Raw genomic sequence first — 47,565 nt, forward strand, 5'->3', positions numbered from 1 at the left:
CCGCCGCCGGTCGAGCAGATGCCGGCCAGCCAGTCGGGCGTCGCCCACGCCACCATCGAGGCCGCGCTGGCCGACGACCCGCCGCTGCGGCTGCTCGTCAACTCCGACGCCTACGAGCTCGTCACCGGCGCCGTGCGCGACCGGCTGGCCGGGTTCGAGACCCGGCGCGAGGCGGCCTACGCCGCCGACGCCGAGGTCTGACCCACCGGCACCCACCCGCACCCACCCGCACCCACCCGCCAACGAACCCAGGAGGACCCATGACCACCCCGTCCCGCGTCGCGATCGTCACCGGAGGATCGGGCGGCATCGGCCGCCCCGTCGTCGAGCGGCTCGCCGCCGACGGCCTCGCCGTCGTCGTCGCCTACTCCGGCAGCGAGGAGCGCGCCCAGGAGGCCGTCACCGCCGTCACCGAGGCGGGCGGAACCGCCACCGCGGTGCGCGGCGACCTCGGCGACGAGGCTGACGTCGCGCGCCTGTTCGACGAGGCCGAGGCGGCGTACGGCGGCGTCGACGTCGTCGTCAACACCGCCGGCATCATGCTGCTCTCGCCGATCGCCTCGTTCGACGTCGACGACTTCGACCGCATGGTGCGCACCAACCTGCGCGGCACCTTCCTCGTCAGCCGCGAGACCGTGCGCCGTGTGCGCGACGGCGGCGCGCTGCTCAACTTCTCCAGCTCGGTCGTGAAGCTCGCGCTGCCGGAGTACTCCGCCTACGCCGCCACCAAGGGCGGCGTCGACGCGCTGACGCTCGTGCTGGCGCGCGAGCTGCGCGGCCGCGACGTCACCGTCAACACGGTCGCGCCCGGGCCGACGGCCACCCCGCTGTTCCTCGACGGCAAGCCGCAGGACGTCGTCGACCGGCTCGCCGCGGCGCCGCCGCTCGAGCGGCTCGGCACCCCCGACGACGTCACCGAGCTCGTCGCGTTCCTCGCCGGCCCCGGCCGGTGGGTCAACGGCCAGGTGCTCTACGTCAACGGCGGCATCGCATGAGCGGGCAGACCGTCGTCGTCACCGGCGCCTCCAGCGGGTTCGGCGACATGACCGTGCGCGAGCTCGCCCGCGACGGGCACCGTGTGTACGCCGGCATGCGCGACGTCGGCGGCCGCAACGCCGCGGCCGCCGCCGACGCCCTGGCCTTCGCCGAGGAGCACTGCGTCGACCTGCGGCCGGTCGAGATGGACGTCGGCGATCAGGCGTCCGTCGACGCCGCGGTCGCGACGATGCTCGACGAGAGCGGTGCTCTCGACGTCGTGGTCCACAACGCCGGCCACATGGTGCTCGGCCCCACCGAGGCGTTCACGGTCGAGCAGCTCGCGGCGGCCTACGACGTCAACGTGCTCTCGACGCAGCGGGTCAACCGCGCGGTGCTGCCGCACCTGCGCGAGCGTCGCTCCGGCCTGCTCGTGTGGGTCGGGTCGTCGAGCACGCGCGGCGGCACGCCGCCCTACCTGGCGCCGTACTTCGCGGCCAAGGCCGCCGAGGACGCGCTCGCGGTCAGCTACGCCGCCGAGGTGGCGCGCTTCGGCATCGACACGGTGATCGTCGTGCCGGGCTCGTTCACCAGCGGCACGAACCACTTCGCGAACGCCGGTCACGCCGCCGACACCGAGGTCGCGGCCGCCTACGAGGCCGAGTACGCCGGGCTGATGGACGAGGTCGGCGCCCGGCTGGCCGAGCTGTCGCCGCCCGACGCCGACCCGCGAGTCGTCGCCACCGAGATCGCGCGCGTGGTGGGCCTGGCGCCCGGCACCCGCCCGTTCCGGGTGCACGTCGACCCGGCCGACGACGGCGCCGGGACCGTCAACGCCGTCGGCGACCGGGTGCGGCGGGAGTTCTACCGGCGGGTCGGGCTCGAGGACCTGCTGACGGTCCGGACGGCCTGACGCCCCCGAGCGCTCGCGACGGAGGGCCGGGGGTCTCGAGGCTCGTCGCCAGCGCTCCTCGCACCTCGACCATCGTGCCGGCCGGTCTGACGGTGGTCGAGGTGCGAGGCCGGCCACGGCCGAGCCTCGAGACCTCGAGACCTCGAGGCGAACGTTCTCGTGCAGGGCCGGTGGTTTCGACGACGCTCGTTCCTCGCTGCTCAACCACCGGGAACGCCGCTGGTCGAGCAGGCCCGAGCGTCTGCGCGAGGGGACGGCGGCGCGGCCTCAGGCGCTCTCGCGCCGCACCAGGGACGGCGGGAAGACGATCCGCATGGCGCGCGGGCCGCCGTCCAGCTGCTCGATCAGCAGCCGGGCGGCCTGCTCGGCCATGTCGCCGACGGGGGCGTGCACGGTGGTGAGCGGCGGCGAGGTGCGCTCGGCGACGCCGATGTCGTCGTAGCCGACGACGGCCACGTCGTCGGGCACCCGGCGTCCGGCCCGGGCGAGGGCGCGCAGCGCACCGACGGCCATGAGGTCGGAGGCGACGGCGAGGCCGTCGAGGTCGGGGTGCTCGGCGAGCAGCTGCTCGGCGGCCGCCTCGCCGCCGGCCTCGGTGAAGTCGCCGTGGACGACGGCGTCGTCGGCGAGCCCGGCCTCGCGCATCGCGCTGCGCCAGCCGCGCAGCCGGTCGACGCCGGCGGTCATGTCGGCGGGGCCGGCGACGGTGCCGATGCGCCGGCAGCCGCGGGCGATGAGCGCCTCGGTGGCCTGGCTGCCGCCGGCGACGTTGTCGGTGTCGACGTAGGCGACGCGGTCGATGCTGGTCCACGGCCGCCCGACGAACACGCACGGCAGCCCCATGCCGGCGAGCTGGTCGCTCAGCTGGTGCTTGCGGTGGTGCGAGACCACGATGGCGCCGTCGATGTGGCGGTTGCGCAGGTAGCGCAGCATCCGCTGCTCGTCGTCGCCGGGCCCGGCCAGCAGCATCACCAGCTGCAGGTCGCGGGCGCCGAGCACCCGGCTCACGCCGCTCAGCGTGCGGGCGAAGAACGGGTCGCTGAACAGCACGTCGTCCGACTCGGGCACCACCAACGCGACCGAGTCGGTGCGGCGGGTGACCAGGCTGCGTGCGGCCGGGTTGGGCGCGTAGCCGAGGGCGCGGACGGCGGCGTCGACCGCCGAGCGCGCCCGCGGGCTCACCTTCTCGGCGCCGTTGATGGCACGCGAGGCCGTGGCCCGCGAGACGCCCGCCATGCGGGCCACCTCGTCGAGGGTCGGCAGCGGCGCCGCCCGCACGCTCTCGTCGACCACGCGGGTCACGGTAATGGCTCGATCCGCCCCGACGCGGCGACGCGGGCGTACCAGCGGGCGCTCGCCTTCGGCGTCCGCACCTGCGTCTCGTAGTCGACGTGCACCAGGCCGAACCGCTGGCCGTAGCCGTAGGCCCACTCGAAGTTGTCGAGCAGCGACCACGCGAAGTAGCCGCGGACGTCGACCCCCGCCGCCATCGCCTCGTGCAGCGCGCGCAGGTGGGCGGCCACGTAGGCGAGGCGGCCCTGGTCGTCGACGTGGCCGTCGACCACGGCGTCGGGGTAGGCGGCGCCGTTCTCGGTGATCCAGATCGGCGGGACGTCGTACTCCTCGCGCAGCCGCACCAGCAGCCGGGTCAGTCCCTCGGGCTGCACCTCCCAGCCCATGCCGGTGCGCGGCAGCCCGCGGCTGACCTCGGTGACGTGCTCGGCGCCGGGGAACGGCGAGCCGCTCGGCAGGTCGGGGTGGCGCACGCCGCCGTCGTCGGGTGCCGGGTGCGGCCGGCCGGAGTGGGCGGCCCCGTTGTAGTAGTTGACGCCCAGCACGTCGAGCCGGCTGCCGATGACCGCGAGGTCGCCGTCGTGGACGACGTCGTGCCACGGCCGCCCGTCGAAGGTGAGCGCCGCGGTGTCGGCCAGCACGTCGTCGGGGAGGCGCCCGCGCAGCAGCGGGTCGAGGAAGACCCGGTTGAACAGGCCGTCGACCCGGCGGGCGGCGTCGTGGTCGAGCTCGTCTGTGGGGTCGGCCGGGTCGGCGACGGTGAGGTTGAGCGTGATGCCGAGGTCGGCGTCGGTGCCGTCGGCGCGCAGGGCCTGGACGGCGAGCCCGTGGCCGAGCAGCAGGTGGTGCGCGGCGACCAGCCCGGCCGCACCCTCGCGTCGTCCGGGAGCGTGGCGGCCCGAGGTGTGGCCGAGGAAGGCCGAGCACCACGGCTCGTTCATCGTGGTGATCGTCGGCACCCGGTCGCCCAGCGCGTCGTTGACCGTGCGCGCGTAGTCGACGAAGCGGTGCGCGGTGTCGCGGGTGGTCCAGCCGCCGGTGTCCTCGAGCGCCTGCGGCAGGTCCCAGTGGTAGAGCGTGATCCACGGCGTGATGCCCGCGGCGAGCAGCTCGTCGACCAGGCGCCGGTAGAAGTCGAGCCCGGCCTCGTTGACCGCGCCGCCGTCGGGTCGCACCCGGGGCCACGCCACCGAGAACCGGTAGTGGCCGAGGTTCAGCTCGCGCAGCAGGGCGACGTCGTCGCGGTAGCGGTGGTAGTGGTCGCAGGCCACGTCGCCGGTGTCGCCGCCGACGACGGCGCCGGGCACGCGGGCGTAGGTGTCCCAGATCGACGGCGTCCGCCCGTCCTCGGCGGCGGCGCCCTCGATCTGGAAGGCCGCGGTGGCGGCGCCCCAGCCGAAGCCGGCGGGGAACTGCAGCCCGGTCGACGCGGCGCCGGCGGGGGCGGTGGTGGGGGCGGGGGGCGTGTCGAGCTCGGTCATCCCTTGAGGGCTCCTTGCATGATGCCGGCGACCAGCTGGCGGCCGGAGAGGACGAACAGGAGGAGGAGCGGCACCGTGGCCATGGCGGTGCCGGCGAGCACGAGCGCGTAGTCGGTGGTCTGGCCCTGCCCGGTGAGCGCAAGGCGGTCGAGCGCGATCTGCAGCGTCTCGGTCTTCTGCAGCGCCACCAGCGGCCACATGTAGTCGGTCCACACCTGCATGAAGGTGAACAGGAACAGGATCGCCATGGCCGGCCGCGCGGCCGGAACGGCGACGGTCCAGAACGTGCGCAGCATCGAGCAGCCGTCCATGCGGGCGGCCTCGACCAGCTCGAACGGCACCGCCTCGAGGAGGTACTGGCGCATGAAGAAGACGCCGAACGCCGTCACCAGCGTCGGCAGCGCCACCGCGAAGAGGGTGTCGAGCATGCGGTAGTCGCGCATCAGGATGAACAGCGGCACGATCGCGAGCTGCGTCGGCACCGCCATCGTCATGATCACGAAGGCCATCAGCCCGTCGCGGCCACGGAAGCGCAGCTTGGCGAAGCTGTAGCCGGCGAGGGTGGAGAAGACGACCACGGACGTCGCGCACAGCGTCGAGACGACGAGGCTGTTGAGCAGGGCCTGCCAGAACTCGATGGTGTCGAGCACCCGGCTCGCGTTGGCCAGGAAGTGACCGCCCGGCAGGATCGGCGGCGGCGTCTCGAGCGCGCGTTCCTTGGTGTGCGAGCCGATGACGAACGACCAGTAGAGCGGCAGCGCCGAGCCGACGACGAACGCGGCGAGCAGGCCGTAGACCAGGGGACCGGGGCGGCGCGTCACATCGACCTCCGTCGGGTGAACCAGCGGGTGAGGGCGTAGTTGGCGACGGCGAGCGTGATGATGAACAGGAACAGCAGCCACGCGGCGGCCGAGGCGCGTCCGTAGAACTGGTCCTCGATGCCCTTGACGTACACGTAGAGGGTCATCGTCATGTACTGGTGGTTGGCGCCGCCCTCGCGCTGCGGGGTGTCGTCGAACAGCCGCGGCTCGGTGAAGATCTGCAGCCCGCCGATGGTGCTGGTGACGATGACGAAGATGACCGTCGGCCGGATCATCGGCAGCGTGATGTGCACCAGCTGCCGCAGCCGGCTCGCGCCGTCCAGCGCGGCGGACTCGTAGACGTCGCGCGGCACCGCCTGCATCGCGGCCAGCAGGATGAGCGCGTTGTAGCCGGTCCAGCGCCAGTTGACCATACTCGCGATCGCGGCGTGGCTCCACCAGCGCTCGACGTGCCAGCGGATCGGCTCGAGGCCGACCGCGCCGAGCAGCTCGTTGATGACGCCGGAGCGGTCGGCGAACAGGCTGCCGAAGATGAGGACGGCGGCCGTCGGTGCGACCACGAACGGCAGCAGCACGCTGATGCGCCACAGGGTGCGGCCGCGCAGCTGCGAGTCGAGCAGCGCCGCGACGCCGACGGCCACCACGATCTGCGGCACCGACGACATCACGAAGATGCTGAGGGTGTTGACCAGCGACTTCAGGAACACCGGGTCGTCGAGCACCCAGCGGAAGTTCTCGAGCCCGACGAACCCGCCGCGGGAGTACTGCGTGCGGTCCCACTCGTGCAGCGAGAGCCAGCCGGTGTAGAGCAGCGGGAACAGCCCGACGACGGCGAAGACGACGAAGAACGGCGAGACGAACAGGTAGGGCGCCAGCCGCACGTCCCAGCGGGAGCGGCGCTGGCGCCGCAGCACCCGGCGCTCCTCGCCCGCGGGCCCCCGGGAGCCACGCGGGCTCCCGGGGGCCCGGCCGGCCCGGTCGTGCCGGTCGTCACCACCGGGCTCCGGTGACGTCGACAGGGGTGCGGGCTGGACGGCGGAGCCGGCGTCGGCCGGCGGCGTCACTGCAGCGCGGCCACGTCGGAGACGAACGTCGTCCACGACTCCTCGGGCGTCGCCGAGCCCTCGTCGACGCGGTCGACGGCGGCCTGGAACTTGCCGAGGATGTCGGAGTACAGCGGGCCCTGGTAGGGCTGGACGTCGATGGCCTCGGCGCGGTTGGAGTAGATCTCACCGACCGGGGCGTCGTTGAAGTACTCGTCGCTGGCGCTCAGCAGGTCGGGGCTGTCGAGCGCGGCGACCTGCGAGGGGAAGTTGCCCTGCGAGGCGAAGACCTGCAGCTGCTGCTCGGGCGCGGTGATCCACTCGATGAACTCCTGCGCCTCGGCCTGGTGGGTCGAGGTCTTCGGCACCGCGAGGAACGAGCCGCCCCAGTTGCCACCGCCGCCGGGGAAGGCGTCGGCGATGTCCCACACGACCCCGCCGGCCAGCTTGCCCTGGTTGTCGCGGATGTTGCTGCGCATCCAGCCCGGGCACGGGATGGTGGCGAAACCGTCGTTCTTGAACGACGCCGTCCAGTCGTCGTTCCACTGCTTGTTGCGGGTCGAGAGGCCCTCGGCGTTGCCGGTGACGGTCTGCCAGACCTCCTGCAGCTCGGGGTTCTCGACGTCGACCGTGCCGTCCTCCTTCTCGAAGGGGAAGGCGACCTGGTTGAGCATGGCCTGCGCGATCGAGCCGGAGGAGTCGTACCAGGCGGCGTCGGACTTCGCGGTGAACTCCTCGCCCAGGGCGTAGAAGTCCTCCCACGTCGTCATCCGGGCGGCGACCTCCTCGCGGTCGCTCGGCAGGCCCGCCTCCTCGAGCAGGTCGGCGCGGTAGCAGATGGCCTCGGGGCCGGCGTCGGTCGCGTAGCCGAGCAGCTGGCCGTCGGGCGTGGTGGCCGCCTGCTCCTTGAAGTCGAGCCAGCGGCCCTCGACGTCGGGGTCGCTGAGGTCGACCCAGCGGTCGGGCGCCGCGACGAGGGCCGGCATGAAGTCGCCCTCGATGGCCACGACGTCGGGCAGCCCGGCGTTGGCCTGCAGGTTGGTGTTGAGCTCGTTCTTCCAGTCGTCCCAGAGCGAGACCTTGGTCTGCTCGACCTGGATGTCGGGGTGCTCGGCGTTCCACTGCTCGATCAGCGGGTCGTAGCCGAACTCGCCGAAGGTGGTGATGGTGATGGACTCACCCTCGGCGAGGTCCTCCTGCTCGGCGGACTCGGCCGGGTCGCCGCCGGAGCCGCAGGCGGCCAGCGTGCTCGCGAGGACGAGGGCCGCGCAGGCGCTCCCGCCGAGGCGGCCGAGGCCGCGGGGTGTCGACTTCATCATGGGTCTCCTGGTGCGGTGGTCGATCTGGTGAGTCGCGGTGAGCGGTGGGTGGGAGCGCTTCCACCAACGCGGTGGCAGGACCCTGACACGACGGCTGCGGTGTGTCAACGGTCACGCCGAGAATCGCTCGAGTAGGCGGCTCGGCTCGCTCTCGCCCCGCGGGCTAAGAGTGGAAGCGCTCCCACCTGATGCGCCGCCACGGCGCGGTCGAGCGGGTCAGGAGAGGCCGGCGTCCCCGAGGTGGGAGCGCAGGCGGCCGAGTGCGCGGTGCCGGGCCACCCGGACGGCGGTCGGTCGCATCCCGAGCACCTGCGCCGTGGCGGCGACGTCGAGCCCGACCACGTCGATGCAGGCGACCACCTCGGCCTCACGGGGGCTGAGCAGCGCCAGCAGTCGGCGCGTGCGGTCGCCGCCGTCGACGGCGTCCGTGCCGTCGGGGACGGCGCCGAACGCGTCGGCCGACTCCTGCACGTCGAGCGGGTCGGTCGCGCGCCGCAACGCCTTGCGTCGGCTGTTCGAGGCGTGGTTGCGGGCGATGGTGAACAGCCACGGCGCGAAGTCGTCGTCACCGCCGCGCAGCTCGCCGATCTTGCTGGCCGCGGTCAGCCAGGCCTCGGAGGCGACGTCGTCGGCCGAGCTGGCGGCGTCCGTGTGCGGCAGCGAGCGCAGCCACGCCACCAGTCGCGAGGCGTGCAGCTCGTAGAGACGACGCCAGGCCTCGTGGTCACCGGCGCGAGCGGCGGCCACGAGGACGTCCGCCTGCCTGCCGGCCATGAGTCCGTGCCCCTCCGATGCTCCCGACGTCCTCTGCAGCGCGGACGGGTGGCCCGGTCCCCGATCGTCTCGCGGCCAGAGCGTAACGATGCGCTCCGGTCGCGACATGATGGAGGGATGAAGCAGCGTCCGTCCCGCTCCGAGGTCGCCCGCGCGTTGCGGGCCGACCCCGGTGAGGCACGGGTCGACGAGGCGTTCATCGCCCGGCTCGCGGACGCCGCACGCACTTCTCCCGTGGCTCGTGCCGTGCGTCCGCGAGCCCGGCTCCGGCTCGCCACCGCCTCCCTCGGCAGCACCGTGGTGCTCGTGGGCGGCGGGCTGGGCATCGCCTACGGCGCCGGCCTCGCCGAGCCGCCGTGGTCGCCCGAGCCGAAGCCGCAGCTGCCGACGGCGCCGCCGACCTCGGCCCCGGCCAGCTCGGCACCGGACACCACGGCGCCGGGCGGCACGGACGACGCGGGCACCGACGACGCGGGCACGGCCCCGTCCGGCCCGGACGACGGCGGTGCCGCGCCGACGACCACCCCGCCGGTGGCGACGCCGTCGTCCGACCCGTCCGCGACCACGACCGCCGAGCCGCTCACCACGCCCCCGCTCACCACGCCCCCGACGCCCCCGACGCCGTCCGACGAGCCGCCCAGCCCGCCGCAGACGACCCCGCGGGTCCCGACGTCACCGTCGACCGCGCGCGGCCCCGGTGGCCCGCCGGACGACGTGCAGGGCAACGGGCAGGAGAACGGCCAGGGCGACGGCCAGGAGAACGGCCAGGGGCCGGGCACCGGTCGCGGTGAGGGGCAGGAGAACGGTCAGGGTCCCGGCACCGGACGGGGCCAGGGCCACGGGCACGGCAACGGCAACGGCCAGGGCAACGGCAACGGCCAGGGCAACGGCAACGGCAACGGCAACGGCAACGGTCAGGAGAACGGCCAGGGCCCCGGCACCGGCCGCGGTCACGGCCAGGAGAACGGGCAGGGCCCCGGCACCGGCCGCGGTCACGGCCGGAGCGAGACGCATCCCCTCGGGCGTCACGTCCTGGGCGACGGCTCGCCTTCCGGGTCGGGTCCGTGGACCGTCTCGGGCTCGGGGTCGCGCAGCCCGGGCGCGGCGCGCTCGGTGACCACCTCGTCGAGGTAGCGCAGCACGACCGCGACCACCGCCACGAACGGCACGGCGAGGAACGCGCCGGTGATGCCGAACAGCGTCGAGCCGAGGGTCACCGACAGCAGGACGACGGCCGCGTGCAGCTGCATCGACTTCGACTGCAGCCACGGCGAGAGCACGTTGCCCTCCAGCTGCTGCACCAGCACGATCACGACCAGGATGACCAGCGCGCCGGTCAGCCCGTCGGAGACCAGCGCGACCAGCACCGCCAGCGCCCCGACGACGAACGCGCCGACGATCGGCACGAACCCGCCGAGGAAGGTCAGGATCGCGAGGGGGATGGCGAGCGGCACGCCGACGATCAGCAGTGCGGTGCCGATCAGCACCGCGTCGACGGCGCTGACGATCGCCTGGGTGCGGATGTAGCCGCCCAGCGTCTTCCAGCACCGGCGCATCACCTCGGCGAGGTGGGCACCGGTGCGGTCGCCGGCCACGCGCTCGACGAGCGGGATGAAGTGGCGGCCGTCCTTGAGGAACAGGAAGGTGAGGATGAGCGTGATGACCACGGTGACGGTCATCGACGTCGCCGCACCGACGCCGGTCAGGACGCCCGAGGCGATGGCGTCGCCCGAGCTGCTGAGGCGGTCCTGCACGGCCTGGATGGCGGCGTCCACCTGGTCGCGGGTGATGAAGTCCTGCGCCTGCACCCAGTCCTGCACGTCCTGCAGGCCGGCGCGGGCGTCGTCGAAGATGTCGCCCGCCTGACCACCGACGGCGGGCGCGATGGCGAAGCCGATGGCCACGAGCGCGCCGAGACCGCCGAGCAGCACCGAGGCGGCGGCGAGCGCGGGTGGGAACCGCAGCCGCGCCTCGAGCCACCGCGACGCCGGCTGCAGCACCGAGGCGAGCAGCAGCGCCAGCGCGACCGGCAGCACGATGCTCCACAGCCGCCCGACCACGAGGCCCAGGACGACGACCCCGGCCGCGATGAGCAGCCAGCGCAGGCTCCAGCGCGCCGTCCACGCGATGCCGTCGCCGATCACCTGGGCTCGCGCGGGCCGCTTCTGGAGCGCGGGGGACGGCGGCCGGGTGCCCATGTCTCCACTCTCGCGGGGCAGGTGGGGCGACCCCTCACCCGGTGCGGTGACCCGAGCCCGAGGAGTCGGTAGCCGCCTCGGGCCACGACGAGGCGATGGCGAGACGCCGTCGGCGGATCTGCTCGGGCGTGGTGCCGCGGCGCCGGCGGATCAGCGTGGCCAGCGTCGTGGCGTCCTGGTAGCCGACGGCGCGCGCGACGTCGGCGACGCTGAGGTCGGTGCTGCGCAGCAGGTCGACGGCGCGTTCGAGGCGCACCTGTTGCACGTAGCGCACCGGCGGCATCCCGAAGGAGGCCGCGGTGAGCCGCTGCAGGGTGCGCTTGCTGACGCCCAGGTCGGCGGCGAGCCGCCCGATGTCGAGGGGGTCCGCGATCCGGTCGCGCACGGCCTGGTCGAAGGCGACCAGCACGGGGTCGGTGGCCGGCAGCAGGCTGGGGCGCACCAGCTCGGCCTGTCGGGGGCGGTCGCCGACGGCGAGGTAGTCGCCCACCGCCTCGGTGAGGCTCGGGCTGACCCGGCGCACCGCGGCCAGGGCGAGGTCGAGGTGCGCGAGCGCGGCGCCCGCGGTGGTCACGGTCTCGTCGACGACCAGCGCCGCCGACTCGTCGAGGTCGACGTCTGGGTAGCGCTGTCGGAAGACCGGGCCGAGCCACCAGCTGGTGGTGGCGGCCCGGCGGTCGAGGATGCCGGCCTCGGCCAGCACGAACGTGCCGCTGCACGCCGCCGAGGTGGCCACACCGCGCCCGTGCAGGGTGCGCACGTCGGGCAGGTCGCCCATCGTCGTGACCACCTCGACCACGTCGTCGGCGCTGACCACCCCGAAGCCGGGGACGACGAGGTGGTCGGGCGGGTCGTCGAGCACCTCGGCCAGCGGGTCGGCGTCGATGGCGAGGCCGTAGGCGCTGCGCACCTCCGGCCGGCTGGCGCGCACCGAGACCTCGAACGGCGCGATGTGCGGGTCGATGCGGTCGCGCAGCAGGTTGGCCGCCACGAACACGTCACGCACCAGGCCCAGGCCGGAGTCGGCGACGCCGTCGACGACGAGGATGACGACCCTCATGTCGCAAATGCTAGGTGATTCGGCGTGTACGCCACTGGTGTGGGTACCGGACGGACCGCACGCTGGAGGGGACGCCGCTCGACGACGACTCTAGGAGGAGCGACATGACCGAGGTCACCGCCCATTCGGGCCTACTGCGCACGGTGAAGGTGCACGTCGACGACAGTGGCGGCCCCGGACGTCCGGTGCTGCTCATCCACGGCTGGCCACTGTCGGGCGAGTCGTGGTCGGAGCAGGTCGGCGCGCTGCAGGCGGCCGGCTACCGCACGGTCGCCTACGACCGCCGCGGCTTCGGTCGCAGCGACAAGCCCCGTGGTGGCTACGACTACGACACCCTGGCCGACGACCTGGCCGCGGTGACCGACGAGCTCGACCTGCGCGACGTCACCCTCGTCGGCTTCTCGATGGGCGGCGGCGAGGTGGCCCGCTACGTCACCCGCCACGGCCAGGAGCGGCTGCACAGCGTGGTGTTCGCGGCCGCCGTGCCGCCCTACCTGGCGCAGACCGACGACAACCCCGACGGCCCGCTCGACGACGAGACGGCGAACGGGATGGAGTCGGGCCTGAAGAGCGACCGCGACGCCTTCTTCGACCAGTTCACGACGCAGTTCTTCTCCGCCGGCGACGAGCTGAAGGTCACCGAGCAGCAGCGCCAGGAGGCCGTCGCGCTGTGCCACCAGTCCGACCAGCGCGCCGCGCTCGCCTGCATGGAGTCCTTCGGCACCACCGACTTCCGCGGCGACCTGCCCGCCATCACCGTCCCGACGCTGGTGCTGCACGGCGACGCCGACGGCGTCGTCCCGCTCGAGGGTTCCGGCGCCCGCACCCACGCGGCCGTCCCGCACTCCGAGATCGTCGTGCTCGACGGCGCGCCGCACGGCTGCAACGTCAGCCACGCCTCCGAGTTCAACCAGGCCCTGCTGGGCTTCCTGCGGTCGGCATGACGACGCTCGCCATCATCGGCGCCGGCCGCGGCCTGGGCGCGGCGGTCGCGCGTCGCTTCGGCCGCGAGGGCTTCACCGTCGGGCTCATCTCGCGGCACCAGGGGCGGCTCGACGCCCTCGCCGCCGAGCTGGCCGACGACGGCGTCGAGGCGCAGGGTTTCACCGCCGACGTGCGCGACCCCGCCTCGATCGCCTCCGCGCTCGAGCAGGTCACCGAGACGCTCGGACCCATCGAGGTGCTGCAGTACAGCCCGTTGCCGCAGAAGGACTTCATGCGGCCCGTGCTCGAGACGACGCCCGCCGACCTGGTCGGCCCCGTCGAGTTCTCGATCTACGGCCCGGTGGCGGCGGTGCACCAGGTGGTGCCCGGCATGCGCTTCCTGGGCGAGGGCCGTGGCTCGATCCTGTTCGTCAACGGCGGCTCGGCGGTCGAGCCCGGCCGCGACGTCACCGGGACGTCGGTCGCGTTCGCCGGCCAGGCCGCCTACGCCCGGCTGCTGCACGAGGCGCTCGGCGAGGAGGGCATCTACGTCGGGCAGCTGATCATCGGCGGCCGCATCATCGCCGGTGACGCCGAGAAGGACCCCGACGTGCTCGCCGACATCCTGTGGCGCATGCACACCGAGCGCACCGAGTTCCGCACCCAGGTCAGTGAGGACTGACCCCGATCCCGACCGCCCACCCGAGGAGCAGGACATGAGCGAGACCCCGATCGCCCGACCCACCGCCATCCACCACGTGCGACTGACCGTGACCGACATCCACCGCTCGAAGGCGTTCTACCAGCTGCTGCTGGGCCCCGAGACCGCCTTCGACTTCAGCGACCGGGTCGACGAGCCCGGCGTCACCGAGGACCCCTCGCAGCTCTACGGCGGCGCGGGCTTCACCATCGGCGACCAGCTGCTCGGCCTGCGCCCGGTGGCGTCGTCCGGCGACACCTTCGACTCCACCCGCGTCGGGCTCGACCACCTGAGCCTGCAGGTCGGCTCGGAGGACGAGCTGCGCGAGGCAGCTGCCCGCCTCGACGAGGCCGGCGTCGAGCACGGCGAGGTCACCACGCTCGAGGAGACCGGCATGGTCATCCTCTCGGTCCAGGACCCCGACGACATCAACATCGAGCTGGTGCACATGCCCTGACGCACCTCGTGAGCACGACGAACGGCCCCGGCGTGGTGCACGCCGGGGCCGTTCGGTCTCAGAGGTCGTCGACCGGTCAGGCCGGGAGGTCGATCGTGAGCTCCTCGCTGGGCTTGGAGTAGCGGTCCCCGAGGACGGCGCGCACCCGGATGGTGTGGTCGGTCTGGTAGCAGGGGCCGGCGGGAGCGGCGCACGCCGGCACGTCGACGGCGCCGAAGTACAGCCGGCCCCGCTCGTCGGTGGCCGGGTCGGAGCCGTCGCTCGCGATGTCGACCCAGGCGCCGCCGTCCACCGAGGCCTGGTACTCGGTGAAGATCGGCACGGTGCCCTGGTAGTGCTCGACCCGGACGCGGTCACCGGCGACCCACCAGGCGCGGTGGACGATCGGCTGGCTCGAGTCGAGCACCTCGACGTCCTGGATCGCGAGCTGGCCGCCGCTGTGGCCGTTCGACGCCTGCACCATCACGGTGTAGGTGCCGGAGGGCAGGTCCTCGGCCGAGGCGCTGGTGGCGTCACCGCCCAGCTCGGTCCACGAGGAGCCTCCGTTGAAGGAGATCCAGTAGTTGGTGATGGGCAGGCCACCGTCGTCGACCGGGGCGCCCCAGGTCGCGTCGATGGTGCCGTGGCCGCCCTCGAGCGCGAGGTCGGTCGGCGCCGACGGCATGCCGTAGACGGTGGTGGACTGCTTCTGCGACGGCGCGCCGGCGCCGATCGCGTTGACGGCGCGCACGGCCAGCTCGACGGTCGAGCCGTTCGTGACGCCGGGCAGGTAGCCGTAGTGGTCGCCGCAGCCGCCGCGGCACATCCGCGGGATCCGGACGCCGCGGACGGCGGCCCGGCTCAGCTCGGTCTGCACCGGCGACCAGCCGGCCCCGGTGCTGACCTCGTAGCCGGTGATCGGGGAGCCGCCGTCGTCGAGCGGGGTGTTGAACGTGTAGTAGACGGTGCCGTCGGAGCCGCCGACGTAGAGCAGCTCGGGCGCACCGGGGACGTCGGCGGTCGGCTCGACCGGCGGCGGGGGCTGCATGCGGGTGACGGCGACGACGACCCGGCGGTTGAGGCGCCGGGCGTCGGAGGTGGCGCCGACGGCGGCGGGCCAGGTCGGGCCGTAGGAGACGGTCGAGGTCTCGAGGCCCTCCACCTGCTGGCCGAGCATGCGGCAGACCGCGGCGGCGCGGCCCGCGGCCAGCGTGGCGTTGCGGTCGACCGCGCCGGCGTAGTCGGAGTAGCCCTCGCAGCGCACGGCGGCGGCGTCGTCCAGCGCGGCGGCGAGACGGGTGAGCTGGTTGCGGGCCGGTCCGGTGAGCTTGACGCTGTTGAGCGAGAACAGGCCGGTGCCGTCGAGGGTGACGGCCTGGCCCTTGGTGAGCTGGTGGCCGAAGGCCAGGCGCATCGGCACCGCGAGGGCGCCGTTCCTGGTGCGGTTGACCGCGCGGGTCTGCTGCAGCTTGCCGCCCTTGAACGACGACGGGTCGGCGGGCACGGGGATGAGCGTGCGGCGCTGGCCCGGCGACATCGGGTCGACGAACCAGTCGGGCGGGACGAAGGTGGCAACGCTCGGCGCCGCGGTCGTGAGGGTGGTGCTGGGAGCGGCCGTGGCCGGGGCGGGAGCCACGGCGAGCACGGCGAGACCGGCGGCGGCCGCGGCGAGGGCCGCGACCTTCCGGCTCGGGAGGGCAGGCGACATCGTCGACCTCTCGGTGTGGGGGAGGGGACCGGGTCCGAGGGAGGGTCCGGCCCGCCGGTGCGGGCCGCCAGGGGGATCGGCCGGCCCCCGGTGCCGCTTGAGGGGTGGTCTAGCGCGCGGGGCTCAGGCGCCGGGTCGGGTGCGGCGCCACCACAGGACGCCGCCGACGCTCGCGAGCACGCCCGCACCGACGATGACCCACACCAGCGTGGAGTCGCCGCCGTCGTCGTCCGCGGCGGCGCTGCTCTCGACCGGCTCGACCGGCTCGGCGCCGTCCGGGCTGGCGGAGTCGGACTCCTCGGGGGTGAGCGTGGAGCGGCCGGTGGGCGCGCCGCTCGGGTCGGCGCCCTCGACCGGCTCGCCGACGGCGAAGCGGGACTCGCCCGCGAGCTCGTGGCCGTCGGTGGAGGTGGCGCGGTAGGTGATCGAGTACTGGCCGGGGCCGCCGAGGTCGCTGATGCGCTGGATGACGGTGTCGCCCGAGACGATCGCGGTGCCCGACTGCTGCTCGCTGCCGTCGGGGCCGATCACGGTCACCTCGGCGACGGGCTCGAGCTCGCCGGCGAACTTGAGTGTGATGCCCGGCGGGGTGTCGTCGAGCTGCTCGTCGGGGCCGGGGTCGGAGGAGACCAGCGTGACGTGGGCGTGCGCCGGCGTCGTGGTGGCCCAGAGGGCCAGCGCGGTCGCGAGGACGGTGGTCAGCAGCAGCAGCGCGGCGCTGAGCGCTCGCCCGATCGAGCTCGTCACGGGCGTCAGGCTAGTCGCCGGTGTGACGCTCCGCACGCGCGTCCGGGATCGTCTCGAGCGACCAGTTGCTGATCAGGTGCGGCACGCCGAGCCCGCGCAGGGTGCGGTTGCCGAGGTGCCGCTCGTCGAAGCGCGAGCCGCCGAGCCAGGCGCCGACCCGCGGCGGGCGGCCGGCGAGGTCGGTGAGGCGGGCGTGGACGTCGGTCACCTCGCGGGCCAGGTCGGCCTCGGTGACGTCGTCGGCGCGGGTGTGGCTCGCGGTGTGGAAGCACAGCTCGTGCTCGGTGGCGAGGTCGGCGAGCTCGGCGTCGCTGAGCCCGGCGGCGCCCGGCTCGTCGTCCGGGCGGCGGAAGAGCGGGAAGAACCAGGCGCGCAGGCCGAGGCGGTGGCACAGGTCGGCGCCGAACAGCGCGGCGTCGCGGTAGGAGTCGTAGAACGCGACGACGATGCGCGGGCCGGGGGCGGGCGCGGCGAGGTCGGAGCCGAGGTCGACGGTGGGGCCGAGGTCGCGCAGCCGTCGCAGCCGGCGCTCGACGTCGGGCCGGTTCTCGGGCGGGACGTCGTGGTAGTTGCAGGCGACGACGGCCGACGTCGGCAGGGTGTGCGCGCTGCCGTCGGCGAGGGCCTGCTCGCCGAGCGCCGACTGCAGCAGGTAGCCGTCGGGCGAGAACAGCGGCGGGGGCGCGGGGTCGAGCCCGAGCTCGTGGGCGGCCGCGGCGGCGTCCGGGCCGAGGGGCTCGTCGTCCGCGAGGGCGGCGGTGGTGAGCAGGCGGACGGCGGCGCCCCCCGGCTCCTCGAGCTGGGCCAGCACGAGCCGCCGCAGCGGCGACGGGTCGGCGTCGTCGGGGCTGTCGGGGTCGCTGAAGTCGCGTGCGTCGGAGGGCCGTCGGCCCGGGCTCACCGCCATGGGGTCACCGTAGGAGGGTGGCCACCACCCCGGAGAGCATCGTCGACGCCTTCAGGGGCGCCCTGCGCCCGTTCGGCACCGTGCTGGAGTTCGGGCTCGAGAGCCTCGACCGCACCGGCCTGCCGGTCAGCAACGCCTCGCTGCTGGTCGACGGCCGGCTGACCCACCACGGCAACGGCTACGGGACGACGTCCGCCACCGCGCTGGTCGGCGGGCTCGGCGAGCTGGTCGAGCGGGTGGTCGGGGCCGACGGCGTCCGGCGATTGCGCGCGTCGGCGGAGCACGGGTCGCGGCGCGAGCTGGTGGCGCGGCACGGTTCGTCGGCGGTGGTCGACCCACGGCTGCTCGCGCTGCCGGCGGGGGCCGACTGGTCGGAGGATCGGCCCGGGGAGTGGCTGCCGCTGGCCGACGTCCGCACCGACGAGCGGGTGTGGGTGCCGGTCGAGCTGGTGGCCAGCGACGCGACCGAGGCTGCGGGCGTGGCCGACCCGCTGCTGCCGTCGGTGACCAACGGGCTGGGCGCCGGCCTCGACCGCGAGCGGGCGCTGGCGCACGGCCTGGGCGAGGTGCTGCAGCGGCACACGAACGGGCTGCGGTTCCGCTCGCTCGACCGGCTCTCGCCGGCCATCGAGGACGACGGGCTGCCGCCGTCGGTCGCGGCGCTCGTGGCGCAGCTGCGGGCCGTCGGCATCGACCCGGTGCTCAAGGTGGCGAGCACCGGGCTCGGCGTCTGCTCGACCTACGTGATGGGCCGGGACGACGCCCCGCCCGCCCCGATCGCGCTCTCGGGCTGCGGCGAGGGCGCGCACGCCGACCCGGCCGCCAGCCTGACCAAGGCGCTGCTGGAGTTCGCGCACTCGCGGGCGCGCAAGGTGTTCTGCTTCGGCGAGCCGTCCGCCGTGCTCGGGGTGGCGCCGGCGGCCTACCGCGACGCGATCGACCCGCGGGTGGGCGACGAGCGGTCGGCGTCCGAGCTGCGGCGGTGGTCGGGGCTCGGTGCGGCCGAGCTGGGGGCGCTCGTGCTGCCGGAGGTGTCGCGCTCGGTGCCGTTCGCCTCGTTGGCGCCGTCGGGCGCGGCGCCGACGTCCGACGCGCCGTCAGACGTGCTCGCCCACCACCTGCACCACCTGGCCGACCACCGCGTGCTGGCCGCGACCTACGAGCGCGACGGCGTCGTGGCCACCAAGGTGCTGGTGACCGGCCTCGACGTCGAGACCCTCGCCATGGGCCGCCTCGGCGAGCACGGCGTCCGCGAGTCGTTGCACCACGACCTCGACCTGGTGCGCATCGCGCCCGAGCCGGTGGGAGAGCACCGCTCTCGCGTGCACCTCACCCCGGACGCCGAGGACCGCCTCGGCGGGGCCGCGTGGTTCTCCTACGCCGCCGCCGAGCGCATCGTCGGCCGCCAGTACCCCCAGTACCGCGAGCCCGGCCGCCACAGCGTCGTCGTCTGACGGACGGCGGTGGTCGAGGTGCGAGGAGCCCTGGCGACGAGCCTCGAGACCCCGGCCGTCGACGCGAACGCCCCACGCGGACCCTGAGCCTGTCGAAGGGCCCCGCGGTCGACGCGAACGCCCCCACACGGACCCCTGAGCCAGTCGAAGGGACCCGGCAGTCAATGCGAACGCCCCACACGGACCCTGAGCTTGTCGAAGGGTTCAGACCGCGCGCCGGACGACGAGCGCCACCACCTCGGCTGGATCGACCTCGGCCCGCCCCTCCAGCATCTCGCCCAGCGTCCGCCCGCCGACGTCGTCCCACACCGACAGCCGCGCCAGGCGCAGGTCGGTGGTCAGCGCCACGACGTCCTTGAACGCGTCGTACAGCGCGCGCTGCTTCCACCGCGACGCCCCGAGCCCTCCGTCGAGGTCGCCAGGCGGCGAGGACCCGCCGAACAGCCGGTCGCTCGACGGGTTGGCCCACCGCTTGCCCCACGTCGCAGCCCTGAGGCACTCCGGTTCCCGGACGCCGCACAGCTCGCGGTAGTCGTCGCACCAGGGCAGCGCCGCCGCCCACTCGCCTTCGAGCGTGGCCGCGCGGTAGCGGTTGAAGTGCAGCTCCTCGTCGAGCTCGATCACGGTGCCGCCGGCGCACAGGTCCCAGGCGCCAGGGCGGAGCGTCGGCTGCTCATTCGCCCCGCCCAGCTCGCGGTAGAGCCCCACGACCAGCTCGGCCGAGTCGTCGTCGAGGTGGCTGAGACGTGGCGCAGGAGGACGTGGACTCGACGTCAGGCCACCCCGTTCGAGCTGGTCGGCAAGGACGGCCGCGCGGGCACCGGTGCGAACCACGGATCCATGATGCGCCCGTGCTTGTCGAGGGTCGAGAATATCCCCAAGAACCCTGTGGTTGAGCGGGATCACCGGCCCGAATTGTCAGTGGTCGCGGCTTGAATGGGGTCATGGCGAAGGACGCGCACACCGACGAACCGGGGCACCCGATCCCGGCGGCGGTGGCGCGTGCTCGGGCGGCGGTGCGGACCGTGGCCGACGTCCCGGCCTGGTCCTTGAGCGGATCGGAGACGCGGGAGGCGTTGGTCGGCATCGCGCAGGCGCGGGCGGCGCTCGACGAGCTCGAGGCGCGGCTGCTGAGCGAGGGCGATACGAGTGGGGCGTTCGCCGAGGTCGGTGCCACCTCGGCGGCGGCGTGGCTGGCGCACGCGACCCGAATGACGCGCCGCGAGGCGCGCCGCCGGGTCGCCCTGGCCGGCGTGCTGGCCGACCTCGAGACGACGCGCGAGTCCATGTCGGCTGGGCAGATGCTCGCCGACCAGGCCGCCGAGATCGGCGCCGCCGTCAGTGCGCTGCCGAAGCAGCCCGAGGTAAGGCAACGCTGCGAGAAAGAGCTGGTCCGCCTGGCCGAGCACCACGACGCCCGCGAGCTGAAGATCCTCGGCCGCCGCGTCCTCGAGGTCGTCGACCCTGCCGCCGCCGACGCCCACGAAGCCGCCCTCCTCGAAGCCGAGGAGAAGGCCGCCGCGAGAGCGACCTCGTTCTCGATGTGGGACGACGGCACCGGCACCGTCCGCGGCCGGTTCACGCTCCCGGCCCTGGAGGGCGGGATGCTCCGCAAGGCACTCACCGCGATCGCCGCCCCCAAGCACCAGCGAGCAGTCGGCCAGACCTACGGCCGCACCCGACCCAGCCCCGAACGCCTCGGCCAGGCCTTCGCCGAGTACGTCACCCGCTACCCCGCCGACAAGCTCCCCCACGCCGGCGGTATCAACGCGACCGTCGTAGTCACCATGACCCTCGACACGCTCGAGGGCGGCCTCGGCGCCGCCACCATCGACACCGGCGGCCGACTCAGCGCCTGCGCCGTCCGCCGGCTCGCCTGCGAGGCCGGGCTCGTGCCCATGGTCCTCGACGGCGCTTCACAACCCGTTGACGTCGGACGGCAGCAGCGGTTCCACACCCAGGCCCAACGCCTCGCCCTCGCCGTCACCCAACGCCACTGCCAGGCCCCCGGCTGCGACGTCCCCGCCTGGCTCTGTCACGTCCACCACGACCAGCCCTGGCACACCGGCGGCCACACCAACGTCCGCGACGCCCGCCTCTACTGCCCCCGCCACCACACCCTCGTCCATCGCGAGCCCCCGGCGCCGGTGCCGCGACGGTGAGGGTCATCGCGACGATCACCACCTCACAAGAGGCCGGTGGCTGACACCATCGCGCCGTGACCGAGCCCAGCACCAAGCGCACACCCCTGAGCCGAGCCGAGTTCCTGCAGTTCAACCGGCGGTGGACCGACGAGGACCGCGCCGTCATCCAGGAGCACCTCGACGCCACCGGCGCCGCAACGTTCGAGGAGGTCGACCCGCCGGGCTACAACCACTACGTCGAAGTCAGCGATGCCGACGGCAACGTCCTGATGCACGTGTCGAAGGGGACGATCTATCGCGACGGCGACAAGCACCGTCTGTCGACGACGCGCGGCGGCCGTGGGGGTAGTCGCGCCGAGACTGGCTGAGCGCGTCGAACGGCGCCGCACCCACCCCCGTCGTTGCGCCCCCACCACCCCTGCCCCACAGTTGCCCCGTGCCCGACCGCACCCGCCTGCCGCTCGACGTCGACACCGGCACCCGCCCGATCCGACCGGTGGAGGCGCCGTCCACCTCGCCGAACGTGGTGATCGTGCTGGTCGACGACATGGGGTTCGGGGCGTCGTCCCCGTTCGGCGGCCCGTGCGAGATGCCGACGGCGCAGCGGCTGGCCGACGAGGGGCTGCGCTACAGCCGGTTCCACGTGACGCCGCTGTGCAGCCCGACGCGGCAGGCGCTGATGACCGGCCGCAACCACCACTCGGTGGGCATGGGCGTGACGAGCGAGATGTCGACGCCGGAGCCCGGCTACCACGGCTACCGGCCGGCGTCCGCGGCGACGATCGCGCAGATCCTGGGCGGCAACGGCTACTGCACCGCCGCGATCGGCAAGTGGCACCAGACGCCGCCGGTGGAGGTGAGCCCGTCGGGGCCGTTCCCGCGGTGGCCGATGGGGGAGGGGTTCGACTACTTCTACGGCTTCATGGGCGCCGAGATGAACCACTGGTACCCGCAGCTCTACCAGGGGCGGTACGCCGTCGAGCCCGACCGGCTGCCGGAGGACGGCTACCACCTCACCGAGGACCTGGTGGAGCACGCGATCTCGTGGATCGAGAACCAGCAGGCGATCACGCCGAACCGGCCGTTCTTCACCTACGTGGCGCTGGGTGCGACGCACGCGCCGTTCCACGTGGCGCCCGAGTGGCGCGACAAGTACGCCGGTCGCTTCGACGGCGGGTGGGACGCGCAGCGCGAGGCGACGCTGGCGCGCCAGAAGCAGCTGGGCGTCGTCCCGGACGACGCGCGGCTGGCGCCGTGGGCGCTGGGGGTGCCGCACTGGGACGAGCTCGACGAGACCGAGCGGCGCGTGGCGGCGCGGTTCATGGAGACCTACGCCGGCTTCGCCGAGCACGCCGACGCGCAGGTGGGGCGGCTGGTCGACGCCCTCGACGACATGGGCGTCCTGGAGGACACGCTGATCCTCTACCTGCTGGGCGACAATGGCGCGTCGGGCGAGGGCGGGCCGCGCGGCACGTTCCGCGAGCACCTGGTGGGGCACGGCATCCAGGACGACACCGCCGACATGGCCGCCCGCCTCGACTCGCTCGGCGACCCGACGACGTACGCGATCTACCCGGCCGGCTGGGCGCTGGCGATGAACACGCCGTACCCGTGGACCAAGCAGATCGCGCACCTCGGCGGCACGCGCGACGGGATGATCGTGCGCTGGGGCAACGGCATCCGGTCGCGCGGCGAGGTGCGGCACCAGTGGAGCCACGTCATCGACGTCCTGCCGACGATCCTGGAGGCGGCCGGCGTGCCCGAGCCCGAGACGGTGGGCGGGGTGCCGCAGCAGCCGATCGAGGGCACCAGCTTCGCCTACACCTTCGATGACGCCGACGCGGCCGAACGGCACACGACGCAGTACTTCGAGATGATCGGCAACCGCGGGATCTACCACGAGGGCTGGACGGCGGTCACCCGCCACGGCATCCCGTGGGAGATGGTCACGTCCGACAAGCGGGCCTTCGAGGACGACGTGTGGGAGCTCTACGACCACTCCGAGGACTGGAGCCAGGCGGTCGACGTCGCCGCGCAGCACCCGCAGCGGCTGGCCCGGCTGCAGGAGGTCTTCGACTACGAGGCCGAGCGCTTCCACGTCTACCCGCTCGACGACCGGGTCACCGAGCGCGAGAACCCCGAGGTCGCCGGCCGCCTCGACCTGCACCTCGGCCGTTCGTCACTGGCCTTCGGCCCGCGCGTCGGCCGGCTCACCGAGGAGGCGGCGCCGAACGTGAAGAACCGCTCGCACGTCGTCACCGCCGACCTCGAGCTGATGTCGGGCCACAGCGGCGTGCTGGTCGCGCAGGGCGGTCGGTTCGGTGGGTGGTCGCTGTACGTCGTGCGCGGGGTGCCGCACTACGCCTACAACTTCGTCGGCCGCGACCTTACCGTCGTCCGCGGCGGCAAGCCGATGCTCCCCGGCCGCCACGACGTCGTCGTCCGCTTCGACTACGACGGCGGCCCGCCCGGCAGCGGTGCCGACGTCACCCTCGAGGTGGACGGCGCCCAGGTCGGCACCGGCCGCATCCCCACCACCACCGCCTACTACTTCTCCTTCGACGAGACCTTCAACGTCGGCGTCGACCGCGGCACCCCGGTCGTCGACGACTACCCGCCCGTGCGCAACGCGTTCGAGGGGCTGATCCACCGGGTGCAGCTCGACCTCGACGAGGTCACCGACGCCGGGACCGAGGCGGAGCGGGGGCGGGTGGTGATGGTGCACCAGTAGGTGCAACTGGGCGGACCCCGCCCGTCGACAGGCGCGGCAATGGGACGTCGCTCCCGCTAGCTGATCGGGTGGTCGTGCACCGCCGACGAGAGGTGCACGCCGTTCAGCTCCAGGTAGAGCTGCCGCTCCGTCACGGTGAGCGTGATCGTGTTGCGGCGCTCCATCGCGTCCACCGCTGCATCGACGAACCCGGGATCGAAGCTGTGCAGCACGATCTCGGCGGCGCGGTGGATCCTCGCTCCTGCCCACTGCGCGAGCACCTTGGCCGGGTCGCGGTGGGTGTAGACCGTCGAGCGCTCGGCAGCCTTGCTGCCCGTGTGCAGCCGCGCGGCATCCGGTGCGCCGACCTCGATCCAGGCGAGCAGCGTCCCGCTCAGGTCACGCACCAGCACCGCCGGGGCGTCGGTCGCCGAGATGCCCTCGCTGAACGTGATGCCCTCCTCGTACTCGAGGCAGTAGGCGAGCACACGCGTCACGAGGTACCCCTCGGTCTCTGACGGGTGCCGCGCCGCGCGCAGCGTGAACTCCTCGTAGACGCCGCGATCCGCGTCGGCCAGCTCGACCTCGAACGTGTGCATCGTCGCGCCGGCCGCCATGGGGCCCAACCTAGTCCGGGACCGGGGACCTCCCGAGCGTCACCACCGTCGCCTGATCGCGGCGGTCAGAGCGGTCCGGCGTCATCGCTCGGAGTTGTCCGCAAGCCCGTGGTTGAGCGGGATTCTGGCCGCGAACGTGTCAGTGGTGCCTGCTTGAGCAGTCCTACGGCAGAGGGCGCGAACACCACGGGGCCAGGCATCCGATCCCGGCGGCGGTGGTGCGGGCACCTGGACCGCGGTGGGGGCCTTCGCCTCCCCAATCGAGGGGATATGCGCGCCCGGGAGCGGACGAGCCCCGGTTCGCCGTGGACCATCTCGACGATGCGCCGGTGCAGCACGTGTGGGGGTTCGCGATGAGGACACGTCGACTGCTGGGACTGGTCGCGGTCATCCTCGCGATCGCCGCCGCGCCGGCCGTGGGCACGGGCGGCCCGGCCGCGGTCAGGACAGCCACTGACGAGGTCGGACCCGCGGACGACGTCGCGACTGTCGCGGTCGTGCAGGCGGTGCCGGGGGTCGAGATGGCGGTCTCCGTCGACGGCGAGCCGGTGGGCACCGGGGTGTCCGAGGGCGAGGTCGTGCCCATGGTGCGGCTGTCGCCGGGCGACCACGACGTGCAGTTCAGCTTCGCCGACGGCCGCGTCGCCGCCTCGGTCGACGTCGCGGCCGGCACCCGCAACGACGTCGTCGTCCACCTGCCGGCCTCCGTCGACGGCGACCCCGTCGTGAGCGTCTACCCGGTGTCGACCGAGCCGATCGGCCCGGGCAAGGCCCGCGTCGTGCTCGCCCACACCGCCACCACCGCACCGGCCGACGTCAGCGTCGACGGCAAGCTGGTCTTCACCAACATCGCGAACGGGGAGTACGCCGAGGCCGACGTGCCGGCCGGACGCCACCGCGTCGCGCTGCTGCCGAGCGGGATCGACGGGCCACCGATCCTCGGTCCGCTCGACGTCGTCCTCACCGCGCGCACCACCACCTCGATCTACGCCGTCGGCAACCCGCGGCTCCGGTCGATGGACGTCATCCTGCGCCGCACCCCGTTGCGCGACGACGGCAGCGAGCCGCCCCGACGCGTGGACACCGGGTCGGCGGGCCTGGTCGCCGACTGGCGACTGCCCGGCCTCGGGTGATGGGACGGCGCCGCGCGCGCGACCCTGCGACCCCACGACGGCGACGCGGGTGCGGAGCCTGGGCGCCGGCCGTCGTGCTCGTGCTGTCCGCCTGCGGCGGCACGGGCAGCGGTCCGCGGGGAGGCCAGCCAGCCGACCCGCCCACCGACCCGACGCCGTCCGCCGCCCCCGCCACCCCCGACTCCGGGCCGACCACGGCCCCACGGCTGCGGGACGCCCAGACGGCACAGCGGGTCGGCGCACCAGAACCCGAGCCGCCCGTGCTCGTCGTCCTGCCCGACGGCCGACCCGTGCCGGTGAGACCCGCCACCACCTCGCCGCGCGGCCGGCTCGAGGTGCCGACCGACATCCGCGAGGCAGGCTGGTGGCCCGGTGGTGCCCGTCTCGGCGACCCTTTCGGCAGCACGCTCCTCGCCGCGCACGTCGACTCCGTCGAGCAGGGCCTCGGACCGTTCGCCTCCCTGCTGCGGGCCCGCACCGGCGACCGGCTCGTGCTGCGCTCGAGGCACCTGACGCAGACCTACGTGCTCGCCTCCGTCCGCACGGTGCCCAAGGCCTCCTTCGGCACCCGGCCGTGGCTGCGGTCGCCGGAGGGACGCCGCCGCCTGACCCTCGTCACGTGCGCCCCGCCGTACGACGCCGCGAACGGCGGCTACCAGAACCTCGCGGTGCTGACGGCGTCACCCGTCGGCGGCGTCGGCCCCCGGCGGACGCCGTGACGATCGTGTCGCGCGACGCGCGACGGTCGGTGCTGGCCGGCCTGGTGGCGGCCGCCGTCCTCGTCGTCGTCCTGGTCGCCTTCGTCAGCCTGCTCGTGGTCGCCGTCGTGCGTACGGTCAAGCCACCGGACGCCGCAGGCCCGGGCGGGGCACGGATGGTGGCGACGCCCGACCGCCAGTCGATCCGCGCGGTCATCGGTACCGGCGGCCAGGTCGAGGTCACCTACCAGGTGCGCAGCACCCGGCTGGTCTCGTCGCTGCGCGTCTCGGCCGACGTGACCGCGGTGCGGCCCGACCTGGAGGCCCTGGACGTCGTCGTCACCACGGGCGGCGTCTCCGTCGCCCGCCTGCCCGCCGTGGGCCCGGACGGGGTCGAGGTCCCGCTCAGCTGGCCGGTGCGGGAGTTCGAGGTCTCCTACCGCCTGAGTGCGCCGGCCGACGACGGCACCGGGTCGGTCGACGGACGCGGGCTCGCGTTCGTGCCGACGCTCCGCCTCGCCTACAGCGGCGCGACGGGGCCCGTGCGCCGTGAGGTCGTCGCCCGGGGGCAGGACGTGCTCAACGTCGCGTGCCTCGCACCGGACGACGCCGTCGCGCAGCCGTGCGGGTCCGCCACCGAGGCGGGCTGGACGGCCGACCTCGCCACACCGGACGCCGACGACGGCCTCGTGATCCAGGTGCAGCAGCGCGATCCGTGACCGGCCGACGGTGACGCGTCGACCGTCGTCGACGGCCCGGAGGACCACCCCCACGGAGGGCTCCTCAGTTTGGGGTATTGGGCCCCGGGGTTCGCGTGCGCCGAGCGGGCCAAGCCGCACGCTGCGCAGCATGACCACCGCCCGCCGCCGCGACGCACGTCCCGCGCGCGGCCCGTCGTCGCCACGTCAGGACCCCATGCCTGACGTGGCACGGCGGCGGGCGGTGGTCGCCCAGCACTCCCACCGCGCCCCGAGCAGCTCGCTGAGCGACTCGGCCCGCTGGTTCGCGGGCTCCTACGCCGTCGCGATCCTCGGCTACCTCGGCGTCATCGCGGCCGCCGGCCGGCTGCTCGGCCCGGCCGACCTCGGCGCGTTCCTCGTCGTCGTCACCGCGACCGGGCTGGTCGGCCAGGCGGGGCTGGTCGGGGTGCACCGGTCGGGCCTGCGCGAGGTCGCCCGGCTCGGACCGGACGACCGCGACGAGCTGGCGCGGCTGCGCGACGGCGCCACCGCCGTCAACGTGATCGTGCTGCCGGCGGCGTCGCTGCTGACCGCCGTCGTCTGCTGGCTGCTGCGCGGTGCCCGGGCGACCTGGCCCGAGCTGCTGCTGGCCGCGCTCGCCGGGTCCCTGGTGCACCTGAGCGCCCAGCAGAAGCTGTGCGGGGCGTGCCTGCGCGGGTTCGGTCACACGCGGCTCGCCGCCCTGATCGAGGGCCGGTCGGGCGGCGCGCTGGTCGCCGCGCTGCAGGCCGTGCTCGTGCTGGCGGTCTGGGTCGCCGCGCCCGGGTGGGGGCTCACCGGCGCGCTCGCCGCCGTCGCGCTCGGGTACCTCCTCCCGCTGCCGCTCGCCTACGCGGTGCTGCGCCGGCGGTGGGGCCGCATGCGCGTGAGCCGGACCCTCGTCGCCGACCTGCGCGGCGTCGTCCGGCGCGACTGGCGCTTCGCCGTCTCGCAGGCGGGCGGCTTCGCGAACGCCTCGATCGATCTCTGGCTGTGCGCCGCGCTGCTCGGCGTGACGGCGTCGTCGCACTTCGGCGCGGCCCAGCGCCTGGCCCAGCTCGTGCTCCTGCCGAGCGCCGCGCTCGGCACGGTCGTCTCTCCCGCGGTGGCGCGGCTGTCGGCGCGCCACGACCCGCAGCGTCTCGAGTCGCTGGTGCGGACCGTGACGACGCTGGCCCTGGTGGGCTCGGTGCTGCTCGCCCTGCCGCTGGTCGTGCTGCCCCACCAGGTGCTGCGGCTGGTCACCGGTCCGGGCTTCGCCACCGCGGCGGCCGTGCTCGTGCTGCTCACGCTCGGCTACGTCGCCAACGCCGTCTCGGGGCTGTCGGGCATCACGCTGTCGATGACCCACCACGAGGGCAGCGCCGCGGCGGTGCAGTGGGGCGGGGTCGTGCTGCGCGCCGCGGTCTGCACCGTCTCGGCCTGGGCCTGGGGCGTCGTGGGGCTGGCCGCCGCCTCGGCCGCCTCGACCCTGGTGGTCTACGCGGCGATGTGGGCGCAGGCCCGACGGCACCTCGGGGTGCTCACCCACGTCACGCTGCGGCCGCGGCCCGGCCTGCTCGCGCGGACGGCGGCGTGAGGCCCGTGCGCGTCCTGCAGGCCCACAGCCGCCACGCCACCCGGGGCGGGGCGGACGCCGTCCTCGACTCCGACGCCGAGCTGCTCCGGGCCGCCGGGCACGAGGTGGTGCAGCACCTCGCCGAGCCGGCGGGTCGCGTCGCGGCGACCCGGGAGGCGGTGGACGCCGTCTGGAACCGACGCGCCGTGGCCGCACTCGACCGGACGCTCTCCGAGCACCGCACCGACGTGCTGCACGTGCACACGCCGTTCCCGCTGCTCTCGCCCGCGGTCTTCCGGGTCGCGCGGCGTCACGGGGTGCCGACGGTGACGACGGTGCACGGCTTCCGCTACTCCTGCGTGGCCGGCACGCTGCAGCGCGACGGCACGCCCTGCGAGGCCTGCGTCGGACGCCGGGTGAAGGTCGCCGGCGTCCTCCACCGCTGCTACCACGGCAGCGCGCCGGCCAGCCTGGCCCTGACGACCTCGCTCGCCGTGCACCGCGGCACCCTGCGCCACTGCGTCGACCGCTACCTGCCGCTCACCGAGTTCGCCAAGCACGTCCTCGTGCGCGACGGCGTGCCGGCCGAGCGGGTCACCGTGCGACCCAACTGCGTCGCCGACCCCGGCCCCGTGCTGCCCGCCTCGGCCCGCAGCACCGCCGCGCTGTTCGTCGGGCGGCTGGTGGAGGAGAAGGGCGTGCGCACGCTGCTCACCGCCTGGCGCACCGTGCGCGACGTGCCGCTGCACGTGCTGGGCGACGGTCCGCTGCGGCCGCTCGTCGAGGCCGAGGCCGCCGTGAACCCCCTGATCGTCGTCCGCGGCTGGTGCGACGAGGCCACCGTGCGGGCCGAGCAGGCCCGCGCGGCGATGACCGTCGTCCCGTCGGAGTGGTACGAGGCGGGGCCGCCGCTGGTGCTGCTGCAGGCGCTGGCGGCCGGCACCCCGGTGGTGTGCTCCGACCTCGAGAACATCTGCGCGACCGCGGCCGCGGCCGGCGCCGCGAGCACGTTCCGCACCGGCGACCCCGTCGCCCTCGCCGACGCCGTGCGCCGCCTGCACGAGGACCCCGACCTGAGGGCCGGCCGCTCGCGGGCCGCCCGAGAGCTCTACCTGCGCGACCACACCGCTCGGGCCAGCCTGCGCTCGCTGGAGCAGGTCTACCGCGAGCTGACGAAGGAGGGAACATGAGGATCCTGCACGTCTGCGAGGTCACCCACGGTGGGGTGCTGACGCTCGTCGAGACCATCGCCGCCCACCAGGTCGCCCGCGGCGACGAGGTGCACGTGCTCGCACCGCTGCCCGCGCTGGCGGCCCTCGCCAAGCGCGACAGCCGCATCGTGTGCCACCCGTGGGCGCCGCAGCGGCGGCCCAGCCAGTGGCGCGTCGCCAGCGCCACGCTGCGGGTGGCCGCGCGGGAGATCGCTCCCGACGTGGCGCACCTCCACTCGTTCTTCCCCGGCATCTTCGGCCGCGTGGCCCACCTGCCGCCGGGCGTGCGGGTCGTGTACCAGCCCCACAGCTGGGCCTTCACCGCAGCGGCGGCCGCGGGTCGCGGGGGCGAGCGGGCGGTCGCGGCGTGGGAGCGCCGGGCGTGGCACCGCACCGACGCCGTGGTGGTCAACTGCCACGACGAGCTGGCCGAGGGCGGCGCTCACGGGCTGCCCGTCGGCGACGGGCGGGGGCACGTCGTCGGCCTGCCCGTCGACACCGAGCGCTACCACCCGAGCTGGCGACCGCCGGTGCCGCGCCGGCCGGTGCTGCTCTGCGTCGGCCGCCTGTGCCGGCAGAAGGGCCAGGAGGAGCTGGCCGCGGCCTGGGAGGAGGCGCCGATCCCGGACGCCACCCTCGTGCTGCTGGGCGCCGGCGACCCCCGTGCGGTGCGTGCTGCGGCCCGCCACACGTGGGGCGGGTCGCTGCGCTGGTTCGACGCCACGGACGACGTCCGCCCGTGGCTGCACGCCTCGGACGTGCTCGTGATGGCCTCGCGCTACGAGGGCCAGTCGGTCGCCATGGCCGAGGCGCTCGCCTGCGGGCTGCCCGTCGTCACGACCGAGGTCAACGGCGTCCGCGAGGCGGTCGCGCCGCTGGGTCGGCCCACCGCGGGGGCCGTCGTCGGGCACGGTGACCTGACGGCGCTGCTCGACGCCTGCCGGGAGCGGCTCGTCGACCCCAGCATCCTCGCCCGGGAGCGGGAGGCGGCCCGCGCCCGCGCGGTCGAGCTGTTCGACGTCGAGGGGGTGCTCGGCCGTCTCGACCGCGCCTACGCGCGAGACGTGCGGGTCGCCCCGCCGTCCGCTCTCCGCGTCACGGTCCCCGCCGCCGGCGACCCGGCCGGGCGCGTGCGCGCCGGGGTCGCGCGGTGACCGCGCCTACCTTCGTCATCGCGGGGGCGGCCCGGGCCGGCACGACCGCCATGGCCGAGTCGCTGCGGGCCCACCCCGACGTCTTCGTGAGCCGTCCGAAGGAGCCGCACTACCTCGCGCTCGGCGACCGCGCGGTGGCCTTCACCGGTCCCGGTGACGCCGAGACCGTCAACCGCACCACGGTGCGCGACATGCAGACCTACCTCGCGCTGTTCGACCGGGCCGGCCGCGCCCGGGCCGTCGGGGAGGCCTCGGTCTCGGTGCTCTACCACCCCGAGCGGTCCGCCACCCGGCTCCAGCGGCTCAACCCCGAGGCCCGCGTGGTGGTGCTGCTGCGCGACCCGGTGGACCGGGCCTACTCGAGCCACCAGTACCTGCGCAACCGGGGCTTCGAGCCGGTGCGCGCCTTCCTCGACGCCGTCGCGCTCGAGGACGAGCGGGTGCGGGCCGGCTGGCACCACCTGTGGCACTACCTGCGGATGAGCCGGTACGCCGAGAGCGTGGCCGCCCTGCGCCGGACCCTCGGGCCCGACCAGGTCGGCGTCTGGTGGTACGACGACCTGGTCGCCGACCAGGAGGGGACGACGGCCGCCGTCCAGCGCTTCATCGGCGTGAGGCAGCTGCCGGTGGCCGGCGCCGGGACGCGCGTCAACGCGTCGGGACGAGAGCGCTCGGTGACGGTCGCCGCCGCCCTGCACCGGGCCTCGCGCAGCAGCACGCTGCGCACGGTCGTCAAGCGCACCGTCCCGTTCGGGGCCCGCGAGCGGGTGCGCAACCTCAACCTGCGCCCGGCCGGGGCGCCGGCCGAGGTGCGGCTCGCGCTGGGACGCCGCTTCCACGACGACCTCGACCGGCTCGAGGCCGAGCTCGGCCGACCGGTGCCGCCGGGCTGGCGGTCGTGAGGCCCGTGGCCCGCGCCGCGCTCACCGTCCTCGGCGGGATCGCCGCCGCGGGGTGCGCCGCGACGCCGCCCGACCTGCCCCGTGCGGCCGCGGAGCCGGTCGCCACCGACGCCGCCGAGCCGGCCGTGGTGCTGCGCGACCCGGCGATCACCGAGTCGAGCGGCCTCGCGCTCGGGGTCGTGCACCCCGACGTCGTCTACACGGTCAACGACCGCGGCGGTGGCCCGGTGGTCTACGCGGTCGGCCCCGACGGCGAGACGGTCGCGACCCTGCAGGTCGGCGGCGCCCGCAACGTCGACTGGGAGGACGTCGCCGTCACGGCCGACGGCCACGTGCTCGTCGCCGACATCGGCGACAACGACGCCGAGCGGGCCGACGTCACCCTCTACACCTTCCCCGAGCCGGAGGTGCTGGACGACCAGACGGTGCGGACCGTGGCCAGCCGCTTCCGCTACGACACCGGCCCCGCCAACGCCGAGGCCGTGCTGGTCGACCCGCGCACCGACCGGCTGTGCGTGGTCACCAAGGCCGAGGACGGCGAGATCCACTGCGCCGACGAGCCCCTCACCACGAGCGGCGGCTCCGGCCGCGCCCCGCAGGTGCTGCGCCTGGTGGCTGCGGCACCGGGCGCCGTGACGAGCGGGGGCTACAGCCCCGACGGGTCGCTCTACGCCCTGCGCACGACGAGACGGGTGCTCTTCTTCTCCGCCTGGGACGCACGCCCGGTCGTCGTCGACCTGCCGGCGCAGCCGCAGGGGGAGTCGTTGGCGTGGACCGCCGACGGCCTGTCGGTGCTGGTCGGCAGCGAGGGGGCCACCTCGTCGGTGCTCCACGTCGCCGTGCCCGACCAGCTGCTCGAGCCGGAGGCCGACCGATGAGCACCGCTCGCGGCCGCATCCTCCTGGTCTGCGACGGCAACCGGGCCCGGAGCCCGCTGGCCGCAGCCCTGTTCGAGATGGCGCTCGAGGCGCGCGGCATCCGCAGCATCGCCGTCCGGACGGCGGGCCTGCGCGTCCGCGAGGCCGGCGCGCCGCCGGTCGAGGCCGCCGTCCACCTCGCCCGGCTGCGCGGGGTCGACCTCAGCGGCCACCGCGCGAAGTCCGTCAACGGCCGCACCCTGGCCGGCACCGCGATCGTGCTCACGATGACCGAGTCCCAGCGGCGCGCCCTCGCGCACCTGGCGCCGGACGCCGTGCCCCGCACCTTCACGCTCCTCGAGGTCGGCCGGCTGCTGGCCGACGCCCCCGACGAGCCGACGACCATGGCCGGCCTGGCCGTGACCGCGCACCGGCGCCGGCCGCGGGTGCAGCCCGCCGCCGAGGCCGAGGACGTCGTCGACCCCGTCGGCGCGCACGACCGGGCGTGGCGGCAGGTCTACGCGCGGATCAACGACGTGGTGCGTCCGCTGGTGGACCGCCTGGAGGTCAGGTCATGAGACTGGTGTCGGCGGAGGAGCAGATGGGCACCGGCGCGGCCGAGGAGGCGACCGACCGGGCGCGGCTCCGGTCGCACCTGCAGGCGCTGCGACGCCGGTGGCTGCTGGTGGTCGTCGTCCTGGTGCTCACCACGGGGGGCTCGCTGGCCTACTCGCTGACGCGCACGCCCGACTACCGCAGCAGCACCGAGGTGCTCATCGAGCCGACGACGGCCGACGCGACCCGCTCCACCACCGGCGGCATCACCGACGAGGAGGTCGCCACGCAGGTGCAGGTGGTCACCTCGCAGCGGGTGGCGGACGCCGTCATCGCCGACCTCGGCCTGCCGGAGGGGGTCGACCTCGCCCGCAGCATGACCGTCGAGCCGGTCGGCCCGTCCCGGATCCTGCGCATCACGGCCTCGGCGAGCGACCCCGACGACGCCGCCGCGATCGCGAACGCCGTGGCGGCCGCCTACCTCACCGACCGCACCGCCGGCTCCCAGCAGCTGTACCAGGAGACCAGGACCCTGCTCACGACCCGGCAGTCGACGATCAGCTCGCGGCTGCAGGCCGTGGAGAAGGTGCTCGACAGCGCCAAGGGCGCACCGCCCGAGGCGGTCGCCGAGCGCCAGAAGCTGCTCGGCGAGCTGGGCCAGGTCAGCGCGCAGCTCAACGACCTCGACCTCGCGGCGCAGGGCGGCGACAGCACGGGCGGCCGCGTCATCACCGAGGCCGAGCCGCCCGCGACACCGGCCACGCCGCGGGTGTGGCTGAACCTCGGCCTGGCCGCGGTCATCGGACTGATCCTCGGCATCGGGGCGGCCCTGCTGCGGCACCGGTTCGACGACATCGTCTACGAGCCGCAGGCCGTGCGGCAGGCGCTGCGCGGCAGCCCGTTGCTCGCGACGATCCCGCGCTGGGACGACGACCGCTTCGACGCCCGGCTCGTCTCGGTCGTCGCGGGGCACTCCGCCGCGGGCGAGGCCTTCGGCGGGCTGGGGGTCAACGTCCGCTTCCTGCTCTCGACCCGGGAGCGCGGGGAGGGCGCCCCGGTCGTGATGGTCGCCTCGGCGCGGCCGCTGGAGGGCAAGAGCACGGTCGCGGCCAACCTCGCGGTCGCCGTGGCCCGGGTCGGGCAGCGCGTGACCCTGGTGGACGCCGACCTCCGGCGCGGGAGCCTCGCCGGCCGGTTCGGCCTCGACCCCGGCCTGCCGGGCCTCTCCGACCTGCTCGCCGACCCGGGGGCCGAGCCGACGCCGTTCGACGTCGGGATCGACCACCTCGGCGTCATCCCGTGCGGCACGGTGCCGCCCAACCCGACCGAGCTGCTGGCCTCGCACCGGATGCACGCCATGCTGGCGTCGCTGCGGGAGTCGGCCGACCTGGTGGTGGTCGACGTCCCGCCGATGATCGTGGCCGACGGCCTCGAGCTCAACGACTCCGTCGACCTCACCCTGCTCGTCTTCCGCCACGGCACGTCGCACCGGCGCGACGCGGCGAGCCTGGTCGACCGGATGTTCCAGCTCTCGAGCGGGTCGGTCGCCGGCGTCTTCGTCGACCACCCGGTCGCCGACAGCCAGGTGCAGACCTACGAGGCCCGCGTCGAGGGACGCGGGTCGCGAGCCGCGCTCGACGTGCAGCGCACCGCGTGAGTCGACGAGGCGGACCGGGATGACGCTCAGCGCCGCGGGCGTGGTGGTCACCTGCCTGCTGGCGGTGCTGATCATCGTCGTGGGCGGGTCGATGGTGCGCTCGGCGACCGACGTCGTGCTCGTCTACCTGCTGGTGTTCTGCCAGTTCTACGGGCTGCGCCCGGTGCTGTTCGTGCTCGGTCTCGACCGACCGGCACCCGAGCAGCAGTTCTTCGCCAGCGACACGACCGGGGTGCTCGCGACCACGACCCTCGGCGTGGTGGTGTTCCTCGGCGCCACCCTGGCCGGCACGGCCCTGTGGTGGTCGTCGGGGCTGCCGGGGTGGGGGCCGTGCTTCGGCCGGCACGACGTGTCGCTCGACCGGCTGCTGAAGGTCAGCCTCTGGCTCACCGCCGGCGCCGTCGTGGTCTCGGCGGTCCTCCTGGCCCGGCACGGGGGAGTCGGCGGGTTGATCGCCGCCGCCAAGTTCGACAAGGCGCTCGCCGGGCTCTTCGTGCTGCGGATGCTCCCCTCGATCGGCGCGGTGGTCTCGGTGGCGACGTTCCTCGAGGCCGCGGGCCGTCCCGGACGGCGCACCGTGGCCGCCCTGGGCCTGGCGTGCGCCGTGGTCGACGCGTTCGCGGTCTTCCTCTGGGGCTCGCGCAGCGTGCTGGTCGTCATCGCCGCCACGGTCATCCTGGGCCTGCGCCGGCGGCGGTCCGAAAGCAGTGCTCCGACGCCGGCCGCGGGCTCGCGGTCGTCCCGCCCGCGCGGCGCCGTCGTGGTGCGGCTCGCGCTCGCCGTCGTGCTCGTGGTGGCCACCGCGGGCACGCTGCGCATCGTGCGCGACGACCTCACGCAGGGCGAGGTGCTCGACGTGTACGCCGAGGCCGGGCCGGCGCGACAGATGTCGCTCGCCACCAACGCCACCTACTTCGACGCCGCCATGCTCGCCTTCCGCGACTGGCCCGCGCACAACGAGCCGCGGGCGGGCGAGGACTTCGTCACCGGTTTCGTGGCCCTCGTGCCGCGGCTGGTGTGGGCCGACAAGCCCGACGCGATCGCCCCCGGCCGCTGGTTCCGGCAGCACTACCAGCCGGAGAAGGTCAACGGCTGGCCGATGGGCGCCGCCGGGCTCTGGTACCTGAACTTCGGCTGGGTCGGGCTCCTGCTCGGCGGCCTGCTCTCGGGGCTGCTGCTCGGCGCGGTCGCGAAGGAGCAGCGCCGGCGTCCCGACCACGGCTACAACCGCGCCGTCGCGGTGATGGTCGGCGTGTTCGTGCTCGGCCTGGGCTGGGACTCCGACTCGGTGGTGCGCATCGTGATCTGGGTCGTGCCCCTCTGGCTGGTCGCGCGCTACGTCTCGCCGCGGCCCGCCGCGCGAGCGCCGTCCGACCCGCAGATCCCCTATTTGCGGCACGAGACCCAGCACCCGGCCCACCCACAATGAGCGACGAGCGATCAGGAGGCCGACATGGGTGACGGCACGACAGGGCAGGTGCTCCCGGCCCACAGCGGTGGCGCCCGGCGTCCCGAGGCGCCCCGTCACCGGGGCGAGCGACCGCGACGCCGCCGGCCGGTCGGTGCGCTGCTGACCGCCGTCCTGCTCGGCGCGCTGGTCACCGCCGTCGTGCCCGCGCCGGCGGCGCAGGCCTACGGGACGACGGCCGATCAGCGCTGGTACCCCACCGACGGCACCGTCTACGCGATGGTCGTCTCGGGCGACGTCGTCTACCTGGGCGGCACCTTCACCTCGTGGGTCGACCCCGCCACCGGTGCCCGGGCGGCGCGATCGCGCCTGGCCGCGGTCGATGCCGACACCGGTGCCCTGCTGCCCTGGAATCCCGGCGCCGACGCCGTGGTCCGCGCCCTGGCCGTGGGCGCCGACGGCACCGTCTACGCCGGCGGCGACTTCACGCGGGCCGGCGGCGGTCGGGCCGAGCGCATCGCCGCGCTGACGCCGGGCGGCGCGCCGCTGGCGGGCTTCGCGGCGTCCGCGGACGACGTGGTGCGCGACCTCGTGGCCGGTGACGGCGAGCTGGTCGTCGCGGGCAACTTCACCCGGGTCGGTGGCGTGCGACGGGTGGGCGTGGCCGAGGTCGACGGCCGCACCGGCTCGACCGACCCGACGTTCGACGCGGGCGTCGGCCAGGGGCGCGTGCGCGCGCTGGCGCGGGACGGCGACCGGCTCTATCTCGGCGGCTCGTTCCGCACCCTCCGCAGCCAGCCCCGCTCGTTCATCGCCGCGGTCTCGGCCACCGACGGCGCCCCGACGGATTGGCTGCCCAACCCCGCCTGCGACGACTGCCCGCTGCTCGACCTCACGCTGTCGGGCGACAACGTGGTGGCCGCGGTCGGCGGACCCGGCGGGCGGGTCGTGAACTGGTCGGCCGTCACCGCCCGCACCCGCTGGACCCGCAACGCCGACGGCGACGTGCAGACCGTCGCCGTGCACGGCGGCCAGGTCTACGCCGGCGGCCACTTCGGGCCGCGCTTCTACCTCACGACCCGCCACCAGCTCGCCGTGCTCGACCTCGTCACCGCGGCCGTGCAGTCCTACGCGATCCCCTTCGTCGGCAACGACCACCCCGGTCTGTGGGCGGTGCAGGTCGACGCCGACGCCGTCCGCCTCGGTGGCGGGTTCGCCCTCGCCGGCTCGCCCGTGCGCCGGTTCGCCACGTTCCGCTGAATGCCCCGAGGAGCACGCAGATGAGACTCGCCGTCAGCCTGAAGCAGGCGCTGCCCGACTGGGCCAAGGAGGCCTCGCGCCCCGCGATCCGCGCCGTGGGCCGCTCCACCAGCCGGCTGCGGCCCCTGCCCGACTACCTGATCATCGGCACCAAGCGCGGCGGCACCACCTCGCTGTACAAGTACCTGCTGCAGCACCCCAACGTGGTGCCGATGTGGCCGGGCGTCGAGAACGCGAAGAAGACCCACTACCTCGACCTGAACGTCGACCGGGGGGAGGGCTGGTACCGCGCCCACTTCCCGACCGTCGTCCAGCGGCGCCGGGTCGAGCGACGCACGGGTGCGCCCGCCGTCACCGGCGAGGCGGCCCCGTACTACGTCTTCCACCCGCTGGTGCTCGACCGCGTGCTCGAGACGCTGCCGGCGGTCAAGGTGGTCGTGCTGCTGCGCAACCCGGTCGACCGCATCTGGTCGCACCACCGCGAGCGGGTCAACGCGGGCACCGAGTCGCTGCCCTTCCGCGAGGCGCTGGACGCCGAGGCCGGCCGGCTCGCCGGCGAGGCCGAGCGCATCCGCAGCGAGCCCGGCTACCGCAGCGAGCGGCACGACTACTGCAGCTACCTCGCCCGGGGTCGCTACCTCGAGCACCTCGGCCCCTGGCTCGACGCGCTGCACCCCGACCGGCTGCACGTGGTGCGCAGCGAGGACCTGTACCAGGCGCCCGGGCCGTGCCTGGCCGCCGTGCACGCCTTCCTCGGCCTGCCCGAGCTGCCGCCGACCACCAAGCACCGGTTCAACCACCTCCCGTCGTCGTCGATGCCGGCGGCGGAGCGGGAGCGCCTCGCGGACTACTATGAGCCGCACGTCGCGGCCCTCGAGGCGCGGCTGGGCCGCAGCTTCGGGTGGGACCTGCGCGGCGGCGGCCTGCTCGAGTCCGCGACGACCCGACCCGCCGCCGTCCGACCCGCCGGACGCTGACCTGCCAGCCGACGGTGTGGCCGGCCGTCGGGTGCGTGGTCAGGCCGCGCACCCGGCGGCCGCGGCCAGCAGCCCGGGCTGCAGCTTGGGGTTCCACCCGCTGCCGTGCCCGGCCAGCCAGACGGCCCGGGTGAGGATCTCGAGCACGTAGAGCCGCACCAGCAGGTCGTGGTGCTCCCGCGGCACCCCGAGCGCGAGGAGGTCGTGGCGAGCGGCCCACGCGGCGTCCACGGCCACCGCCACGGTGGCGTCGGGGTGGGCGAGCCGGGTCTGGAAGTGCCAGTGCAGCAGGTCGAAGCCGAGCGGCGCGGCGTCCGCGCTGTACTCCCAGTCCCAGACCATGCGGCGGTTGCCGAGGCGGCCGAGGTTCCACGGCACCCAGTCGCCGTGCCAGCGTCCGAACGTCAGCACCGCCCGGCCGTCGGGTCCGCCGAGCACCCGGCCGAGCGTGGCGCGCAGGGCCGCCGTCTCGACGGGCACGCCGGCCTCGGCGGGCTCGAGCCGGTCGAGCACCGACCGGGTCCACGGCGACGCGTCGAGCCGCACGTCGCGCACGTCGCCGCGGGCCGCGACGTCGAGCAGCGGGCCGCACGAGGCGCGCGGAGCGCCGTCCCACGCGGTCAGGCGGGCCGGCAGCGGTCGCGCGACGTGGAAGCTGCGGCGGCCGCGCCACCGGCCCGCGGCCGCCACCGTGGGCACCTCGACGACGCCGGCCGTGCCGCCGAGCGCGAGCAGGGTGCGCGTCTCGTTGTCGACGAGCGCCCTCGTCGCGGGCGACCAGCCGACCTTGAGGTAGCCGCACGCGGTGCCCTCGCGGGTGAACAGCCGTGCGGTCGGCTTGGCGTTGGGCGTCGCGCGGCGCACCGGGACGACGGCGACCAGCCCCGGTGCATCGAGCTCGAGGGCGAGCCGGTCGAGCAGCAGCCACCGCGGACGGTCGTGAGCCGGCACCCGCCGGTCGAGGCCGACCCGCAGCCGGTCGCGGAACAGGCCCGGCCCGGTGCCGCTCGCCCAGGCGAGGGCGAGCGCCCGGGCCGCGGCCCGCGAGCGCGGCCCGGTGGCGCTGAGGTGGTCGCCGAGCGCCGCCGTCACCGCCTGCCGGCCGCCGACCGGCAGCAGGTAGCGCGGCCGGCGCAGCGACGGCACCACGGCGTACTCCTCGACGAGGCGGTGCGTCGCCGGCAGCCGGCCGGTCGTGACGACCACGGGGGAGTCGCGCTCGTCGCCGGGCCCCCAGAGCCTGGCGACGAGCGCGCCGAGTCCTTCGTGCACGGGCTCAGGGAGCCCGGAGGAACATCACCCGCGACGACCAGTCGCCGCCGTCCACGGCCGGCCCGCTCACCACGGCCCGCGAGCCCGCGACCGGGGCGCCGGACTGCCACGAGACCCGCGCGAGCGTGGTGCCCTGGCGCACGTAGAGCCGGTCGCCCACCAGGAACGCGCCGGTCACGGTGTTCCAGGTGACGCCGCTGCCGGGGTCGCCGACCTCGTACCGGATGCCGCCGACCACGCGGCTCTCGGAGGTGAAGTAGCGGTAGTAGAGCCGGGTCGACCCGGCGAGGGTGAAGTACATCCGGCCCAGCACCCGGTCGTAGAACATGCTCGTCACCGACGGCAGCTCACCCGCGAAGCCGGTGTTGCGGTAGAGGTTGACCGCGCCCACGTTGCCGAACCGCGTGCCGTCGAAGGTGCGGCTCTTGAACGTGCCGTCGGCCAGCCCGTAGAAGAGCCGTCCGTCGAGCATGAACCCGCCCCGCACGGTGCTCCAGTCGGTGCCGCCGCCGCCCTGGGGCGCCGTCGACGTCACGCTCGCGCCGTCGAAGCCGGTGCGCTGGCCCGACGTGGCGTCACCCGGCCGACCCATCAGGTAGACGTCGCCCGGCAGCGTGCCGCTGCGGTCGGCGGGCATCGTGGTGCCGCCGGCGAGCGGGAAGAAGGCCAGCTTGCCGTGGGTCTCGCCGGCGACCGTGTCGGTGTCGTGACCGACCCACAGGCCGTCCGGCGTCGAGCGGAAGCCCCACACGCCCCAGCCGCGGTCGCGGCCCGGGTTCCAGGTGAGCGGCAGGCCGTTGCGCGGGTCGAGGGCCGCGAGCCCCTTCCGCGAGAGCGCGCCGGGGCCGAGCCGGTCGGCGGCGTACGGGTTGTTCATCCACCGGAAGTGGCCGCCGACGTAGATCGCCTCGTCGGTCACCTCGACGGCGGTGAAGGTGTCGCCGCCGCTGTACTCGACCCACGTGGGCACCTGGTTCGGCGCGGCGGACGCGAACTCGAAGCGGGCGGCGGCGTCGCACAGGCTGCCGGCGCCCGGCCCGCCGGAGTAGGCGCCGGTCGTGACGACGACGAAGTACTGCCCGTCGGGTGAGGAGTCGACGTCGTACATGTAGGTCTCGAAGGTGTTCGAGCACTTGTTGGAGTAGCCACGCGTCGACCAGGGCGAGAGCGTCGCGCTCGTCGGGCCGAGGTCGAGCATGAAGATCTGGTTGCGCTCCTGGCCGTTGACGCTGCGGAAGTTGCCGATGGCGACCAGCCTGGTGCCGGCGGGGTTCAGGGTCATCTCCTCCACGCGCATGACGCCGCCGTTCCACGTGCCGGCGACGGTGACGCCGACGGTGCCGGTGTCGGCGCCCGTGGTGGGGTCGAGGGCCACCAGGGCCGTGCGGGCGACGCCGCCGACCTGGGTGAAGTAGCCGCCAGCGTAGAGCCGGCCGTTGCGCAGCTCGAGCGTGGTGATCCGGTTGTTGATGCTCGGCGGCCGGAAGGTGGGGTCGACCTGACCGGTGTGCACGTCCATCTTGAACACGCGCGGTCGGGCCAGCCCGTCGACCCGTGAGAACGAGCCGCCGATGAACACGCTGCGGCCGTCGCCGGCGGGGACGACGTCCCAGGCCTGGCTGCCCGTGATCACCGGGTCGACCTGGTCGAGCACCTGGCCGGAGGAGTCGAACGCGAAGACCAGGTGCCGGGCGATCGTCGTCGACGACCCCTGCTCGCGGACCTGGTCGAAGTCGCCGACGGCGACGGTGATGCCGTCGACCGTCGCGGTCGAGCGCACCTTCTCGTCCACGACGTGCGGCGTCCAGTCGGCGGGGTCGGCCGAGACGACCGCGCCGTGGTTCGTGCCGGCCGTGCCGGGACCGGCGGCGACCATGGATCCCGAGACGACCAGGACGGTCATGACGGTCAGACCGAGAGCCTTTCGAGTCGTTCTCATGCTGCAACCTGCTTCCTCGTGCGACCCGGCCCCGTGGCGTGGTCGTCGTCGTGGGGCGGACGGTTCATCCGCCGCTGCCTCGGAACACCGCGAGGACGGTCCGGGCGAGCACCTTGGTGTCGAGCCACAGCGACCAGTTCTCGATGTACCAGTTGTCGAAGTGGGCGCGGTCGACGATCGAGGTGTCGCCCCGCAGCCCCTCCACCGCCGCGAGCCCCGTGAGCCCGACCGGCACGCGGTGGCGGTGGCGGTACCACGGCACCTCCGCGCCGAACTTGTCGACGTACGCCGGCCGCTCGGGCCGTGGGCCGACCAGGCTCATCTCGCCGCGCACCACGTTCACCAGCTGCGGCAGCTCGTCGAGCGAGTAGCGACGCATCAGCCGTCCGACGGTGCTGATCCGGTCGCCGGCGGTCCAGGCGCCGTCCTCGCCGGGCTGCGCCGGCCGCATCGAGCGGAACTTGAGCACGTCGAACGGCCGGCCCCGCAGGCCGATGCGCTCCTGGCGGAAGATCACCGGGGCGCCGAGGTCGAGCCGCACCGCCAGCGCGAGCAGGGCGAGGAGCGGGAGCAGCACCAGCAGGGCCGCGCCGGCCACCACGAGGTCGAAGGCCCGCTTGGCCCGCACCGAGAACCGTCGTCCGGGCGCCCGGCTGACCCGCAGCAGCGGCACGCCCCAGATCTGGTCGTCGGCCCGGTCGTTGCGGTGCAGCTCGGGCAGCCGGGGCACCAGGTAGATGCGCAGGTCGGGGCGGGCGCACCGCCGGAGGGCGTCGACGAGGTCGTCCGGCGCGCCCAGCGCGTCGCCCACCAGGATCGCGCGCACGTCGCACCCCGCGACCACCGAGCACAGCGTGGACGTCGAGCCGTGCCACGGCAGACCGGGCACGCACGCCGACTCCTCGACGTAGCCGACCAGCCGGATGCCGGTGGTCGGGTGGGCCTGCACGCGGCTGACGAGGCTGCGGGCGACGGGGCCGCCGCCGACCAGCAGGGTCGGGCACGCGACGGCTCCGCTGCGCCGCCGGCGCCGCACCGTCGTGACGTGCAGCGCCCGGCCCAGCGGCAGCGCGACCGAGGTGAGCGCGATCGCGAGCAGCAGGGGCCCGATCCCGACGTCGGTCCACGCGAGCCCCAGCGTCACGGCCGCAGCGCCCCCGACGACCACGCCGGCGATCAGCACCGGGAGGTCGTCGAGCACCGAGAGGTGGAACCGCTCGGCGTAGTGCCCCCGGGTCGAGAGCACCGTGGTGGCGCCGACGACGAAGGCCGTCGCGGTGAGCACGTCGAGCAGGAGCACGAGCGGCACGAGCACGACGACGTCGACGGCGACGGTGCTCAGCGCCTCGGTGCGGGTGCCCGCGCGGCGGGCGGGACGCGGCCGGCGCCAGGTGGTCGGCTCGAGCCGGGGCGCCGGCTCCGAGGGAGCGACGAGGTCGACCGCCACGCCTGCCATCGACCATCCCCTTCCGCCGCACCCCATGTGCTGGTCGGGTCACGCTAGGTCGGGGCGTCAGGGCCCGGCATGCCGCAAATGAGGCAAAGCCCGCGGGCGGTTCATCGAGATGGGGGTCGCCAACCGACCTGGTGGGCGATGCCGACCGCCGTCAGCTGCGAGGACACCTCGAGCTTCGACAGCACCGACTTCACCTGGGTGCGCACCGTCGCCTCGGAGACGAAGCCCAGCCGGGCGATCTCGCGCACGGGCTGCCCCGACATCAGGAGGCCGAGCACCTCCTGCTCGCGCGCGCTGAGCAGCTCGAGCCGCTCCAGCACCCGTCCGCTCTCCTGGCGGCGCTGGTGCCAGAGCAGCAGCAGCTCTTCGCGCGTCTCCGCCGTCAGCACCGGGAGGCCGTGACCGATGCGACGCACGACCGAGAGGATCTCGTTGAGGGGCTGGGTCTTGGTCAGCACCTGGCGGGCGCCGTGACGGATGCACTCGCCCCACCGGGCCCGGTCGGGCGTGGAGGTCACGATCACGACGTTGGCCCCGGTGCTGGCGATCGGGTGCACCAGGCGGGCGCCGTCGCCCATGGGGCCGAGGTCGAGGTCGAGCAGCACGACGCGGGGACGCATCCGTCTCACCTGGGACAGCACGACGCTGGACGACGCCACGCCCGGTGGGTTGCGGCGCACGTCGTACCCCTCGAGGGAGAGCGCCAGCTCGAGGGACTCGGCGAACAGGGCGTGGTCGTCGACGATCAGCACGCGCATCTGGCTGCGCGCGGTGGCCGGGACCGTCACGACGCGGCCACGTCGAGCTCCAGGTCGACCACGAACGTGGCGCCGGCCGGCGAGGGCACGTGGCGTAGGTGGCCGCCGTTGGCGTCGCTCAGCCGGTGGGCGACGTGCAGGCCGATGCCGTGGCCCGGTGAGTCGGGTCCCCGGGCGCCCCAGTCGAAGAGCCCGGCGACGACGGCCGCGGGGACGCCGGGGCCGGAGTCGGTGACGGAGACCTCGACGGTGCGTCCGCACCGGCGTACCTCCACGGTGGCGACGCAGCCCGGCGCGTGCACGGCCGCGTTCTCGAGCAGGATGTGGAGCACCTCGGTCACCTCGTCGGGGCGCCCGCGCACGCAGAGCCCGCTCGGCGACCAGCGCACGCGCCGTCCGCAGGCCTCCTGGCCGGCGACGAGGCGGCCGATGAGCGTGTCGAGGTCGATGGCGACCGTCGCCTCGTGGCCGTCGTCGCGCGTGTGGGCGAGCAGCCGCACCAGCCGCGCCGTCTCCGCCGCGAGCATGTCCTCCATCCGGTGCCGGATCTCGGGCGTGACGGCGTCGCGCCGTTCGATCAGCTGCGTGGCGGAGGCGATGCCGGCCACCGTGCCGCTGATCTCGTGCAGCCGCTCCTGGTCGCCCCGGTGCGCCGAGACCGAGCTCTCCAGCCGGTCGTGCAGCCCGCGGAGCATGGTGGCCTCCTCGCGCAGCGCCGCGAGCAGCAGCACGAGGGCGGTGTCGCACAGCAGCAGGCTGCCGAGCAGCCCGAGCGCCAGGGCCAGGATCATGACCTCGGCCCAGTGCGACGACAGCTCGACGACCGCCCGCGCCGTCGAGAGGGCGACCAGGGCGACGGCGGCGCGGCGGCCCAGCCACGGCGGGGTGAGCTGGCGCCGGACGACGATCGCGGTCGCGGCGCCGCAGACCAGCACCACCAGGGGTGCGAAGCGCGCCGCATCCGGCCACTGGAGGGCGACCAGCCCGACGGCCGGCAGCGCGACGACCAGCGCCGGGCCCCCCAGCCGTGGCCACGTGCCGCGTGCCGCGGTCAGGACGGTGATCAGCAGTCCCACCCCGACGGCCAGGTCGACGGCCGTGATCCGCGCGGAGGCCGAGTCGGCGCCGGCGGGCACCCGGGCGAGCGCCGTGCCGAAGCCGTGCACCACCACGGCGCCGAGCAGCAGCCCGAGCCAGCCCGCCGCGGACGACTGGGTCAGCCGCCACTGCATGCCGAGCAGGATCGCGGCCACGAGCGCGACGGGCAGGGCGACCAGCGTCGACAGCGTGAGGGTGTCGCTCAGCCGCTGCGTGTGCTCGTAGACCTCCCACGCCACCGCGTGCGAGGTCACGACGATGACCGACGCCACGGCTACGCGTAGCGCCCACTCGCTCCGTCGCGAATGCGTCATGTTCAACGGTTCCCCCCGGTTCCGTTCGTGGCGAGGCGTGACGCTGGACGCCTGTTCGCGCCTGGAGCACCCTGCCCGCGTCATCTCGCTGGACCCGGCCGTCGCGCCGGGTGCGGGGTCACGCGGGCCAGCGGTTCGGCCTCGCTCGGACCCTACGATCCATCAAATTGATGATGGGGGGAAGATCTCGCCGTTACCATATATTTGGGACGGTTTGACACCACCGTCCGCCTGGTGTCGCGAGTAGTCACCCAAGTTGGGGGAGTTCGGTCCCGTTCGGGCCGTCGACCGTCGACCACCGTCATCGTGCTGCGCGTGACCGGTGTGAAAGCGGGCCGGTCGGCGATCCTGGTGGTCGCCGAGCACTCGCTGGTCTCGGAGGCCGTGTGCAGCGCCCTGCTGGGGCGCGGCTTCGACGTGTCGCGCCGGATGCTCTCCGAGGTGGTGCCCGCGGACCCGGATCGGGGTCGCACCGGCGGCGCCGGCTCCGCCGTGCCGGGGACGGCGCTGCTGCTGGTCGACCTGGCGACACCGGCGGGCCTCGAGCGGGCCTGCGTCGCGGTGCGGTGCCTCGTCGGCCCCTGCTTCCTGCTCACCGACGTCGCGCCCGGCCCCGCCTGGGGTGCGCTGCTCGAGGCGGGCGCCGCCTCGGTGATGGCGAGCACCGTCGGGCTCGACGAGGTCGTCGCGGCGCTCCGGGGGGACGACAGTGCCGAGCACGCCCTCACCCCCCACCGGCGCCGCGTGCTGCAGGGCACCTGGGAGCAGCACGTCACGGCCACCGAGGAGCGCGAGAGCCGGATGGCCTCGCTGACCCCGCGCGAGCGCTCGGTGCTCGAGGTCATCTACCGCGGTGCCGCGGTCAGCGACGTCGCCGTCTTCTACCGGGTCTCCGAGGCGACCGTGCGCTCGCAGGTGCGCGCGGTCCTCACCAAGCTCGGCGTCGGCACGCAGCTGGAGGCCGTGGCCGAGTACGCCGCCTACCTCGACCAGAGCGGCGAGCGGTCCGAGCGGTCCGCCGGCGTGGGGAGGTTGTAGAAAGGCGGACGTCGTCGCTCAGCCACGGGCATGGGGGCCGGCGCTGTCGACCGCGTCCTGGTGGCCTACGGCGGCCGCTTCGGGAGGGGGCTGTACGTTGTCCGCGGGGTCCCCCACTACGCCTACAACTTCGTCGGACGCGACCTCACCGTCGTCCGCGGCGGCAATCCGATGCTCCCCGGCCGCCACGACGTCGTCGTCCGCTTCGATTACGACGGCGGCCCGCCCGGCAGCGGCGCCGACGTCACCCTCGAGGTGGACAGCGCCCAGGTCGGCACCGGCCGCATCCCCACCACCACCGCCTACTACTTCTCCTTCGACGAGACCTTCAACGTCGGCATCGACCGCGGCACCCCCGTCATCGACGACTACCCGCCCGTGCGCAACGCGTTCGAGGGCCTCATCCACCGGGCCCAGCTCGACCTCGACGAGGTCACGGACGCCGGGACGGAGGCGGAGGGGAGCGAGTGGTGATGATGCATCCGTAAGCAATTACTAATGTGCGCCGTTCGGTCGGGAGCAGGATCATTCGCGGCGACAAGGCCACCGCCGCGACCACCGGGAACTCCTGGGCCTGGCGCATGTACGGCGAGCAGGGCGCCGGCGGCATCGGCACCAAGACCGGCCCCCACAACTGCACCCTCTACGCCGCCTGGCGCCTCCAGCGCAACGGCATGCCCGACCCCCGCCGGTCCTGGGGTCGAGCCGGCCTGTGGGGCAACACCCTTCCCAAGGGACCCGCCGCGGTCGGCGCCATCGCCTGGTGGTCCGGCAACCCCGGCCACGTGGCTTACGTCGAGGAAGTCTCCGGCAACCGCGTCCGCGTCTCCGCCGACAACTACGTCCCCAGCGGCGGTTACACCGACTCCGGTTGGATCCCCATCACGGCCCCCACCGCCTACCTCCACCCCCACCCCATCCCCCAGCCAGGAACGACCAATCCTTCAACGCCGACGTCGCCCCCCGACGCCGACGGCGACGGCGTTCCCGACGCTAGCGATGTGATGCCGTTCGTATTCGGCACTGCGCAGAATCGAGGAGCTCCGGTGGACAGTGGCGGGGTCACCGGCGACTTCGACGGCGACGGCCTCGACGACGTCATGGCCCTCTACGACTACGGCAACGGCACCGCAGGCCTATGGGTCTTCCCGGGCACCACCGGCCGCACCCAAGGCGCCAGCGCGCCCTACATGGTCTGGCGCGAGACCAACGCCAATTGGTGGTCCCAGCCCGCCACCAAGATCACCGCCGGCGACTTCGACGGCGACGGCCTCGACGACGTCATGGCCCTCTACGACTACGGCAACGGCACCGCAGGCCTATGGGTCTTCCCGGGCACCACCGGCCGCACCCAAGGCGCCAGCGCGCCCTACATGG

General features: G+C 74.4%; 45 protein-coding genes (1 of these 45 cut by a window edge). 27 read left to right on the top strand and 18 right to left on the bottom strand.

Annotated features, from left to right (window positions below; all coding sequences use genetic code 11):
- The 3 genes in view from ABEA04_RS01930 to ABEA04_RS01940 are tightly spaced (at most 59 nt apart) and all read left to right on the top strand, a layout consistent with a single transcriptional unit that may run on beyond the window.
- Positions 1-201, top strand: the end of a protein-coding gene (locus ABEA04_RS01930; protein ID WP_345453945.1) for an SDR family oxidoreductase. Its footprint begins 627 nt before the window's first position; 201 of the gene's 828 nt are visible here — the last part of the coding sequence; its start codon lies off the left edge, out of view; it ends in the stop codon at positions 199-201.
- Positions 202-260: 59 nt separating this feature from the next.
- Positions 261-995, top strand: a complete 735-nt coding sequence (locus tag ABEA04_RS01935) for an SDR family oxidoreductase (protein WP_345453948.1) — start codon at positions 261-263, stop codon at positions 993-995.
- Complete coding sequence (locus ABEA04_RS01940; RefSeq protein WP_345453951.1) at positions 992-1,888, top strand: SDR family NAD(P)-dependent oxidoreductase; 897 nt, start codon at positions 992-994, stop codon at positions 1,886-1,888. Before ABEA04_RS01935 ends, ABEA04_RS01940 begins: the two co-directional genes overlap by 4 nt.
- A gap of 267 nt (positions 1,889-2,155) precedes the next feature.
- Here the strand turns inward: ABEA04_RS01940 and ABEA04_RS01945 are convergent, their stop codons facing one another.
- The 6 genes from ABEA04_RS01945 to ABEA04_RS01970 all read right to left on the bottom strand — a co-directional run bounded on the left by ABEA04_RS01945 (position 2,156) and on the right by ABEA04_RS01970 (position 8,619).
- A complete protein-coding gene (locus ABEA04_RS01945) occupies positions 2,156-3,181 on the bottom strand; it encodes a LacI family DNA-binding transcriptional regulator (RefSeq protein WP_345453954.1) in 1,026 nt (341 codons plus the stop codon).
- A gap of 5 nt (positions 3,182-3,186) precedes the next feature.
- Positions 3,187-4,662 (bottom strand): glycoside hydrolase family 1 protein, encoded by a 1,476-nt coding sequence (locus ABEA04_RS01950; RefSeq protein ID WP_345453957.1) that lies wholly within the window; start codon positions 4,660-4,662, stop codon positions 3,187-3,189.
- Positions 4,659-5,483 (bottom strand): carbohydrate ABC transporter permease, encoded by an 825-nt coding sequence (locus tag ABEA04_RS01955; RefSeq protein ID WP_345453960.1) that lies wholly within the window; start codon positions 5,481-5,483, stop codon positions 4,659-4,661. The genes ABEA04_RS01950 and ABEA04_RS01955 overlap by 4 nt, the downstream gene beginning before the upstream one ends.
- Positions 5,480-6,397, bottom strand: coding sequence for a carbohydrate ABC transporter permease (locus tag ABEA04_RS01960; RefSeq protein WP_345453963.1), 918 nt, complete (start codon positions 6,395-6,397; stop codon positions 5,480-5,482). The genes ABEA04_RS01955 and ABEA04_RS01960 overlap by 4 nt, the downstream gene beginning before the upstream one ends.
- 146 nt (positions 6,398-6,543) lie before the next feature.
- Entirely contained in the window at positions 6,544-7,842 is a 1,299-nt protein-coding gene (locus ABEA04_RS01965; protein WP_345453966.1) for an ABC transporter substrate-binding protein, read from the bottom strand.
- Between the two features lie 219 nt (positions 7,843-8,061).
- A complete protein-coding gene (locus ABEA04_RS01970; protein WP_345453969.1) occupies positions 8,062-8,619 on the bottom strand; it encodes an RNA polymerase sigma factor in 558 nt (185 codons plus the stop codon).
- A 117-nt stretch (positions 8,620-8,736) separates the two neighbouring features.
- Between ABEA04_RS01970 and ABEA04_RS01975 the strand changes: the two genes are divergently transcribed.
- Entirely contained in the window at positions 8,737-9,753 is a 1,017-nt protein-coding gene (locus ABEA04_RS01975; RefSeq protein WP_345453972.1) for a hypothetical protein, read from the top strand.
- Here the strand turns inward: ABEA04_RS01975 and ABEA04_RS01980 are convergent.
- Entirely contained in the window at positions 9,645-10,817 is a 1,173-nt protein-coding gene (locus tag ABEA04_RS01980; protein WP_345453975.1) for an AI-2E family transporter, read from the bottom strand. The two genes, ABEA04_RS01975 and ABEA04_RS01980, sit on opposite strands and share 109 nt — an antisense overlap.
- Positions 10,818-10,851: 34 nt before the next feature.
- The gene (locus ABEA04_RS01985; RefSeq protein WP_345453978.1) at positions 10,852-11,877 is read right to left on the bottom strand and encodes a GlxA family transcriptional regulator; all 1,026 of its coding nucleotides are present in this window, start codon (positions 11,875-11,877) and stop codon (positions 10,852-10,854) included.
- 104 nt (positions 11,878-11,981) lie between these two features.
- On the opposite strand from ABEA04_RS01985, the gene ABEA04_RS01990 reads away from it, so the two are divergent.
- Genes ABEA04_RS01990 through ABEA04_RS02000 form a run of 3 tightly spaced genes read left to right on the top strand, consistent with a single transcriptional unit; the run spans position 11,982 to position 13,958 of the window.
- On the top strand, positions 11,982-12,821 hold the full coding sequence (locus ABEA04_RS01990; RefSeq protein WP_345453981.1) for an alpha/beta fold hydrolase: 840 nt from the start codon (positions 11,982-11,984) through the stop codon (positions 12,819-12,821).
- Entirely contained in the window at positions 12,818-13,483 is a 666-nt protein-coding gene (locus ABEA04_RS01995) for an SDR family NAD(P)-dependent oxidoreductase (RefSeq protein WP_345453984.1), read from the top strand. The genes ABEA04_RS01990 and ABEA04_RS01995 overlap by 4 nt, the downstream gene beginning before the upstream one ends.
- A 34-nt stretch (positions 13,484-13,517) precedes the next feature.
- Complete coding sequence (locus ABEA04_RS02000) at positions 13,518-13,958, top strand: VOC family protein (protein WP_345453987.1); 441 nt, start codon at positions 13,518-13,520, stop codon at positions 13,956-13,958.
- Between the two features lie 76 nt (positions 13,959-14,034).
- On the opposite strand, the gene ABEA04_RS02005 is transcribed toward ABEA04_RS02000, so the two are convergent.
- The 3 genes from ABEA04_RS02005 to ABEA04_RS02015 form a co-directional block, all read right to left on the bottom strand.
- Positions 14,035-15,645: an OmpA family protein gene (locus ABEA04_RS02005; protein ID WP_345453990.1), complete on the bottom strand. Its 1,611-nt coding sequence runs from the start codon at positions 15,643-15,645 to the stop codon at positions 14,035-14,037.
- A 123-nt stretch (positions 15,646-15,768) separates the two neighbouring features.
- Positions 15,769-16,392, bottom strand: coding sequence for a copper resistance CopC family protein (locus tag ABEA04_RS02010; protein ID WP_345453993.1), 624 nt, complete (start codon positions 16,390-16,392; stop codon positions 15,769-15,771).
- A 10-nt stretch (positions 16,393-16,402) separates the two neighbouring features.
- Positions 16,403-17,299, bottom strand: a complete 897-nt coding sequence (locus ABEA04_RS02015; protein ID WP_345453996.1) for a hypothetical protein — start codon at positions 17,297-17,299, stop codon at positions 16,403-16,405.
- A gap of 17 nt (positions 17,300-17,316) precedes the next feature.
- Between ABEA04_RS02015 and ABEA04_RS02020 the strand changes: the two genes are divergently transcribed.
- Positions 17,317-18,753, top strand: a complete 1,437-nt coding sequence (locus ABEA04_RS02020) for a YcaO-like family protein (RefSeq protein ID WP_345453999.1) — start codon at positions 17,317-17,319, stop codon at positions 18,751-18,753.
- Between the two features lie 204 nt (positions 18,754-18,957).
- Here ABEA04_RS02020 and ABEA04_RS02025 read toward each other — a convergent pair whose 3' ends face one another.
- Positions 18,958-19,659: a DUF7255 family protein gene (locus tag ABEA04_RS02025; protein ID WP_345454002.1), complete on the bottom strand. Its 702-nt coding sequence runs from the start codon at positions 19,657-19,659 to the stop codon at positions 18,958-18,960.
- 38 nt (positions 19,660-19,697) lie between these two features.
- Between ABEA04_RS02025 and ABEA04_RS02030 the strand changes: the two genes are divergently transcribed.
- The 3 genes from ABEA04_RS02030 to ABEA04_RS02040 all read left to right on the top strand — a co-directional run bounded on the left by ABEA04_RS02030 (position 19,698) and on the right by ABEA04_RS02040 (position 23,628).
- Positions 19,698-20,915 carry an HNH endonuclease signature motif containing protein gene (locus ABEA04_RS02030; protein ID WP_345454005.1) on the top strand — a complete coding sequence of 406 codons (1,218 nt, stop codon included), beginning with the start codon at positions 19,698-19,700 and terminating at the stop codon, positions 20,913-20,915.
- Between the two features lie 56 nt (positions 20,916-20,971).
- A complete protein-coding gene (locus ABEA04_RS02035) occupies positions 20,972-21,265 on the top strand; it encodes a hypothetical protein (protein ID WP_345454008.1) in 294 nt (97 codons plus the stop codon).
- A gap of 68 nt (positions 21,266-21,333) precedes the next feature.
- Positions 21,334-23,628 (top strand): arylsulfatase, encoded by a 2,295-nt coding sequence (locus ABEA04_RS02040; protein WP_345454010.1) that lies wholly within the window; start codon positions 21,334-21,336, stop codon positions 23,626-23,628.
- Positions 23,629-23,684: 56 nt separating this feature from the next.
- Here ABEA04_RS02040 and ABEA04_RS02045 read toward each other — a convergent pair whose 3' ends face one another.
- The gene (locus tag ABEA04_RS02045) at positions 23,685-24,224 is read right to left on the bottom strand and encodes a YaeQ family protein (RefSeq protein ID WP_345454013.1); all 540 of its coding nucleotides are present in this window, start codon (positions 24,222-24,224) and stop codon (positions 23,685-23,687) included.
- Between the two features lie 353 nt (positions 24,225-24,577).
- Here ABEA04_RS02045 and ABEA04_RS02050 point away from each other — a divergent pair, with 353 nt between their 5' ends.
- The 13 genes from ABEA04_RS02050 to ABEA04_RS02110 all read left to right on the top strand — a co-directional run bounded on the left by ABEA04_RS02050 (position 24,578) and on the right by ABEA04_RS02110 (position 38,313).
- A complete protein-coding gene (locus ABEA04_RS02050; RefSeq protein ID WP_345454015.1) occupies positions 24,578-25,357 on the top strand; it encodes a DUF4397 domain-containing protein in 780 nt (259 codons plus the stop codon).
- A 74-nt stretch (positions 25,358-25,431) separates the two neighbouring features.
- Positions 25,432-26,076, top strand: coding sequence for a class F sortase (locus ABEA04_RS02055; protein ID WP_345454017.1), 645 nt, complete (start codon positions 25,432-25,434; stop codon positions 26,074-26,076).
- Positions 26,073-26,774 (top strand): hypothetical protein, encoded by a 702-nt coding sequence (locus tag ABEA04_RS02060; protein WP_345454019.1) that lies wholly within the window; start codon positions 26,073-26,075, stop codon positions 26,772-26,774. The genes ABEA04_RS02055 and ABEA04_RS02060 overlap by 4 nt, the downstream gene beginning before the upstream one ends.
- A 196-nt stretch (positions 26,775-26,970) precedes the next feature.
- Complete coding sequence (locus tag ABEA04_RS02065; RefSeq protein ID WP_345454021.1) at positions 26,971-28,353, top strand: lipopolysaccharide biosynthesis protein; 1,383 nt, start codon at positions 26,971-26,973, stop codon at positions 28,351-28,353.
- Positions 28,350-29,522: a glycosyltransferase family 4 protein gene (locus ABEA04_RS02070; RefSeq protein ID WP_345454023.1), complete on the top strand. Its 1,173-nt coding sequence runs from the start codon at positions 28,350-28,352 to the stop codon at positions 29,520-29,522. The genes ABEA04_RS02065 and ABEA04_RS02070 overlap by 4 nt, the downstream gene beginning before the upstream one ends.
- Positions 29,519-30,697, top strand: coding sequence for a glycosyltransferase family 4 protein (locus ABEA04_RS02075; protein ID WP_345454025.1), 1,179 nt, complete (start codon positions 29,519-29,521; stop codon positions 30,695-30,697). Before ABEA04_RS02070 ends, ABEA04_RS02075 begins: the two co-directional genes overlap by 4 nt.
- Positions 30,694-31,599 (top strand): sulfotransferase, encoded by a 906-nt coding sequence (locus ABEA04_RS02080; RefSeq protein WP_345454027.1) that lies wholly within the window; start codon positions 30,694-30,696, stop codon positions 31,597-31,599. Before ABEA04_RS02075 ends, ABEA04_RS02080 begins: the two co-directional genes overlap by 4 nt.
- Positions 31,596-32,477 (top strand): SdiA-regulated/phytase-like domain-containing protein, encoded by an 882-nt coding sequence (locus ABEA04_RS02085; RefSeq protein ID WP_345454029.1) that lies wholly within the window; start codon positions 31,596-31,598, stop codon positions 32,475-32,477. The genes ABEA04_RS02080 and ABEA04_RS02085 overlap by 4 nt, the downstream gene beginning before the upstream one ends.
- Positions 32,474-33,034 (top strand): arsenate reductase/protein-tyrosine-phosphatase family protein, encoded by a 561-nt coding sequence (locus tag ABEA04_RS02090; protein ID WP_345454032.1) that lies wholly within the window; start codon positions 32,474-32,476, stop codon positions 33,032-33,034. The genes ABEA04_RS02085 and ABEA04_RS02090 overlap by 4 nt, the downstream gene beginning before the upstream one ends.
- Positions 33,031-34,668, top strand: a complete 1,638-nt coding sequence (locus tag ABEA04_RS02095) for a tyrosine-protein kinase domain-containing protein (RefSeq protein WP_345454034.1) — start codon at positions 33,031-33,033, stop codon at positions 34,666-34,668. Before ABEA04_RS02090 ends, ABEA04_RS02095 begins: the two co-directional genes overlap by 4 nt.
- A 19-nt stretch (positions 34,669-34,687) precedes the next feature.
- Positions 34,688-36,097, top strand: coding sequence for a hypothetical protein (locus tag ABEA04_RS02100; RefSeq protein WP_345454037.1), 1,410 nt, complete (start codon positions 34,688-34,690; stop codon positions 36,095-36,097).
- 24 nt (positions 36,098-36,121) lie between these two features.
- Complete coding sequence (locus tag ABEA04_RS02105) at positions 36,122-37,336, top strand: hypothetical protein (protein ID WP_345454040.1); 1,215 nt, start codon at positions 36,122-36,124, stop codon at positions 37,334-37,336.
- A gap of 20 nt (positions 37,337-37,356) precedes the next feature.
- Positions 37,357-38,313 carry a sulfotransferase domain-containing protein gene (locus ABEA04_RS02110; protein ID WP_345454043.1) on the top strand — a complete coding sequence of 319 codons (957 nt, stop codon included), beginning with the start codon at positions 37,357-37,359 and terminating at the stop codon, positions 38,311-38,313.
- 39 nt (positions 38,314-38,352) lie between these two features.
- Here ABEA04_RS02110 and ABEA04_RS02115 read toward each other — a convergent pair whose 3' ends face one another.
- The 5 genes from ABEA04_RS02115 to ABEA04_RS02135 all read right to left on the bottom strand — a co-directional run bounded on the left by ABEA04_RS02115 (position 38,353) and on the right by ABEA04_RS02135 (position 45,108).
- Positions 38,353-39,585 (bottom strand): hypothetical protein, encoded by a 1,233-nt coding sequence (locus tag ABEA04_RS02115; RefSeq protein WP_345454046.1) that lies wholly within the window; start codon positions 39,583-39,585, stop codon positions 38,353-38,355.
- A 4-nt stretch (positions 39,586-39,589) separates the two neighbouring features.
- Positions 39,590-41,524: a hypothetical protein gene (locus tag ABEA04_RS02120; protein WP_345454049.1), complete on the bottom strand. Its 1,935-nt coding sequence runs from the start codon at positions 41,522-41,524 to the stop codon at positions 39,590-39,592.
- Between the two features lie 64 nt (positions 41,525-41,588).
- Positions 41,589-42,980, bottom strand: coding sequence for an exopolysaccharide biosynthesis polyprenyl glycosylphosphotransferase (locus tag ABEA04_RS02125; RefSeq protein ID WP_345454052.1), 1,392 nt, complete (start codon positions 42,978-42,980; stop codon positions 41,589-41,591).
- A 101-nt stretch (positions 42,981-43,081) separates the two neighbouring features.
- Entirely contained in the window at positions 43,082-43,768 is a 687-nt protein-coding gene (locus ABEA04_RS02130) for a response regulator (protein ID WP_345454055.1), read from the bottom strand.
- A complete protein-coding gene (locus tag ABEA04_RS02135; RefSeq protein ID WP_345454058.1) occupies positions 43,765-45,108 on the bottom strand; it encodes a sensor histidine kinase in 1,344 nt (447 codons plus the stop codon). The genes ABEA04_RS02130 and ABEA04_RS02135 overlap by 4 nt, the downstream gene beginning before the upstream one ends.
- Before the next feature lie 357 nt (positions 45,109-45,465).
- Between ABEA04_RS02135 and ABEA04_RS02140 the strand changes: the two genes are divergently transcribed.
- The 3 genes from ABEA04_RS02140 to ABEA04_RS02150 all read left to right on the top strand — a co-directional run.
- Entirely contained in the window at positions 45,466-46,188 is a 723-nt protein-coding gene (locus ABEA04_RS02140; RefSeq protein ID WP_345454061.1) for a helix-turn-helix transcriptional regulator, read from the top strand.
- A 30-nt stretch (positions 46,189-46,218) separates the two neighbouring features.
- On the top strand, positions 46,219-46,662 hold the full coding sequence (locus ABEA04_RS02145) for a hypothetical protein (protein ID WP_345454064.1): 444 nt from the start codon (positions 46,219-46,221) through the stop codon (positions 46,660-46,662).
- 107 nt (positions 46,663-46,769) lie between these two features.
- A partial coding sequence (locus ABEA04_RS02150) for a CHAP domain-containing protein (RefSeq protein ID WP_345454067.1) occupies positions 46,770-47,565 on the top strand: 796 nt, incomplete at its 3' end.

Source organism: Nocardioides marinquilinus (assembly GCF_039543705.1).
GTDB classification, from domain to species: Bacteria; Actinomycetota; Actinomycetes; order Propionibacteriales; family Nocardioidaceae; genus Nocardioides; species Nocardioides marinquilinus.

Excerpts from the sequence above, each read along its gene's own strand:
- ABEA04_RS02050 (WP_345454015.1), top strand. The coding sequence starts at position 24,578 with ATGAGGACACGTCGACTGCTGGGACTGGTCGCGGTCATCCTCGCGATC.
- ABEA04_RS01995 (WP_345453984.1), top strand. The coding sequence starts at position 12,818 with ATGACGACGCTCGCCATCATCGGCGCCGGCCGCGGCCTGGGCGCGGCG.
- ABEA04_RS01970 (WP_345453969.1), bottom strand. The coding sequence starts at position 8,619 with ATGGCCGGCAGGCAGGCGGACGTCCTCGTGGCCGCCGCTCGCGCCGGT.
- ABEA04_RS01935 (WP_345453948.1), top strand. The coding sequence starts at position 261 with ATGACCACCCCGTCCCGCGTCGCGATCGTCACCGGAGGATCGGGCGGC.
- ABEA04_RS02045 (WP_345454013.1), bottom strand. The coding sequence starts at position 24,224 with ATGGCGGCCGGCGCGACGATGCACACGTTCGAGGTCGAGCTGGCCGAC.
- ABEA04_RS02005 (WP_345453990.1), bottom strand. The coding sequence starts at position 15,645 with ATGTCGCCTGCCCTCCCGAGCCGGAAGGTCGCGGCCCTCGCCGCGGCC.
- ABEA04_RS02075 (WP_345454025.1), top strand. The coding sequence starts at position 29,519 with ATGAGGATCCTGCACGTCTGCGAGGTCACCCACGGTGGGGTGCTGACG.
- ABEA04_RS02000 (WP_345453987.1), top strand. The coding sequence starts at position 13,518 with ATGAGCGAGACCCCGATCGCCCGACCCACCGCCATCCACCACGTGCGA.
- ABEA04_RS02030 (WP_345454005.1), top strand. The coding sequence starts at position 19,698 with ATGGCGAAGGACGCGCACACCGACGAACCGGGGCACCCGATCCCGGCG.
- ABEA04_RS02125 (WP_345454052.1), bottom strand. The coding sequence starts at position 42,980 with ATGGCAGGCGTGGCGGTCGACCTCGTCGCTCCCTCGGAGCCGGCGCCC.
- ABEA04_RS02110 (WP_345454043.1), top strand. The coding sequence starts at position 37,357 with ATGAGACTCGCCGTCAGCCTGAAGCAGGCGCTGCCCGACTGGGCCAAG.
- ABEA04_RS02095 (WP_345454034.1), top strand. The coding sequence starts at position 33,031 with ATGAGACTGGTGTCGGCGGAGGAGCAGATGGGCACCGGCGCGGCCGAG.
- ABEA04_RS01975 (WP_345453972.1), top strand. The coding sequence starts at position 8,737 with ATGAAGCAGCGTCCGTCCCGCTCCGAGGTCGCCCGCGCGTTGCGGGCC.
- ABEA04_RS01950 (WP_345453957.1), bottom strand. The coding sequence starts at position 4,662 with ATGACCGAGCTCGACACGCCCCCCGCCCCCACCACCGCCCCCGCCGGC.
- ABEA04_RS01980 (WP_345453975.1), bottom strand. The coding sequence starts at position 10,817 with ATGGGCACCCGGCCGCCGTCCCCCGCGCTCCAGAAGCGGCCCGCGCGA.
- ABEA04_RS02105 (WP_345454040.1), top strand. The coding sequence starts at position 36,122 with ATGGGTGACGGCACGACAGGGCAGGTGCTCCCGGCCCACAGCGGTGGC.
- ABEA04_RS02100 (WP_345454037.1), top strand. The coding sequence starts at position 34,688 with ATGACGCTCAGCGCCGCGGGCGTGGTGGTCACCTGCCTGCTGGCGGTG.
- ABEA04_RS02090 (WP_345454032.1), top strand. The coding sequence starts at position 32,474 with ATGAGCACCGCTCGCGGCCGCATCCTCCTGGTCTGCGACGGCAACCGG.
- ABEA04_RS02065 (WP_345454021.1), top strand. The coding sequence starts at position 26,971 with ATGCCTGACGTGGCACGGCGGCGGGCGGTGGTCGCCCAGCACTCCCAC.
- ABEA04_RS02145 (WP_345454064.1), top strand. The coding sequence starts at position 46,219 with ATGGGGGCCGGCGCTGTCGACCGCGTCCTGGTGGCCTACGGCGGCCGC.
- ABEA04_RS01985 (WP_345453978.1), bottom strand. The coding sequence starts at position 11,877 with ATGAGGGTCGTCATCCTCGTCGTCGACGGCGTCGCCGACTCCGGCCTG.
- ABEA04_RS02015 (WP_345453996.1), bottom strand. The coding sequence starts at position 17,299 with ATGGCGGTGAGCCCGGGCCGACGGCCCTCCGACGCACGCGACTTCAGC.
- ABEA04_RS02120 (WP_345454049.1), bottom strand. The coding sequence starts at position 41,524 with ATGAGAACGACTCGAAAGGCTCTCGGTCTGACCGTCATGACCGTCCTG.
- ABEA04_RS01965 (WP_345453966.1), bottom strand. The coding sequence starts at position 7,842 with ATGAAGTCGACACCCCGCGGCCTCGGCCGCCTCGGCGGGAGCGCCTGC.
- ABEA04_RS01990 (WP_345453981.1), top strand. The coding sequence starts at position 11,982 with ATGACCGAGGTCACCGCCCATTCGGGCCTACTGCGCACGGTGAAGGTG.
- ABEA04_RS01940 (WP_345453951.1), top strand. The coding sequence starts at position 992 with ATGAGCGGGCAGACCGTCGTCGTCACCGGCGCCTCCAGCGGGTTCGGC.